At 65.2% G+C, this 56,430-nt stretch carries 55 protein-coding genes and 1 pseudogene (1 of these 56 only partly in view); 31 read left to right on the forward strand and 25 right to left on the reverse strand.

Features of this window, described 5'->3' with window-relative positions; genetic code table 11:
* Positions 1-520, reverse strand: a 520-nt coding sequence (locus tag BN1233_RS01120) for a transposase (RefSeq protein WP_046861669.1), incomplete at its 3' end; no start/stop codon positions are given.
* Between the two features lie 310 nt (positions 521-830).
* Here BN1233_RS01120 and BN1233_RS01125 point away from each other — a divergent pair.
* Together BN1233_RS01125 and BN1233_RS01130 are read left to right on the forward strand one after the other, a co-directional pair.
* Positions 831-2,165 carry a chloride channel protein gene (locus BN1233_RS01125; RefSeq protein ID WP_046861670.1) on the forward strand — a complete coding sequence of 445 codons (1,335 nt, stop codon included), beginning with the start codon at positions 831-833 and terminating at the stop codon, positions 2,163-2,165.
* Positions 2,166-2,316: 151 nt separating this feature from the next.
* Positions 2,317-2,499, forward strand: coding sequence for a hypothetical protein (locus BN1233_RS01130; protein WP_046861671.1), 183 nt, complete (start codon positions 2,317-2,319; stop codon positions 2,497-2,499).
* A 537-nt stretch (positions 2,500-3,036) separates the two neighbouring features.
* On the opposite strand, the gene BN1233_RS01135 is transcribed toward BN1233_RS01130, so the two are convergent.
* The 4 genes from BN1233_RS01135 to BN1233_RS01150 all read right to left on the reverse strand — a co-directional run bounded on the left by BN1233_RS01135 (position 3,037) and on the right by BN1233_RS01150 (position 7,662).
* Positions 3,037-3,747: a L,D-transpeptidase gene (locus tag BN1233_RS01135; protein WP_046861672.1), complete on the reverse strand. Its 711-nt coding sequence runs from the start codon at positions 3,745-3,747 to the stop codon at positions 3,037-3,039.
* A gap of 540 nt (positions 3,748-4,287) precedes the next feature.
* A complete protein-coding gene (locus BN1233_RS01140) occupies positions 4,288-4,659 on the reverse strand; it encodes a hypothetical protein (protein WP_046861673.1) in 372 nt (123 codons plus the stop codon).
* A gap of 149 nt (positions 4,660-4,808) precedes the next feature.
* Positions 4,809-5,993, reverse strand: coding sequence for a DUF2336 domain-containing protein (locus tag BN1233_RS42560; protein ID WP_048708932.1), 1,185 nt, complete (start codon positions 5,991-5,993; stop codon positions 4,809-4,811).
* A 568-nt stretch (positions 5,994-6,561) separates the two neighbouring features.
* Positions 6,562-7,662, reverse strand: a complete 1,101-nt coding sequence (locus tag BN1233_RS01150; RefSeq protein ID WP_046861674.1) for a DUF2336 domain-containing protein — start codon at positions 7,660-7,662, stop codon at positions 6,562-6,564.
* A 410-nt stretch (positions 7,663-8,072) separates the two neighbouring features.
* Between BN1233_RS01150 and rimP the strand changes: the two genes are divergently transcribed.
* The 6 genes from rimP (at position 8,073) to truB (ending at position 15,410) form a co-directional block, all read left to right on the forward strand.
* Positions 8,073-8,702 carry a ribosome maturation factor RimP gene (rimP, locus tag BN1233_RS01155; protein ID WP_046861675.1) on the forward strand — a complete coding sequence of 210 codons (630 nt, stop codon included), beginning with the start codon at positions 8,073-8,075 and terminating at the stop codon, positions 8,700-8,702.
* 11 nt (positions 8,703-8,713) lie between these two features.
* Entirely contained in the window at positions 8,714-10,321 is a 1,608-nt protein-coding gene (gene nusA / locus BN1233_RS01160) for a transcription termination factor NusA (protein WP_046861676.1), read from the forward strand.
* Between the two features lie 29 nt (positions 10,322-10,350).
* Positions 10,351-11,031, forward strand: a complete 681-nt coding sequence (locus tag BN1233_RS01165) for an RNA-binding protein (protein WP_046861677.1) — start codon at positions 10,351-10,353, stop codon at positions 11,029-11,031.
* Positions 11,024-13,837, forward strand: coding sequence for a translation initiation factor IF-2 (gene infB / locus BN1233_RS01170; protein ID WP_046861678.1), 2,814 nt, complete (start codon positions 11,024-11,026; stop codon positions 13,835-13,837). Before BN1233_RS01165 ends, infB begins: the two co-directional genes overlap by 8 nt.
* A 152-nt stretch (positions 13,838-13,989) precedes the next feature.
* Positions 13,990-14,505, forward strand: a complete 516-nt coding sequence (gene rbfA / locus BN1233_RS01175; RefSeq protein WP_082145081.1) for a 30S ribosome-binding factor RbfA — start codon at positions 13,990-13,992, stop codon at positions 14,503-14,505.
* Complete coding sequence (gene truB / locus BN1233_RS01180) at positions 14,502-15,410, forward strand: tRNA pseudouridine(55) synthase TruB (RefSeq protein ID WP_082145082.1); 909 nt, start codon at positions 14,502-14,504, stop codon at positions 15,408-15,410. The genes rbfA and truB overlap by 4 nt, the downstream gene beginning before the upstream one ends.
* Positions 15,411-15,506: 96 nt before the next feature.
* On the opposite strand, the gene BN1233_RS01185 is transcribed toward truB, so the two are convergent.
* A complete protein-coding gene (locus BN1233_RS01185; protein ID WP_046861680.1) occupies positions 15,507-16,049 on the reverse strand; it encodes a ferritin-like domain-containing protein in 543 nt (180 codons plus the stop codon).
* Between the two features lie 316 nt (positions 16,050-16,365).
* Here BN1233_RS01185 and rpsO point away from each other — a divergent pair, with 316 nt between their 5' ends.
* From rpsO to BN1233_RS01200, 3 genes are all read left to right on the forward strand, one after another.
* Positions 16,366-16,635 carry a 30S ribosomal protein S15 gene (gene rpsO, locus BN1233_RS01190; RefSeq protein WP_046862336.1) on the forward strand — a complete coding sequence of 90 codons (270 nt, stop codon included), beginning with the start codon at positions 16,366-16,368 and terminating at the stop codon, positions 16,633-16,635.
* Between the two features lie 294 nt (positions 16,636-16,929).
* The gene (gene pnp / locus BN1233_RS01195) at positions 16,930-19,104 is read left to right on the forward strand and encodes a polyribonucleotide nucleotidyltransferase (protein ID WP_046861681.1); all 2,175 of its coding nucleotides are present in this window, start codon (positions 16,930-16,932) and stop codon (positions 19,102-19,104) included.
* Between the two features lie 122 nt (positions 19,105-19,226).
* A complete protein-coding gene (locus BN1233_RS01200; protein ID WP_046861682.1) occupies positions 19,227-19,595 on the forward strand; it encodes a RidA family protein in 369 nt (122 codons plus the stop codon).
* A gap of 157 nt (positions 19,596-19,752) precedes the next feature.
* Here BN1233_RS01200 and hslU read toward each other — a convergent pair whose 3' ends face one another.
* Both hslU and hslV read right to left on the reverse strand, forming a co-directional pair.
* Entirely contained in the window at positions 19,753-21,060 is a 1,308-nt protein-coding gene (gene hslU, locus BN1233_RS01205) for an ATP-dependent protease ATPase subunit HslU (protein ID WP_046861683.1), read from the reverse strand.
* A 77-nt stretch (positions 21,061-21,137) separates the two neighbouring features.
* A complete protein-coding gene (gene hslV, locus BN1233_RS01210; protein ID WP_046861684.1) occupies positions 21,138-21,668 on the reverse strand; it encodes an ATP-dependent protease subunit HslV in 531 nt (176 codons plus the stop codon).
* A gap of 138 nt (positions 21,669-21,806) precedes the next feature.
* On the opposite strand from hslV, the gene hisB reads away from it, so the two are divergent.
* The 8 genes and pseudogenes from hisB to coaA all read left to right on the forward strand — a co-directional run bounded on the left by hisB (position 21,807) and on the right by coaA (position 26,972).
* A complete protein-coding gene (gene hisB, locus BN1233_RS01215) occupies positions 21,807-22,394 on the forward strand; it encodes an imidazoleglycerol-phosphate dehydratase HisB (protein ID WP_046861685.1) in 588 nt (195 codons plus the stop codon).
* Positions 22,395-22,407: 13 nt separating this feature from the next.
* A complete protein-coding gene (locus tag BN1233_RS01220) occupies positions 22,408-22,905 on the forward strand; it encodes a DUF2628 domain-containing protein (RefSeq protein WP_046861686.1) in 498 nt (165 codons plus the stop codon).
* Entirely contained in the window at positions 22,902-23,552 is a 651-nt protein-coding gene (gene hisH / locus BN1233_RS01225) for an imidazole glycerol phosphate synthase subunit HisH (RefSeq protein ID WP_046861687.1), read from the forward strand. The genes BN1233_RS01220 and hisH overlap by 4 nt, the downstream gene beginning before the upstream one ends.
* Before the next feature lie 88 nt (positions 23,553-23,640).
* On the forward strand, positions 23,641-24,384 hold the full coding sequence (gene hisA, locus BN1233_RS01230) for a 1-(5-phosphoribosyl)-5-[(5-phosphoribosylamino)methylideneamino]imidazole-4-carboxamide isomerase (RefSeq protein ID WP_046861688.1): 744 nt from the start codon (positions 23,641-23,643) through the stop codon (positions 24,382-24,384).
* The gene (hisF, locus tag BN1233_RS01235; RefSeq protein ID WP_046861689.1) at positions 24,384-25,196 is read left to right on the forward strand and encodes an imidazole glycerol phosphate synthase subunit HisF; all 813 of its coding nucleotides are present in this window, start codon (positions 24,384-24,386) and stop codon (positions 25,194-25,196) included. Before hisA ends, hisF begins: the two co-directional genes overlap by 1 nt.
* 21 nt (positions 25,197-25,217) lie before the next feature.
* Positions 25,218-25,447 (forward strand): annotated as a pseudogene (locus tag BN1233_RS49440) (DUF6429 family protein).
* A 136-nt stretch (positions 25,448-25,583) separates the two neighbouring features.
* A complete protein-coding gene (locus tag BN1233_RS01245; RefSeq protein WP_046861690.1) occupies positions 25,584-25,904 on the forward strand; it encodes a phosphoribosyl-ATP diphosphatase in 321 nt (106 codons plus the stop codon).
* 54 nt (positions 25,905-25,958) lie between these two features.
* Positions 25,959-26,972 (forward strand): type I pantothenate kinase, encoded by a 1,014-nt coding sequence (coaA, locus tag BN1233_RS01250; protein ID WP_244889816.1) that lies wholly within the window; start codon positions 25,959-25,961, stop codon positions 26,970-26,972.
* Positions 26,973-27,039: 67 nt separating this feature from the next.
* On the opposite strand, the gene BN1233_RS01255 is transcribed toward coaA, so the two are convergent.
* The 6 genes from BN1233_RS01255 to BN1233_RS01280 form a co-directional block, all read right to left on the reverse strand.
* Entirely contained in the window at positions 27,040-28,047 is a 1,008-nt protein-coding gene (locus BN1233_RS01255; RefSeq protein WP_046861691.1) for an adenosine kinase, read from the reverse strand.
* A 113-nt stretch (positions 28,048-28,160) separates the two neighbouring features.
* Positions 28,161-28,577 carry a helix-turn-helix domain-containing protein gene (locus tag BN1233_RS01260; protein WP_046861692.1) on the reverse strand — a complete coding sequence of 139 codons (417 nt, stop codon included), beginning with the start codon at positions 28,575-28,577 and terminating at the stop codon, positions 28,161-28,163.
* Positions 28,578-28,792: 215 nt separating this feature from the next.
* The gene (locus BN1233_RS01265; protein WP_046861693.1) at positions 28,793-29,359 is read right to left on the reverse strand and encodes a Smr/MutS family protein; all 567 of its coding nucleotides are present in this window, start codon (positions 29,357-29,359) and stop codon (positions 28,793-28,795) included.
* A gap of 9 nt (positions 29,360-29,368) precedes the next feature.
* Positions 29,369-30,535 (reverse strand): murein transglycosylase A, encoded by a 1,167-nt coding sequence (gene mltA, locus BN1233_RS01270; protein WP_147706917.1) that lies wholly within the window; start codon positions 30,533-30,535, stop codon positions 29,369-29,371.
* Complete coding sequence (locus BN1233_RS01275; protein WP_046862339.1) at positions 30,532-31,239, reverse strand: Tim44/TimA family putative adaptor protein; 708 nt, start codon at positions 31,237-31,239, stop codon at positions 30,532-30,534. The genes mltA and BN1233_RS01275 overlap by 4 nt, the downstream gene beginning before the upstream one ends.
* Positions 31,240-31,493: 254 nt before the next feature.
* Positions 31,494-32,849, reverse strand: a complete 1,356-nt coding sequence (locus tag BN1233_RS01280) for a ferredoxin reductase family protein (protein ID WP_046861694.1) — start codon at positions 32,847-32,849, stop codon at positions 31,494-31,496.
* A gap of 314 nt (positions 32,850-33,163) precedes the next feature.
* Between BN1233_RS01280 and secB the strand changes: the two genes are divergently transcribed.
* On the forward strand, positions 33,164-33,655 hold the full coding sequence (gene secB / locus BN1233_RS01285; protein ID WP_046861695.1) for a protein-export chaperone SecB: 492 nt from the start codon (positions 33,164-33,166) through the stop codon (positions 33,653-33,655).
* Between the two features lie 113 nt (positions 33,656-33,768).
* Here the strand turns inward: secB and dnaQ are convergent, their stop codons facing one another.
* The 5 genes from dnaQ to BN1233_RS01310 all read right to left on the reverse strand — a co-directional run bounded on the left by dnaQ (position 33,769) and on the right by BN1233_RS01310 (position 37,581).
* Positions 33,769-34,503: a DNA polymerase III subunit epsilon gene (gene dnaQ / locus BN1233_RS01290; RefSeq protein ID WP_046861696.1), complete on the reverse strand. Its 735-nt coding sequence runs from the start codon at positions 34,501-34,503 to the stop codon at positions 33,769-33,771.
* A complete protein-coding gene (gene coaE, locus BN1233_RS01295; protein WP_046861697.1) occupies positions 34,500-35,117 on the reverse strand; it encodes a dephospho-CoA kinase in 618 nt (205 codons plus the stop codon). Before coaE ends, dnaQ begins: the two co-directional genes overlap by 4 nt.
* Positions 35,114-35,962, reverse strand: coding sequence for a shikimate dehydrogenase (locus tag BN1233_RS01300; protein WP_046861698.1), 849 nt, complete (start codon positions 35,960-35,962; stop codon positions 35,114-35,116). The genes coaE and BN1233_RS01300 overlap by 4 nt, the downstream gene beginning before the upstream one ends.
* Before the next feature lie 69 nt (positions 35,963-36,031).
* Positions 36,032-36,640: a Maf family protein gene (locus BN1233_RS01305; protein ID WP_046861699.1), complete on the reverse strand. Its 609-nt coding sequence runs from the start codon at positions 36,638-36,640 to the stop codon at positions 36,032-36,034.
* A 110-nt stretch (positions 36,641-36,750) separates the two neighbouring features.
* Complete coding sequence (locus tag BN1233_RS01310) at positions 36,751-37,581, reverse strand: pyruvate, water dikinase regulatory protein (protein WP_046861700.1); 831 nt, start codon at positions 37,579-37,581, stop codon at positions 36,751-36,753.
* Positions 37,582-38,119: 538 nt separating this feature from the next.
* Between BN1233_RS01310 and hemE the strand changes: the two genes are divergently transcribed.
* The 8 genes from hemE to BN1233_RS01350 all read left to right on the forward strand — a co-directional run bounded on the left by hemE (position 38,120) and on the right by BN1233_RS01350 (position 47,802).
* The gene (hemE, locus tag BN1233_RS01315; RefSeq protein ID WP_046862340.1) at positions 38,120-39,166 is read left to right on the forward strand and encodes a uroporphyrinogen decarboxylase; all 1,047 of its coding nucleotides are present in this window, start codon (positions 38,120-38,122) and stop codon (positions 39,164-39,166) included.
* Positions 39,167-39,168: 2 nt separating this feature from the next.
* Positions 39,169-39,591 (forward strand): protoporphyrinogen oxidase HemJ, encoded by a 423-nt coding sequence (gene hemJ, locus BN1233_RS01320; protein WP_046862341.1) that lies wholly within the window; start codon positions 39,169-39,171, stop codon positions 39,589-39,591.
* 247 nt (positions 39,592-39,838) lie between these two features.
* Positions 39,839-41,104, forward strand: coding sequence for a transcription termination factor Rho (gene rho / locus BN1233_RS01325; RefSeq protein WP_046861701.1), 1,266 nt, complete (start codon positions 39,839-39,841; stop codon positions 41,102-41,104).
* Positions 41,105-41,484: 380 nt separating this feature from the next.
* The gene (gene mnmE / locus BN1233_RS01330; RefSeq protein WP_046861702.1) at positions 41,485-42,807 is read left to right on the forward strand and encodes a tRNA uridine-5-carboxymethylaminomethyl(34) synthesis GTPase MnmE; all 1,323 of its coding nucleotides are present in this window, start codon (positions 41,485-41,487) and stop codon (positions 42,805-42,807) included.
* Between the two features lie 104 nt (positions 42,808-42,911).
* Positions 42,912-44,813, forward strand: a complete 1,902-nt coding sequence (gene mnmG, locus BN1233_RS01335; protein WP_046862342.1) for a tRNA uridine-5-carboxymethylaminomethyl(34) synthesis enzyme MnmG — start codon at positions 42,912-42,914, stop codon at positions 44,811-44,813.
* A 661-nt stretch (positions 44,814-45,474) separates the two neighbouring features.
* The gene (rsmG, locus tag BN1233_RS01340) at positions 45,475-46,050 is read left to right on the forward strand and encodes a 16S rRNA (guanine(527)-N(7))-methyltransferase RsmG (protein ID WP_046861703.1); all 576 of its coding nucleotides are present in this window, start codon (positions 45,475-45,477) and stop codon (positions 46,048-46,050) included.
* Positions 46,047-46,886: a ParA family protein gene (locus BN1233_RS01345; protein ID WP_046861704.1), complete on the forward strand. Its 840-nt coding sequence runs from the start codon at positions 46,047-46,049 to the stop codon at positions 46,884-46,886. The genes rsmG and BN1233_RS01345 overlap by 4 nt, the downstream gene beginning before the upstream one ends.
* 25 nt (positions 46,887-46,911) lie before the next feature.
* Complete coding sequence (locus BN1233_RS01350) at positions 46,912-47,802, forward strand: ParB/RepB/Spo0J family partition protein (RefSeq protein WP_046861705.1); 891 nt, start codon at positions 46,912-46,914, stop codon at positions 47,800-47,802.
* Positions 47,803-48,047: 245 nt separating this feature from the next.
* On the opposite strand, the gene holA is transcribed toward BN1233_RS01350, so the two are convergent.
* The 3 genes from holA to leuS are packed head-to-tail and all read right to left on the reverse strand — an operon-like array spanning position 48,048 to position 52,268.
* On the reverse strand, positions 48,048-49,085 hold the full coding sequence (holA, locus tag BN1233_RS01355; RefSeq protein ID WP_046861706.1) for a DNA polymerase III subunit delta: 1,038 nt from the start codon (positions 49,083-49,085) through the stop codon (positions 48,048-48,050).
* Positions 49,086-49,090: 5 nt separating this feature from the next.
* Positions 49,091-49,645, reverse strand: a complete 555-nt coding sequence (gene lptE, locus BN1233_RS01360) for an LPS assembly lipoprotein LptE (RefSeq protein WP_046861707.1) — start codon at positions 49,643-49,645, stop codon at positions 49,091-49,093.
* Positions 49,632-52,268: a leucine--tRNA ligase gene (leuS, locus tag BN1233_RS01365; protein ID WP_425311667.1), complete on the reverse strand. Its 2,637-nt coding sequence runs from the start codon at positions 52,266-52,268 to the stop codon at positions 49,632-49,634. The genes lptE and leuS overlap by 14 nt, the downstream gene beginning before the upstream one ends.
* 228 nt (positions 52,269-52,496) lie before the next feature.
* On the opposite strand from leuS, the gene BN1233_RS01370 reads away from it, so the two are divergent.
* A complete protein-coding gene (locus BN1233_RS01370; protein WP_244470869.1) occupies positions 52,497-53,177 on the forward strand; it encodes a YggS family pyridoxal phosphate-dependent enzyme in 681 nt (226 codons plus the stop codon).
* 8 nt (positions 53,178-53,185) lie between these two features.
* On the opposite strand, the gene BN1233_RS01375 is transcribed toward BN1233_RS01370, so the two are convergent.
* Entirely contained in the window at positions 53,186-53,719 is a 534-nt protein-coding gene (locus BN1233_RS01375; RefSeq protein ID WP_046861709.1) for a L,D-transpeptidase family protein, read from the reverse strand.
* 91 nt (positions 53,720-53,810) lie between these two features.
* On the opposite strand from BN1233_RS01375, the gene BN1233_RS01380 reads away from it, so the two are divergent.
* Together BN1233_RS01380 and BN1233_RS01385 are read left to right on the forward strand one after the other, a co-directional pair.
* Entirely contained in the window at positions 53,811-54,497 is a 687-nt protein-coding gene (locus tag BN1233_RS01380; protein WP_046861710.1) for a response regulator transcription factor, read from the forward strand.
* A gap of 1 nt (position 54,498) precedes the next feature.
* Positions 54,499-54,990, forward strand: coding sequence for a cyclic nucleotide-binding domain-containing protein (locus BN1233_RS01385; RefSeq protein WP_046861711.1), 492 nt, complete (start codon positions 54,499-54,501; stop codon positions 54,988-54,990).
* A 368-nt stretch (positions 54,991-55,358) separates the two neighbouring features.
* Here the strand turns inward: BN1233_RS01385 and xth are convergent, their stop codons facing one another.
* Together xth and BN1233_RS01395 are read right to left on the reverse strand one after the other, a co-directional pair.
* Positions 55,359-56,174 (reverse strand): exodeoxyribonuclease III, encoded by an 816-nt coding sequence (gene xth, locus BN1233_RS01390; RefSeq protein ID WP_046861712.1) that lies wholly within the window; start codon positions 56,172-56,174, stop codon positions 55,359-55,361.
* A gap of 191 nt (positions 56,175-56,365) precedes the next feature.
* Positions 56,366-56,430: the 3' end of a LolA family protein gene (locus BN1233_RS01395; protein ID WP_052763661.1), read on the reverse strand. Its footprint extends 967 nt past the window's final position; only the last 65 of its 1,032 coding nucleotides appear in the window; its start codon lies off the right edge, out of view; its stop codon occupies positions 56,366-56,368.

Consider the following 56,430-nt stretch of genomic DNA (forward strand, 5'->3'; position numbering starts at 1 on the left):
CGATGCTGGCTTCCACCTGCTCGATGCGCTTGGCCACCTTGGCGATCGTGAAATTCTGATCGCGGTTGTTGACCGCCTTGACCTTGGAGCCGTCGAGGGCAACCACCGCCCGGGTGAACAGGTTGAGCTTTCGGCACAGCACCACGAACTGCGCGCAAGCCGCACGAATGGCCGGTCCGTTGTCGCGGCGGAAGTCGGCGACAGTCTTGAAGTCCGGCATCAAGCGGCCGGTCAGCCACATCAGCTCGATGTTGCGCTGGCTCTCGCGTTCAGGTCGCCGACTTGAAGGAATGCGGTTGAGATAGCCGTAGATGTAGATCTTGAGCAGGGTTGCGGGATGATAGGCCGGCCGTCCCGTGGCCCCTGGCACCACGCCGGCAAAGCCCAGGGCAGCCAGATCCAACTCGTCAACGAAAGCCTCAATGATGCGGACAGGATTGTCTGGCGCAACATAGTCGTCCAGACACGGGGGCAGCAACATCGCCTGCCGGCGATCCTCACCTTCAACGAAACGCTTCATCCTGCCCTCCGCTGATCAAGGTCAGCTTAGCAGATCAAAGCGTTTCCACACAGGCTCGACCCGGTGCAGACCTTCCCGGGAGCCCGGATGTGGTCCCCACATTAGAGGTGAGCGCCTCTCGGCCATAGCGGCGGAGCAGGCCTCCACGGCGGCCGGTTCGCCGCATGTGAAACCAATCGGGCGCGATGCGGCGCACTTAGCCGAAAAAATCCACAGCTATGATCCCGTGTGCTGGTGCATTCGATACGGCAGGACTAAAGCCGGGTCGATCGGCGCCCCGGCATGGTAGGTCGCAGGACCCGGATTGCAGATGTGGACCTCACCCCGATGGCGGCCCTACCGCACCGCCTGGCTCTCGTCCCGCCTGTGGAAGCGCAGGCTGATCCTGCTCGCCGGAGCGGTGATGATCGGCCTCGCGGCTACGGTCTTCGCGGGCCTGTCCGACCTGGCGCAACACATCTTCCGCCGCTACGCGACCGTCTGGCCGTGGGCGCCTCTCGTGGTGACGCCGATCGGCTTCGCGCTCATGGCCTATGCGACCCAGCGTTGGTTCGACGGCGCGCAGGGCAGCGGCATTCCCCAGGTCATCGCGGCCCGGCGCAGCCATAACCACCGCCACCGTGCCGCACTTCTCAGCGCGCGGGTCACCATCGGCAAGATCATCCTGACTCTGCTCGGATTTCTCGCCGGCGCATCGATCGGCCGTGAGGGCCCGACGGTTCAGGTCGGCGCCGCCATCATGTTCGCGGCGGCGGGGCTCGGTGGTATCGGACGTCAGCGCGGCCTCGTGCTGGCGGGGGCGGCGGCCGGGGTCGCGGCCGCCTTCAACGCGCCGCTCGCGGGCGTGCTGTTCGCCATCGAGGAATTGGCGAAGGCCTTCGAGCGCCGCATGACGGCGCTGATCACCGGCTCGGTCGTGCTCGCCGGCCTGACGAGCCTCGCCATCCTCGGCAACTACAGCTATTTCGGCGCAGTCGCGACGAGTCCGACCCGCCCCCTCGACTGGCTTGCCGTCCCCATCTGCGCCACGGTCGGCGGCGTGTTCGGGGGTCTGTTCAGCCGCGGCGTCGCGGCCGTGCAGGCGAGCCGGAATCCGCTCCTCGCCGGGAGAAACCGCGTCCTGTTCGCGGCTGCCTGCGGCCTCGTGGTGGCCGTCCTGGCGCTGGCGACGAACCTCTACGCGGCCGGGACCGGCTATGCGGAAACGAGAGCTTTCGTCGAGACGGGCGCCGCGCTGCCCTGGTGGTACGCGCCGGCGAAGCTCGTCACCACCCTGCTCTCCTCAGTCAGCGGCATTCCGGGTGGGCTGTTCTCGCCGTCGCTCTCGGTCGGAGCAGGTTTCGGCTCACTCGCCACCGCCGTACTACCGGGCACCGATCCGCGACTCATCGCCGTACTGGCGATGGTCGGCTATTTCGCTGCGGTGGTGCAGTCGCCCCTCACCGCCTTCGTGATCGTCATGGAGATGACGAGCGACAACCGCATGGTGATTCCACTCATGGCGACCGCGCTCCTCGCCGCCGGCCTGTCGCGGCTCATCGCGCGCGAACCCCTCTACCACGCCCTGTCGTACCGGTTCGACGCACCAGTTGCACGCCCGCAGCGGACAGATACCGACCAAGCTTCCCACTTGGCGGCTCGATAGCATTGAAATGGGCTTCCGGCAGCGCGCCCGGCGCCCGGACGCGTGCTCCCGCCGGCCACGAGTCGCAATGCCCAACGCCTCGAGGGGCACGTAGAACCACCCAATCTCTCCTGTGTTGTCGGTCAGGGACAGCGTTGAAGAGGTCTCCGCTATGATCGAGCGCACCGCTGTTCTCGTGCGCGAAAAGCTCCACCTCGTCAGCTTGCATCAGCTCTCGCGCCGGGCCTGGCTCGCCGTGGGCGACTACCAAGGCGAGCGGATCGAGACCAAAGGCACCAGCGAGCAATCCGCGCTCCAGCACTGGTGCGAGATGGCGCGCCACAACAGGGCCTAGCCGTCAAAGCGAGAACAGCAAGGAGGCTCCGCTGCATCGATCCCCGCTCGCCGACCTCATCCATTGGGCCACCCGGTTTGGCTACCGGCGCGGGAGGACGGTAGGTGTCGAGTTCGCTGGCCCGATCGTGGCCCCATTCCCTCGCCGGTGTGTCGGCTCATGGCACACCAGGGCGTTGGCTCGAGGGCAGCAATCGTCGCGTAACCAGACCTTCCGACGGGCCAGAATACGCACCGTTCGTGTTTTTGAGCTCCTACCGTGCACAGATGCGCTATGGATCAGGCCATGGCGAGCTGAAACACCGCCTAGCCGACGCCGAGAGCAGGAACGCCCATCTCCAGACCCCTGCCGACTCTACAGCACCCTCTTCAACAGTCTGGATGTTGGCGTCGCCAACCTGGAGTCTTGCGTGACGAGAAAGGTTGCGTCGTCGACCTTCCACGGATCGCCACCTGCACAATCGCTCAGACTCGAAGCATGGGCCCCTTGTTTGCGCTGCCCGCACCGGCAGCGCCTGGACCGGGGCTGGCGCCGTTGCTATGCCGGCAGGACGACTACCTTCGTCTTGACCGGCGTTCGTGCGTACAGGTGCATCATGTCCTGAGTTAGGAGGCCGACGCAGCCGCTCGTGATGCCTGTGCCGATCGATTCGGCGTCGCTGCTGGCGTAGATCGTGTAGAGCGTGTAAGCGCCGTTCTGATAGAGATAAAGCGTGCGGGCGCCGAGCGGATTGTCGAGGCCGCCCGGCATGCCGCGGGCGTATTTGGCCGCCTCGGGCTGGCGCCGGATCATCTCCTTGGGCGGGGTCCAGGTCGCCCATTCGGCCTTGCGCCCGACATAAGCGTCACCACTCCACCGAAACCCGTCGCGGCCGACATTGGCACCATAGCGGGTGGCGGATCCGTCGTCCTCAATGCGGTAAACGTAGTAATTGCCGGGGTCGACGATAATCGTACCGGGCGCCTCTTTGGTATCGTAGCGAACTGTCCGGCGATAATATTTCGGATCGACCTTACTGACATCGACCGCCGGGATCGGGAATTTCTCATCGGGCACCGGCCCGTAGACCTGCGCCGCCTCGGCGAGGCTCATGCCGTCGGATGTCGCGCAACCGGCCAGCCCCAGCGCGCCGACACCAACGACCGAGCCGAACAGAAACGACCGGCGGTTGAGGAGCCCCGCCCGACGCCCGAGCAAAACTGCCTCGTCTGTCTCTCCAGCATCGGCATTCCCACCGTCCATGGTCATGATTTGGCCGTTTCCTATGTCCTACTGCCCGACGAGAAAATACTCCGGCATATACCCGCTGAACGTCTTGCCAAGCTGAGATTGCCGTCACACGGCCCGATTGGCAAGCTCGGGCCTTCGCTGCGCGGAGCTTGCCATGCACCAAGGCCGGTACCGTCCACGCGGTCTCGCAATCTCACTTCGCGTGGCGCTCGGCGTAGCCCCATCTGATAGCCCTCGAAGCCGAGCCAATCGGCCTGATCGCCACCATCCTGATGCGCGTCAAGGCACTCGCGTTGTAGATCTGACCCGCGGGTGGTCATCGACCCAATCTATTGATTGCGGGGGACGTGCTGGGTCGGCTCGATTCCGACCAATGCTAGCGCATCGTTCGACGCGGAAGTACGCCGTCGGCACAAGCCACGGGGACAGCTCGAGGCGACTGAACGAAGCCGTCGTAGCGACCAAGGATTGCCGTTGAGTCTCGGCACAGATCGGGCGGCTGTAGCAGTCGATAGAGTATTGGATGGAGCCCGCAGGGGCGATGCGCAGAAGCGTGCGTCAACCCGAGAGAGCGATCCCGTCATAGCCGACAATGTCAGCGAAGATTGCGAGAACCACCCCGACCGCAACGAGGATGAGACCGATCATGAAGATGCGGACTGCTCGATTGTAGCGTGTGAGGATGAGCGACGTGACTGACAACAGGCTCGCGAGAGCCTTGATCTGAAACGCAATACCGAGCGTGATCGCCGCAACAGCGAACAGATCGGCGTTCGACCATTCTCCCGGAGCGGCAGCCCAGCGGCTCAGGAAGCCGAGGGAGAAACCGGCGACGACTCCGATCGCGGTGAGCGAGCCGTTTCGGAACGTCGCATCGATGGTGGTGCGCTGCGAACCGGGCTCGTCGGTGTTCGGCCTTTCCTCGGCCATGTGAGATCTCGCCCCTCGCCAGCCTCGGGCGGGCCCGATGGTTCGGCTGCGCCGGCATGCATCTCGAACGACGCCCCGGGCGCCGCTCCATCCTACTCGAAACGTGGCGATGTGGGGCCGTGGGCGGATTGCCCAAAGGAAGTATCTTCTTATCCGTTCGGGGTACGATTGAATCGGACCAGGCGCGCCGGGTCTTGTGGGTACGGAGGAACCGGCTGGCCGCCCGGTGACATGCGATTCCGTGCCGTGGGCGGGGGCGCGACGGTGCCGTCGCGCCGCAGGAAGGTCATGACGGCCTCGGCCGTTTCCCGGGAGAGATCGCTGTAACGGTCTGCGGTTTGCTTGCGCAGATGCGGTCGCATGGCATCCGGATTCTGCAAGTCCAGCAGCGCTTCGAGCGTGTCGAAGGACCAATTCATCGCCCGCGCAACGACCAGGAGAAGCTGCGATCCCGGAACGCTGAAGAGCCGCTCGACGGCATCGAGCGGCAGTCTCGCGCACGATGCAATGGCGCAGATCGTCTCCTCTGCGCGTACCGCTTGTGCGAAGCCCCGGACGTCCGCTTCGTCGATGGGGCGGCCGAGTTCGATGGCGCCGATCGTGTCGAGGGCATCCGAATAATCGAGGGTACCGGCGATGATCGCGCGCAGCCGGCGCGTGCTTCGCTCGAGGGCCTGCTCGAGGAGCACTTGCTTGTCGGCCGGCACGGCCGGAGCGAGATTCCGCCACGCACCGGCATGAGCGAGATCGAAGAGGCGTAGCACCTGCGCCCCCGGGAGATCGGCGCGCTGCGCAAGAAGCCCCCGAAGGTCACCATCGCCGAAGGCCTGCTCGATCAGGATGGCAGCGCCTCGTGGGGAGATTCGCGCCGTGCGGTTTGCAGCCAGGGTCTGGAGAACCGGCAGATCTCCTCGCGTTGCCAGCACGTCGGATACCGGTGCGGAAAGCCTGTGACGTCCTGCGATCACTCTCATGTGCTCCGCACCCTTCGAAATCGCCACACCGATCAGATCCGAATCGGTCAGGCGTTGCGACAATTCCAGAAGCGGACGCGCGACATCGATCTCGTCGTGAACGAGTGTACGGACGAGCTCGATCGGCGCGCGGGGAATCGGCGCCAAGCGCCGTGCGAGTTCCGCGCGGGCGCGAGCCTCGATTGCACGCGTGAGTCGGACGAGCACGACATCGAAGATGTCGATCTGCTCGTCCGTCAGGACATCGATATCCCCGAGGAGCAGTCCGGTAACGCGATGGAGCGTCGTCTCGCGACGAGCTCCGTTGCCCTGCCCGATCGCGTGCTCGAGATCCTCCAACAAGTCGTCGACGCTTGCCATGAATCTCGCTCCTGAGTGGTGGGTTGACGTTCAGGAAGTACCCGCGAGCCGCGAAGGAAAGTTTTGCGAGATACGCAGCATTCGATTCGTATTGTCGGTGTCGCAGGGGGCGCGCCCTCACAGGATTGAAATATCAGGGATATGGATGCGCCGGATTCTGCGAAGGGATGAGGTCACACCGGTGTTGCCCCCGTCGTCATGGCGGGTGGAGTGAAGCCATCCAGCGGCACATTGGTCAAAGGGTAGATTGCTTCGCCTGCGGCTCGCAAGGACGGAGGTGCGGCGGAAGCGGTAGTGCATCACGCCTGCGGCTCGCCATGACGGCAGTAGGTCCGGCGCTACTCCGCTTCCGGCGATGCTCCTCGCGCTCTCACACCCTCTTCGTCATTGCGAACGAAGTGAAGCAATCTACCCGTCGACGGATGGTTCGCCTCGCCGCCGGCTCGCAATGACGGAGAGTGCGGCGGAAGGGGCAATGCGCACCGCCTGCGGCTCGCCGTCATCGACAAGGCAGCACAACGAGCCGGGCACCGTACCTGCGGCTCGCGATTGTGCGCGGTCGCGACCGTCAGGCTGCGTCGTATCCTGCCGCGCGTTCGCGGGCGACGGTGAAGCGGACGACTCTCTGTGCGGTGGCGACCGATAGCTTTTGAAACGCCTCGAACGCACCGCGCAGCATGTCAGCGGAAGGTGGCTCGCCGTTCTTGGCCGTCAGTAGAGCCTTGAACGTACCCCAGCCGAACCGCAGCGAGCGCACGATGAACAGGAGCGGATCGTAATGCGGTGAACGATAGGCGCGATCGACGAACTGCACCGGAACCGAAGCGAGATGCGCGAGGGCCGCGAGCGCGGCATCGGTGCGGCCGCTGCGCACCCAGTTGAGGACCTCTTCCTCACCGATCGGACCGGCATTCGCCCGCGCATCGACGGTTCGCTGCGCTTCTTCGAAAGGCTCGTAGGCAATGGCGTTCCGGCCGGTATTGAGAGCGCTGGCCGCTCCCGCGACGGCAGCCTGCACCACGCTCGCCGCATCGTCGCCAAGCTCGTTCTGCAGACTGCGGCGAACGCGTTCCTGCGCGATCTCGATGAAGCGCTGCATCTGCCGCGGGGGAATGTCGCGGCGAAGCTGCAGCTTGTCCTGGAGCTCGATGTCCGCCCGCGACTTATCGATGAGCTGTTCGAACCCGTCCTCGGAGAAATGCGCGCCTTCGTTGCCGGCAACGCTCCGGACGACGATCTGGTCGCCGCGATTGACGAGAACGTCGGTCACCCGTTCGCTCAGCGTGTTGCGTTTCGAAATGGCAAGCAGATGCTCCTGCCCGCGGGCCCGGGCGATCATGACGAGATCGTCCTCGTCGAGGCGATTCGAATGTTCGAGAACGGGACGCGCAATGCGGGAATCGAGATCGAAGGCGAGCGAGCGCACGACCTTGCGCGGCGCCTTTCCGACCGCGCTGAGCCTCTCCGACAGCTCCTGGCGGGCGCGGTGCTCGAGGTCCCGCGAGAGCCTCAGGATGACCTCATCGAACACCTCGACGTGATCCTCCTGAAGCTGCTCCTCCTGCTCGAGAAACAGGTTCGTGAGACGCCGAAGCGTATCCTGCCGCCGTGCCGGATCCCGACTCGCGATCGCTTGCTCGACCTCGGTCACGAAGGACAGCATGGACATGTACAGCTCAGCTCCGGCTACCAGGTGAGTGATCCCGCTCGCAGACCCGGAGGCATCAAGGCCGGGCGGCAGGCGTCGGATCGATGATCTTCGACACGCTCGGCAGCGAAACCGGGGACCACTTCCGCTGCCTGCCGCAACCGTAGCGGGCAAGCGTCAATGAATTCTTGAGTTGTTCCATCGGGTTGAATGGAGCTGACCCGGACCGGCCGAGAGCAGTCCGGATCTGCCTGGCGGCCGTTCCCGCAGATCGCTGCCCGGACGAGAAAGTGTTGGAGATCTTGCATTCGGGGGCTCGACACCCTATACCTTGCTGGTCAGCTCCGGTCGCAGTGTCTGCTGCAGTTCGAGAGTGGGCCCCCCGGGGTCCGCTCTTTTTTGTTGTCCGACGCCGGAGCCGGATGATGGCGATGGCGAACGAGCATCAAGAAGAGCGACTGATCACCGAGACCGGCGTTTCCGCGCGGGTTGCGGCCATCGTCGAGCCGGTCCTCGAGGATCTCGGCTTCCGGCTCGTGCGTGTGAGGGTGACGGGTGCGAATGGCTGCACGGTCCAGATCATGGCCGAGCGGCCCGATGGCACGATGTCAGTCGACGAATGCGAGGCGGTGAGCCGGGCGGTCTCGCCGGTCCTGGATCTCGAGGATCCGATCGAGCGCGCCTATTATCTCGAGGTCTCATCGCCGGGAATCGACCGGCCGCTCGTGCGTGCGAGCGATTTCGAGCGCTGGGCCGGATACGAGGCCAAGATCGAGCTTTCGCTCGGGTTGTCCGGCCGCAAGCGCTTCCGGGGCATCATCCGGGCCGTCGCGGACGGCAAGGTGAGCCTCGAGCTTCCGGATGCCCCGGAAGGGACGGACCCGATGGTTCTTCTCCCGCTCGACGATCTCGCGGATGCCCGCCTCGTGCTGACGGACGAATTGATCCGGGAATCCCTGCGACGCGGCACTGCGCCGACCGCCGAGGCACCGGAAACCGATGAAACAGACGAACCTGCGCCGGAGCGCCCCGGACGGGCCGCCGCGCGGAAGAAGACGTGAGGAGTGATCCTATGGCTGTCAGCGCCAACAGACTCGAACTTTTGCAGATCGCGGATGCGGTGGCCCGCGAGAAGGTCATCGACAAGCAGATCGTGCTCGACGCAATGGCGGACGCCATCGCCAAGGCCGCGCGGTCGCGCTACGGAGCGGAAACCGACGTTCACGCGGAAATCAATTCGAAGACGGGCGAGCTGCGGCTGTCGCGCCATCTTCTCGTGGTCGACGACGCGGCGGTCGAGAACGACTCACGGGAAATCCCGCTTTCGGATGCCCGCAAGCGCAACCCGGCGGCCCAGATCGGCGACGCGATTTCCGAGACCCTGCCGCCCTTCGATTTCGGCCGGATCGCGGCCCAGTCGGCCAAGCAGGTCATCGTGCAGAAGGTGCGCGACGCCGAGCGCGACCGTCAGTACCAGGAATACAAGGACCGGATCGGCGAGATCGTGAACGGCGTGGTCAAGCGCGTCGAATACGGCAACGTGATCGTGGATCTCGGCCGCGGCGAGGCGATCGTCCGCCGCGACGAGTTGATCCCTCGCGAGACGTTCCGCCCCGGAGACCGGATCCGCGCCTATCTGTTCGACGTCCGTCGCGAAGTCCGCGGCCCGCAGATCTTCCTGTCCCGGACGCATCCGCAGTTCATGGCCAAGCTGTTCGGTTCGGAAGTCCCGGAAATCTACGACGGGATCGTCGAGGTGAAGGCCGTCGCCCGCGACCCGGGCTCCCGCGCCAAGATCGCCGTGACGTCCCGGGATTCCTCCATCGATCCGGTCGGCGCCTGCGTGGGCATGCGCGGTTCGCGCGTCCAGGCCGTTGTCGGCGAGCTGCAGGGCGAGAAGATCGACATCATTCCGTGGTCGGTCGACCAGGCCACGTTCATCGTGAATGCGCTCCAGCCCGCCGAGGTCGTGAAGGTCGTTCTCGATGAAGAGGCGGATCGGATCGAGGTGGTCGTTCCCGATGATCAGCTTTCGCTGGCGATCGGCCGCCGCGGCCAGAACGTGCGCTTGGCCTCGCAGCTGACCGGCTGGGACATCGACATCCTCACCGAAGCCGAGGAATCCGAGCGGCGCCAGAAGGAGTTCATCGAGCGGACCGAGCTGTTCATGAATGCGCTCGACGTCGACGAGGTCGTCGGCCAGCTGCTCGCGTCGGAGGGTTTCCGCTCCATCGAGGAACTGGCCTTCGTGGAGGCATCCGAACTCTCCTCGATCGAAGGATTCGACGACGATACGGCCGCGGAGATCCAGGATCGGTCGCGCGAATACCTCGCTCGGGTCGAGGCCGAGCAGGAGGCACGCCGCCGCGAGCTCGGCGTGGCCGACGAGCTCAAGGAGGTCGAGGGTGTCACGACCGCCATGCTCGTTGCCCTGGGCGAGAATGAGATCCGCACCCTGGAGGATCTCGCGGGATGTGCCACCGACGACCTCGTCGGCTGGACGGAAGGACGCGGCCCTGAAGCGGTGCGGCACGCAGGGGCTCTCGACGGCTTCGAGCTGTCCCGGTCGGATGCCGAGGCCATGATCATGGCCTCGCGTGTGAAGGCCGGCTGGATCGAGGCCTCTGCCCCCACCGAGGAAACGGCCGAAGAAGCCGAGACCGAAGCGCAGCCGTCGTGATCGGCGCGTGAGATGCGGAGAGAGATCCTTTGGCGCGGCACGAACCGGAGCGCACATGCATCGTGACGCGGGCGACGCGGCCGCCCGCGGAACTCATCCGATTCGTGCTCGGGCCTGATCGCGAGGTCGTCCCGGATCTCAAGCACCGCCTCCCCGGCCGCGGGGTCTGGGTGACGGCCCGGGCAACGATGGTCGACGAGGCGGTCAAGCGAAGGTTGTTCTCACGCGCGTTCAAGGCCGAAGCGAAAGCCGAACCGGGGCTCTCCGCGAAGATCGAGGAGTTGCTGCGCACCGAGCTTCGTCAGGCGCTCGCCCTGGCCAACAAGGCTGGAATGGTGGTGACCGGATTCACGAAAGTGGAGTCGGCCATCCTTGAAAAGCCCCTCGCCGCCCTCATTCATGCCGCAGAAGCGAGCGAGGATGGGCGACGAAAGCTCGCGGCACAGTTGCGGAAGCGGTCTGCCGCTGCGATATCAGGCCTACCGGTCGTCCAGGCCTTATCCGGTCTCGAATTGGATTTGGCATTGGGCCGGTCACATGTGATACATGCTGCCCTCGTCGCAGGCGCCGGGAGCGACGGCTTTCTGAAGAGTTGGCATCGATACCGCTCATATAGTAGCGGCCTCGACGCTGAGCGGGCTGGTCTCGAAGGCGAGGCCGGTCGACCCGACGATTTGATCGAACCCGCAGGATCTGAGCGGAATGAATGATACGAAGACCCCGGGCGACAAGACGCTCCATGTGTCGCCCAAGACGCTGTCGCTGAAGCGCCCTGTCGAACAAGGTGTCGTTCGGCAGAGCTTCTCCCATGGCCGCTCGAAGGCGGTCGTGGTCGAGACGGTGAAGCGTCGCGTCGTCGGCCCCGGTTCCGCAAGGGACGAGAAGGGTACGGCTTCCGCCGCGCCAGCGGCCCCCGCGGCGCCCTCACCTTCCGCACCGACCCAGTCTCGTGCTGCCCCAGGCGCGGCGCGTCCTTCAGGATCGGCACGTCCCTCCGGATCGGCATCGGCCCGGTCCGGGGTCGTGCTCCGCACGCTCTCCGAGCAGGAGCGGGACGCGAGACTCAACGCCCTGGCGGATTCCAGGCGCCGCGAGGAGGAGGACCGTCACCGCCAGGAGGAAGAGGCCCGTCGCCGCGCCGAGCGTGAGGAGGCCGAGGCGCGCGAGCGTGCCGCAGCCGAAGCGCGCAAACGCGAGGACGAAGAGCGTCGCCGCCAGGAGGAAGAGCACAAGCGGCGTGCAGAGGAAGAGGCGCGCCGCCGGCTCGGTGAGGAGGCCGCACCACCGCGTCCAACCTCCAGCTCCTCGCCGCGCACGACCTCTGGTGCTTCGCCGCGCCCGGCCTCTGGTCCCTCACCCCGTTCGACGGGGCCGCGTCCTGGTGACGCGCGCCGGCCGCCCAGTCTTAACCACATGGCGCGTCCTGCGCCGGCCGCTCCGGCTGCTTCGGCCACTTCGGCCGAGCAATCGAAGCCCGCATCGCGCCCGACCGCTCCCGCTGCGGCGCGCGCTGCCGGTGCGGAGGAGGAGGAGGCGCCTCGCGTGATTCGGCGCCCCGGCGTCGCCGCGAAGCCCGTTCCGGTGCCGAAGGTCCCGAAGGCTGCACCCGGCGAGGACAAGCGTCGCGGCCGTCTGACGGTCACGAACGCCCTGGCGGGCGACGACGAGCGCACACGCTCCGTCGCTGCGTTCCGCCGCCGCATGCAGAGGCTCACCGGGCACCGGCAGGTCGAGCAAAAGGAGAAGATCGCCCGCGAGGTGATCGTTCCGGAGACGATCACGATCCAGGAACTCGCGAACCGCATGGCGGAACGCGCGGTCGACGTCATCAAATACCTGATGAAGCAGGGCCAGATGCACAAGATCACGGACGTGATCGATGCCGACACGGCTCAGCTGATCGCGGAGGAACTCGGCCACACCGTGAAGCGTGTCGCGGAGGCGGACGTCGAGGAAGGTCTGTTCGACACTCCTGACGACGACGAAAGCCTTCTCCTGCCGCGGCCGCCCGTCGTGACCATCATGGGCCACGTCGACCACGGCAAGACCTCCCTGCTCGACGCGATCCGTAAGACGAATGTCGTCTCCGGCGAAGCCGGCGGGATCACGCAGCATATCGGCGCTTATCAGGTGACGTCGCCGACCGGCGGCAAGATCGCCTTCATCGACACGCCAGGCCACGCTGCCTTCTCGGCGATGCGGGCTCGCGGCGCCAAGGTCACGGATATCGTGGTGCTGGTGGTCGCCGCTGATGACGGGGTGATGCCGCAGACCGTCGAAGCGATCTCGCACGCCAAGGCTGCGCGCGTTCCGATCATCGTCGCGATCAACAAGATCGACAAACCGGAGGCGAATCCGCAGCGCGTGCGGACGGAGCTCCTCAGCCACGACATCGTCGTGGAATCCATGGGTGGCGACACCCTTGAATTCGAGGTTTCGGCAAAGACCGGTGCGGGGCTCGAGGAGTTGCTCGAGGGCTTGTCCCTGCAGGCGGAAATCCTCGACCTTCGCGCCAATCCCGATCGCTCCGCCGAGGGCACGGTCATCGAGGCGAAGCTCGATCGGGGTCGTGGGCCCGTCGCAACGGTCCTGGTGCAGCTCGGAACCTTGCATACGGGTGACATCGTCGTCGCCGGCGCCGAATGGGGCCGCGTCCGTGCGCTCGTGAGCGACGTCGGCGCTACGGTCAAGGAAGCTGGGCCATCGATGCCCGTCGAGGTTCTCGGTTTCAACGGCACTCCGGAGGCCGGTGACCGCGTCGGCGTGGTCGAGTCCGAAGCCCGTGCCCGCGAGATCACTGAATATCGCGCCCGCCAGAAGCGGGAGCGGCAGGCGGCCCGGGCCGGCGTCGGCGGACGCTCATTGGCGGACATGATGCGCGACCTCAAGGAAGGGGCCGGCCGCAAGGAGTTCCCGCTCGTCATCAAGGGCGACGTCCAGGGCTCCGTCGAGGCGATCGTCTCCGCTCTCGAGAAGGTCGGCAACGAGGAAGTGGCGGCGCGCGTGCTCCATGCGGGCGTCGGCGGCATCACCGAGTCCGACATCACCCTGGCGGAAGCATCGCACGCCGTGGTCATCGGCTTCAACGTGCGCGCCCACAAGGAAGCGCGCGAGGCAGCAGAGCGGACGGGCACCGAAATTCGCTACTACAACATCATCTACAACCTCGTGGATGACGTGAAGCAGGCGATGTCGGGACTTCTCGCACCGACTCTCCGGGAAGAGCGGCTCGGCGAGGCACAGATCCTCGAGGTGTTCAACGTCTCGAAGGTCGGGAAGGTGGCCGGCTGCCGCGTTCTCGACGGCGTCGTCCAGCGTGGTGCGCATGTGCGCCTCATCCGCGACAACGTGGTCATTCACGAAGGCCGGCTCTCGCAGCTCAAGCGCTTCAAGGATGATGCCCGCGAGGTTACGGCCGGCATGGAATGCGGCATGTCCTTCGAGGCCTATCAGGACCTGCGTGTCGGCGACGTGATCGAGTGCTATCGCGTCGAAGAGGTTCGGCGCAGCCTCTGATCAACCAATCCTCCTCCGGCGGAGCACACTCCACCGGAGGAAACGCACCGATCCCCGCCCGCCCCGCGGACGGGGCGTCATCGGGTTTGGATTACGCTCACGCCAAGGCTGGGCGTCGTTGAACCGCCCGGTCCGATCCCGGAGCTTTCGAAATGGCAAAACGCTTTGACCAGACGGCGTCCGGTCCTTCGCAGCGACAGCAACGGGTCGGCGAGCTCGTACGCCATGCCCTCGCCGAAGTACTCGCCCGTGGAGACCTCCAGGACGAGGTGCTGTCCAGCTATTCCGTGACGATCCCGGAAGTCCGGATGTCACCGGACCTCCGTCTCGCAACGGCCTATGTGATGCCGCTCGGCGGGCAGGACGAAGGCACGGTGCTCAATGCGCTCGTCCGCAACCGCAAGATCCTGCGGCAGGAAGTGGCGCGGCGCGTGAATCTGAAATTCGCACCCGACCTCCGCTTCCTGCGCGATGCGAGCTTCGACGAGGCCGCACGGATCGACGCGCTCCTGCGCTCCGAAAAGGTGCGGCGCGATATCGGGGCCGACCCTTCGGACGAAACGGACGAGCACGGCGAGACCGCAACCGATGCATCGTCGGGCCCGGACACCGAACCGCGAGATCGGGACGGGCGTTCAAACGATTCCGACAAAGACGAGGTTGTATGAGCCAGGACTCGAGAAGACCTCCCGACCGCCCGCGCAAGCGCGACGTCAATGGCTGGATCATTCTCGACAAGGGAGTCGGGATGACCTCCACCCATGCCGTCGCGGCCGTGAAGCGCGGGCTCTTCGCCAAGAAGGCGGGACATGCCGGCACGCTCGACCCGCTCGCCTCCGGTGTCCTCCCGATCGCCCTTGGGGAAGCCACGAAGACGGTCCCCTTCGTCATGGACGGGCGGAAGTCCTACGTGTTCACCGTTGCCTGGGGCGTCGAGACCAATACCGACGATGCGGAAGGCGAGATCGCCGGGCGCAGCGACATCGTCCCGGCCGCTTCCGAGGTCGAGGCGCTCCTGCCGCGGTTCACGGGCCAGATCGAGCAGGTGCCGCCGCGTTTTTCCGCCATCAAGATCCAGGGCGAGCGCGCCTATGATCTCGCGCGCGACGGCGAAGTCGTAGAGCTCGTCGCCCGCCGCGTCGAGATCCACCGCCTGGCCCTCGTTGCCCATGAGGGAAATCGCAGCGTGCTTGAGGCCGATTGCGGCAAGGGAACCTATGTCCGCGCGATCGCCCGGGATCTCGGACGCACGCTCGGCTGCCTCGGCCACGTCGCCGCCCTGCGAAGGACCCGCGTCGGCCCCTTCACGATCGGCGAAGCGATCACGGTCGACGAGCTCACGGAGGCCGACGTCTTGCGTCCCGTTGAGGCAGCCTTGAGCGAATTGCCGTCTGTCGCCGTGAGCCGCGACGCCGCAACCCGGCTGATGCGCGGACAGCCGACCATCCTGCGCGGACGGGATGCGCCCCTTGCCGGCCCGATTTACGCAACCTGCAACGGGACTCTCGTGGCCGTCGGGACGATCGAGCGCGGCGAACTCGTCCCGCACCGGGTGTTCAATCTCGGGGCATGACGTTAAACATCGGCGCCACCAGCTTCACCGGCTTGCTTTCGCAGCCGGTGAAGCTGAAATGCTGCGCTCTCTGAACATCGCGCAACCGAGAAAACCTCACCGATCGGCTTTGCGACCGCTGTCGTAGAGCCGCATATATTTGAGCGTGAGATCCGGGGTCATGTCCCGCAGCGCCTTGGCCATGTTCTCCTCCTCCTGGAGAGTGGCCTGCAGAGGCTGCACGTGCTTGGCATGCCCGGTGGCCTCCGCCATCGTGATCAGTGATTGATACGAGGCGATCTCGTAATTCTCGAAGGCGTGGTTCGCGAAGTGGTTCTTGAGAATTTCGTCAGGCATGACGGTATGCATCAGGGCCGCCATGTTCCCCGAGATCTGCGTCGCCATGTCCTTCAGGAGCGACCGGTCCTCGCCGAAGGAGTGGAGGATCTCGTCGATCCGCCGGAGCTGCCCCTCGGTTTCCTTGATGTGGGCCCGCAGAAGACGTCCGACCTCCGGGTAATTTTCGATCCGCTCGAGTTGCCGCTCCATGAGTTGCAGAGCCTGTTTCTCGAGGGCGTGCGCGTTCTGGAGGCCGGTGATGTAGTTGTCGAGGGCCGAATGCGAGGTGAAGGTCTTGTCGGTCGTGCTGGCTGTCGCCATGGTGGATGCTCCGGGATGCCTGCGATTGGCGCGTCAACACCCGCCACGAACTTCCTGTTCCGCATGATCCGTTCTCGCCAGCAAGCCGTCGGAGGCCGAGGCCGTAGCCCGAACAGGGCTGGAACAGATCGTCGCGGCCACGCTGGCGTTTGCAAGGCTTTCGTGTATGGTGCGCCCGTTCCGCCATGGGCTCCCCTGCGGAACCCGCTCGAGATCCCGACCGCGCTGGACGACATCCCGGCCCGGCCCACTCGAGCGATCCGGCCCGCGCGAGATGCGCATCCGGGCCATTTCACTCCAGCCGAAAGGATATGCGATGTCGATTACGGCCGAGCGCAAGACGGCGCTGATTCAGCAATTCGCCAAGAAGTCCGGCGACACTGGCTCTCCGGAGGTCCAGATCGCCATTCTGACGGAGCGCATCACGAACCTGACCGAGCACTTCAAGACCCACACGAAGGACAACCACTCCCGTCGTGGGCTCCTCAAGCTCGTGTCTCAGCGCCGCTCTCTTCTGGACTATCTGAAGAAGAAGGAAGAGAGCCGCTACCGCACGCTCATCGAGACTCTCGGCATCCGCCGCTGAGTTTCGCAAGACCGCCCGAGGTTCTGCCTCGGGCGGTTGCGATGCTTCCCGCAAAAGCTGCATCGCTCCAGTCGAAACGCCCGACGAGACTCGTCGACGTTTCATACAGAACCCGCAGGGCACGGCCCTGACGGCCGGACGCGAAGCACCGGCGCTTCCGTCCCACTCCGAGGCGAACGACACGATGGCCAGGGCAGGATTGCAAGAGGCTTCACATCGCGGCTGATGCCCGCGAGGAGCCTCTTGCCGTCTTGCTCATGGCATCGGGCCGGCGCCTGACCATGGAAGAAAGACATGTTTGACATTCAACGCGAAGAAATTCTCTGGGCCGGGCGCAAGCTCGTGCTCGAAACCGGCAGGATGGCGCGCCAAGCAGATGGCGCCGTCCTTGCGAGCTATGGCGATACCACCGTCCTGGCCACGGTCGTATCCGCCAAGGAGCCGAAGCCCGGCATCGACTTCTTTCCGCTCACAGTGAACTATCAGGAGCGCACCTACGCTGCCGGCCGCATCCCGGGCGGCTTCTTCAAGCGGGAAGGCCGCCCGAGCGAGCGCGAGACGCTGATCTCCCGCCTGATCGACCGTCCGATCCGCCCGCTCTTCGTCGAGGGCTATCGGAACGACACGCAGGTCATCGTGACCGTGCTCTCGCACGACCTCGAGAACGATCCCGACATCCTCGCGATGGTCGCGGCCTCGGCGGCGCTCACGCTCTCCGGCGTTCCCTTCATGGGCCCGGTCGGCGCCGCGCGCGTCGCCTATATCGGCGGCCAGTATCGCCTCAACCCGCCGATTCCCGAGATGGAGGAATCCGTGCTGGATCTCGTCGTGGCGGGCACGACGGACGCCGTCCTGATGGTCGAGTCCGAGGCGAAGGAGCTTTCGGAAGAGATCATGCTCGGCGCCGTGATGTTCGGCCACAAGCACTTCCAGCCGGTCATCGAGGCTATCGTCCGGCTCGCCGAGAAGGCCGCGAAGGAGCCGCGCTCCTATGAGCCGGCCGACGCCTCCGCGATCGAGACGGCCGTCCTCGAAGTCGCGGAAGCGGACCTGCGCGAGGCCTACAAGATCACGCGCAAGCAGGATCGCTACGATGCCGTCGACGCCGTGAAGGCGAAGGTGATCGAGAAGCTCTGCCCCGCAGAGGGTGAGCAGGCTTTCGATGCCGAAAAAGTGAAGGCTGTGTTCAAGGACGTCCAGGCGAAGATCGTGCGCTGGAACATCCTCGACGAGGGCAAGCGCATCGACGGTCGTGACGTAAAGACCGTGCGTCCGATTCTCGCCGAAGTCGGCGTTCTGCCACGCACCCATGGGTCGGCTCTGTTCACGCGCGGCGAGACTCAGGCACTAGCCGTCGCGACGCTCGGCACCGGTGAAGACGAGCAGATGATCGACTCGCTCGAAGGCACCCGGAACGAGTCGTTCATGCTGCACTACAACTTCCCGCCCTATTCGGTTGGCGAGACCGGCCGCATGGGCTCGCCGGGCCGTCGTGAGATCGGCCACGGGAAGCTCGCCTGGCGCGCCATCCATCCGATGCTGCCGCCGGCGCACGAGTTCCCCTATACGCTACGCGTGGTCTCGGAGATCACCGAGTCGAACGGCTCGTCCTCGATGGCGACCGTCTGCGGTTCGTCGCTCGCGCTGATGGATGCCGGCGTCCCGCTGCGTCGTCCGGTGGCGGGCATCGCGATGGGACTCATCCTGGAAGGCGAGCGCTACGCGGTTCTCTCCGATATCCTCGGCGACGAGGACCACCTCGGCGACATGGACTTCAAGGTGGCGGGAACGGAGCAGGGCATCACCTCGCTCCAGATGGACATCAAGATCGCCGGCATCACCGAGGAGATCATGCGGGTCGCCCTCGCCCAGGCCAAGGATGGTCGCGCCCATATTCTTGGCGAGATGAACAAGGCGCTGACCGCGCCGCGGGCCGAGCTCGGCGAGCATGCGCCGCGCATTGAGGTCATGAACATCCCGACCGACAAGATCCGCGAAGTGATCGGAAGCGGCGGAAAGGTCATCCGCGAGATCGTCGAGAAGACCGGTGCGAAGATCGACATCAACGACGACGGCACCGTGAAGATCGCGTCCGCCGACGCCAAGTCGATCAAGGCCGCCTATAACTGGATCCGCTCCATCGTGGCGGAGCCGGAAGTCGGCATGATTTACGAAGGCACGGTCGTGAAGGTGATGGAGTTCGGCGCCTTCGTGAACTTCTTCGGGTCTCGGGACGGCCTCGTGCACATCTCTGAGCTCGCGCCGCGCCGCGTCGCCAAGGTAACGGACGTCGTCAAGGACGGCGACAAGGTGAAGGTGAAGTTCCTCGGGATGGACGAGCGCGGCAAAGTCCGTCTCTCGATGAAGGTCGTCGACCAGGAAACGGGCGAAGACATCACCGAGAAGCTCAAGGCCGAGCGCGAAGCCGAACGCGCCCAGCAGCGGCAGCAGCAGGCTGCAGGCGAGTAAGACTGCAGGCGATCGGCCTGTCCAATCCGAACCCCCGCACGGACGTGCGGGGGTTTTTTCTTGCCGCATCGATCGGCTCGGGTCAGAACAACGGCATTGCTCGCTTCAACCGGAGAGCCTTTATGAGTGCCAGCAAGGATCAGTCGATTACACGCATCAAACCGGGGCCACGCATGAGCGGCGCCGTCGTGCACGGCAACACGGTCTATCTTGCCGGTCAGGTTGCAAATCGGGCTGCGGGCCAGAGCGTCACGGAGCAGACGCGCGAGATCCTCGAGATCATCGACAATCTGCTCGCGGAAGCAGGCACCGACAAGTCCCGTCTCCTGATGGCCAATATCTGGCTCACCGACATGGCGACGTTTCAGGAAATGAACGCGGTCTGGGATTCCTGGGTGTCGCCCGGAAACGCACCGGCCCGCGCCACCGTGGAAGCAAAGCTCGCCGCCCCGGCCTTCAAGGTCGAGATCGCGGTGATTGCAGCGCGCTGATCAGTGCTGCACTTTTCATCTGCGCTGTGATTGCAGATGTCGGCGCTGCCGCCCTCACCCGCACATCACCTCTCCCCTGGAGGGAGAGGTCGACGCCCGAAGGGCGGCGGGTGAGGGGGGATACACCGCGCTTTACAAGTGAAGCGCAACCAAACCCTTACAAAATGAAGCGGCTCAGATCCGCGTTCTTCGCGAGATCCTCGACCTGCGCCCGCACATAGGCGGCGTCGATCCGGATTGATTCGCCGGATCGGTCGGGCGCCGTGTATGACACTTCGTCGAGGACGCGCTCGAGCACCGTCTGAAGACGTCTCGCACCGATATTCTCGACCATCGAATTCACTTCGACCGCGACTTTCGCGAGCGCGTCGATGGCGTCTTCGCTGAACTCGAGCGTGACGCCTTCGGTCTGCATCAAGGCGACGGATTGCTTGATGAGGCTCGCCTCGGTTTCCGTCAGGATTCGGCGAAAATCATCGACGGTGAGCGGCGACAGCTCCACGCGGATCGGCAAGCGGCCTTGCAGTTCCGGCAGGAGATCCGACGGTTTCGAGAGATGGAAGGCGCCGGATGCGATGAAGAGGATGTGATCCGTCTTCACGGGCCCGTGCTTCGTCGCGACCGTCGTTCCCTCGATGAGCGGCAGGAGATCACGCTGCACGCCTTCGCGGGAGACGTCGGCTCCGACCCGGCCTTCGCGTGCACAGATCTTGTCGATCTCGTCCAGGAACACGATGCCGTTGTTCTCGACCTCGCGGATCGCGTCGGCGACGATCGCGTCCTGATCGAGAAGCTTGTCGGATTCCTCCGCGACCAGCGGCGCATAGGCATCGCGCACGGTGAGACGACGCGGCCGTGAGCGGCCTCCGAACGCCTTGCCGAGCATATCCCCGAGATTGATTGCCCCCATGGATGCACCCGGCACGCCGGGGATCTCGAACATCGGCAGCCCGGGAGCGGAACCCTGCAGCTCGACCTCGATCTCCTTGTCGTCGAGCTCGTTGTTCCTGAGCTTGCGGCGAAAACTCTCGCGCGTCGCGGCGCTCGCCGTCGCGCCGACGAGCGCATCGAGCACGCGCTCCTCCGCACTCAGATGAGCCTTCGCCTCGACCTTGCGGCGCTTCTCGTCCTTCACGAGCCCGATGCCGATCTCGACGAGATCCCGCACGATCTGCTCGACGTCGCGGCCGACATAGCCGACCTCGGTGAACTTCGTGGCTTCCACCTTCAGGAACGGCGCGCCCGCAAGCTTCGCCAGCCGCCGGGAGATCTCGGTCTTGCCGCAGCCGGTCGGCCCGATCATCAGGATGTTCTTCGGCGCAACCTCTTCCCGCAATGGCCCCTCGAGCTGCTGGCGCCGCCACCGGTTGCGCAGGGCAATGGCAACCGCACGCTTGGCGTCGTGCTGGCCGACGATGAAGCGATCGAGTTCGGAAACGATCTCGCGCGGGGAGAAGGTGGTCATACGGTATCCGGCGTTTGGTTCACGAGGTGGATGTCATGCAGCGCGTCATCGTCGCGCCGGTTCTGCAACACGAAAGCTCAGCGCTCGTCGAGCGTCTCGATCACGACATTCGCATTCGTGTAGACGCAGATCTCTGCAGCAATGGCGAGCGAGCGGCGCACGATCGTTTCCGGATCGTGATCCGAATCGGAGAGCGCACGCGCCGCGGCGAGTGCATAGTTCCCGCCGGATCCGATCGCCATGATGCCGCCTTCCGGCTCCAGCACGTCGCCGGCCCCGGACAGGAGCAGGCTGACTTCCTTATCGGCGACGAGCATCATGGCTTCGAGCCGCCGCAGGTAGCGGTCGGTCCGCCAATCCTTCGTGAGCTCCACGCAGGCCCGCATGAGCTGGCCGGGATATTGCTCTAGCTTCGCTTCCAGGCGCTCGAACAGCGTGAAGGCGTCCGCGGTGGCGCCCGCGAACCCGCCGATCACCTGTCCTTTCGCGAGGCGGCGCACCTTGCGCGCATTACCCTTCACGATTGTCTGCCCGAGGCTGACCTGGCCGTCGCCGCCGATAACCACGCGTCCGGCCTTCCGGACCATCAGGATCGTCGTGGCATGCATGCGAGGAGGATCGTCGGACAAGGTCGGGAGCTCCGGAAAAAGCCTGACTTAATCATCGCTTGCCCAAAAGCAACGCGGGTGGTCTTTCATGGTCTGCCTTGTTAAGAGACCGGCTCTTCCTGCAGCCTCGAGGATTCCATGCGCGCCGCGAGCGTCAGCCGTCGCACCGCCGAGACGGACATATCGGTCGAGATCAACCTCGATGGATCCGGGCGCGCCGAGGTCGCGACGGGGGTCGGCTTCCTCGACCACATGCTCGAGCTCCTGGCAAGGCATGCGCTCATCGACCTCACGGTGAGGGCCGCCGGCGACCTTCATGTCGACCAGCATCATACCACGGAGGATACGGGCATTGCGCTCGGCCAGGCCTTTCTCAAGGCGCTCGGCGACAAGGCGGGCATCGCACGCTATGCGGATGTGCATCTCCCGATGGACGAGACCCTGACCCGCGTGGCCCTCGATATTTCCGGCCGGCCGTTCCTCGTCTTCCGGACGAGCTTTCCCACCGAGAAGATCGGTGCCTTCGACACGGAGCTCGTACGGGAATGGTTCCAGGCCTTCGCGATGAATGCCGGCCTGACCCTGCACGTCGAGACACTCTACGGCGAGAACAGCCATCATATCGCCGAGAGCTGCTTCAAGGGGCTGGCCCGTGCCCTGCGTCGTGCCGTTGCGACGGACCCGCGAGAGGCCGGACGCGTTCCGTCCACCAAGGGAACTCTCTGAAAGAGCCGCGCCCATGCGCACATTCACGTTGCATTTCCCCCGCGATACCGAGCCGGGTGATCAGGCTGCCCTGGCGCGAGCGGAACTCGTCAAGGACGGCTTCGTCTGGGGAGCCTTCCTGTTCAGCTTTCTCTGGTTCTTCTTCCATCGCCTCTGGCTGGCGGGCCTGATCGTCCTCGTGGGCGCCGTCGGCCTTTCCGCAATCCTGGCCTTCATCAACGCCGGCGAGCTGGCCTCCACCGCAGCTTTGTTCCTCTATGCCCTTCTCGTCGGTCTCGAGGCCAACAGCTTGCGCCGGTGGACCTACGCCCGGCGCGGTCGTCCCGCAATCGACGCAGTCAGCGCCGACAGCGAGGAGGAGGCCGCCTTTAAGGCCTTCGGTCGTGCGCTCGAGCAAGATCGCGAGCACATGGCCTCGATGGCGACCCGCACGGTTCCCGCTGTCCTGCCGCGCCGGAACGATCCCGATGCGGTGATCGGCCTCTTCCCCAGCCCGGAGCCACGCCGGTGAGCGTGGCGATCATCGATTACGGATCGGGCAATCTTCACTCGGTCGCCAAGGCTTTCGAGCGGGCCGCCGAGGAGGCCGGCCTCACCGAGGTCATCACCGTGACCAGCGATCCCGATACGGTGCGGCGCGCGGATCGCATCGTCCTTCCGGGCGTCGGGGCCTTCGCGGATTGCCGGCGCGGACTCGATGCGGTGCCCGGGATGGTCGAGGCTCTGACCGAGGGCGTTCGCGAGCGCGGACGTCCCTTCTTCGGCGTCTGTGTCGGAATGCAGCTGATGGCGAGCCGCGGTCTCGAATACGAGACCACCGAGGGGCTCGGCTGGATCCGGGGAGACGTCAAGGCGATCACGCCCGACGATCCTTCCCTGAAGATCCCGCATATGGGCTGGAACACCCTGGAGACGCGGCGCGACCATGCCTTGTTGGATGATATTCCAACAGGGCCGGACGGCCTTCACGCCTATTTCGTGCACTCCTATGCGCTGCAGCCGGAAGATGCCGGCGACGTCGTCGCGACATGCGCCTATGGCGGGCCGGTCACCGCCCTCGTGGCCCGGGACAACATGGCCGGCGCCCAGTTTCATCCGGAGAAGAGCCAGACGCTAGGGCTCCAGATGATCGCGAATTTCCTGAGATGGTCGCCGTGATCCGTGAGCCCGCCGCTCCGCCGGTTCGAACCGGGCATCATCCGATTCTCCCATCCTGCTTGCTGATCGATTTCCCGAGGCCATCGCCGTGATCCTGTTTCCCGCCATCGACCTCAAGGAAGGCCGCTGCGTCCGGCTCGTCCAAGGCGACATGGATCAGGCGACCGTGTTCAACGACGATCCCGCAGCGCAGGCGGCCCTGTTCAAATCGCAGGGTTTCGCCTGGCTGCACGTGGTCGATCTCGACGGCGCCTTCGCGGGACGGCCGATGAATGCGGCAGCCGTGGATGCCATCCTGGCGCGCATCGGCATTCCCGTACAGCTCGGCGGCGGGATCCGCACCATGCGCACGGTGGATGGCTGGCTCGAGAAGGGGATCGCCCGGGTCATCATCGGAACGGCGGCCGTCCGGGACCCGGATTTCGTCAAGGAGGCGGCACGGCTTCACCCGGGGCGGGTCGCCGTCGGGATCGATGCCAAGGATGGGCTCGTGGCCGTCGAGGGGTGGGCGCAGACCTCGACGCTCAGCGCCGAAGAGCTCGGCCGCCGCTTCGAGGATGCCGGGGTCGCGGCCATCATCTACACCGACATTGCCCGCGACGGCGTCCTCAAGGGCCTCAACATCGAGGCGACGCTCGCCCTCGCTCGCGCGGTGTCGATTCCCGTGATCGCCTCGGGCGGCCTTGCCTCCATGGCCGATATCGAGCGCCTGGCCGAACCGGATTGCGCCATTCTCGGAGGCGCGATCACGGGGCGCGCCCTCTATGACGGCCGGATCGATCCCGCCAGGGCGCTTGCCCGGCTGGCCGGCAAAGGCACGGAGGCCGCGTGATGCTGAAGGTTCGTCTGATCCCGTGTCTCGACGTCAAGGACGGTCGGGTCGTGAAAGGCGTGCAGTTCGTCGACCTGCGCGATGCCGGCGATCCCGTCGAAGCCGCCAAGGCCTACGACGCCGCCGGCGCCGACGAGCTGTGTTTCCTCGACATCACGGCGAGCCACGAGGATCGCGGCATCCTGCTCGACGTGGTGCGCCGCACGGCGGAGGCCTGTTTCATGCCGCTCACGGTGGGCGGCGGCGTGCGCAGTGTCGACGATATCCGGCGTCTCCTGCTCGCGGGCGCCGACAAGGTCTCGATCAACACCGCCGCCGTGAAGAACCCCGATTTCGTCCGCGAGGCTGCCGAGAAATTCGGTGACCAATGCATCGTGGTCGCCATCGACGCGAAGCGGGTTTCGGCCGATGGCGAGCCGGCGCGCTGGGAGATCTTCACCCATGGCGGCCGCAACCCGACCGGTCTCGATGCGGTGGAGTTCGCAAGGAAGGTCGCATCCCTCGGGGCTGGGGAATTGCTGGTCACCTCCATGGACAGGGACGGCACGAAGGCGGGATATGATCTCGCCCTCGCGCGGGCGATCTCCGACTCCGTTCCCGTCCCGGTCATCGCCTCGGGTGGGGTCGGGACCCTCGATCACCTCGTCGAAGGCATCCGGGACGGGCATGCGAGCGCCGTCCTGGCAGCCTCGATCTTCCACTTCGGCACCCATTCGATCGCCGAGGCCAAGGCCTATATGGCCGAGGCGGGTCTCAGGGTACGGCTCGACCCTCCGAACCGGCCCGTTCGGCCCGGGCGCGCAGCAGCGTGACCCCTGCAAGGGATCGATGTCATGGACGTCGACGAGGATAAGACCGACGAGGCGGTGCTCGTGCTTTTGTGGCTCACGCTGCATGACGGAAACCGGGCCTGGAAAGGCTTCGACTGGGATGCCCTGGATCGTCTGCACGGCAAGGGCCTGATCGGGAATCCGGCCAACAAGGCCAAATCGACCGTCCTGACCGAGGAGGGCTGCAGCGCGCCAAGGAACTCTTCCATCGGCTCTTCGTGCGCCCGGCATAGCCTCTCCGGGCCGAGACTGTCTTTCCGAGGCCGGAATCGCTCCTGGCGTTCTGTCCGGGCACGATTGTTGCGGAAAAGCGGTTTCCCCTGTTGCGAATGATGCTCTAGAGCATGCCGGTCCAGTTGGATCTACCGTGTGACCGCATTCACCCTTTCTGATCTCGCGCGCATCGTGACCGAGCGCGCCGGAAGTCCACCCTCGGAATCCTATACCGCCAAGCTTCTGGAAGGCGGTGCCTCGCGAACCGCGAAGAAATTCGGGGAGGAGGCCGTCGAGGCCGTAATTGCCGCGACCACCGGCGACCGCGCGGGTCTCGTCGCAGAAAGCGCCGATGTGCTTTATCATCTTCTCGTCATGCTGCACGGGGCCGACGTGCCGCTCGAGGAGGTACTTGCGGAACTCGAACGCCGGACGGGCCGCTCCGGTCTCGAAGAGAAGGCGTCCCGAAAGCAGTGACGTCCTGCACGGAGCAGGCGCCGGGCTTGTCGGATGGACCGGGACAGGTGACGCATGATGATCGAATTGGGAACAGCAACGGAAACGACGGATCAGTTCCTGGGGCGGCCGCCCCCTCCCGAGGCGGCCGTGTCTCCGTCGCCCTATCGTACGTTCTCTCGGGACGAATGGGCGCGGCTGCGCGCTGACACGCCGCTCACGCTGACGGCCGAGGACGTGCTTCGGCTGCAGTCGCTCAACGACCCGGTCTCCCTCGACGAGGTTGTCGAGATCTACCTGCCGCTGTCGCGGCTTCTCTCCCTCTACGTGGCGGCGACGCAAGGATTGTTCAAAGCCACGCAGCGCTTCCTTCTCGCCGAGAACGAGGGGAAGGCCCCCTACATCATCGGCCTTGCGGGATCGGTCGCGGTCGGCAAGTCATCGACTGCACGTCTCCTGAAAGCGCTCCTGGCCCGCTGGCCGAATACCCCGAAGGTCGATCTCGTCACGACCGACGGCTTTCTCCTTCCGAATGCCGAGCTCAGGCGGCTCGGCCTGATGGAGCGCAAGGGCTTTCCGGAGAGCTACGACACCGGCGCCCTGCTTCGCTTTCTCGCGCAGATCAAGGCCGGGGGGCGGAACGTCAAGGCGCCCGTCTATTCTCATCTCGTCTATGACGTGATCCCCGGAGAAGAGATCGTCATCGAGAGTCCGGACATCCTGATCGTCGAGGGCCTCAACGTGTTGCAGCCGGCGCGGCTCCCGAAGGACGGCACGGCCATTCCCTTCGTGTCCGACTATTTCGACTTTTCGATCTATATTGATGCCGACGAGGAGGACCTGCGGCGCTGGTACGTGAACCGCTTCCTCACGCTCCGCCACACGGCCTTCCGGGATCCGAAGTCCTTCTTCCACCGCTATGCGGAACTCTCGGAGGAGGATGCCGTCGCGACGGCCGAAGGCCTCTGGCACAGGATCAATCTCCCGAACCTGCGGGAGAACATCGTTCCGACCCGCCAGCGCGCGGGGCTCATCCTGCGCAAGGATCCGAGCCATCGGATCGAAGAGGTGGCGCTGCGCCGCTTGTAAGGCAGCGCGTCACCCCATGATCTCTGCAACGATCGCCTGAACGCGGGCTGCCCTTCCCGTCGCGGGTTCAGGTCATCCCGTCCAGCAGGCCGGCCTGACGGGCGAAATCGCGAAGGTTCGCCTGTGGGCGGGCTCCGATATGGGTGATGATCTCGGCCGCCGCGAGGCCGCCGAGGCGTGCGCAATCGACGAGGTCGAGTTCGCGACTCAGGCCTGCGAGGAATCCCGCCGCGAAGAGATCTCCGGCTCCCGTAGTGTCGACGACCGCCTCGACCGGATGAGCCGGCACCGCGTGCGTCTCCTCGCGGGTCACCACGAAGGCTCCGTCGGCGGAGCGGGTGACTACGCCGAGAACGCCTTCCCCCCGAAGCGCCGCGAGCGCCGTCTCCGGGTCGGAGGTGCCGTAAAGGCTCTGGAGTTCGTGAATGTTCGCGAACAGGATATCGAGGCTGCCGTCCCGCATGAGTCCGAGGAACTCGTCCCGGTAGCGGTCGACACAAAACGGATCCGAGAGGGTCAGCGCGACACGGTTGCCTGCCTCGTGCGCGATGCGGACGGCCTTGCGGAAAGCCTCCTTCGCGGCCGGCGGATCCCAGAGATATCCCTCGAGATAGACGAAGCGCGAGCCCCGCACCGTTTCGTCGTCCACGTCGTCCGGCGTAAGGTTCTGGCACGCGCCGAGATAGGTGTTCATCGTGCGCTCGCCGTCGGGCGTCACGAGGATGAAGCTGCGCGCCGTTGCAGGACCGTCGCCCGCGAAGGCAACGTCGTAGTGAACGCCCGCGGCGCGAAGATCATGCGCAAAATGGCGACCGGTCTCGTCGTCCCGGACCTTGCCGATGAATCCGGAGCGGACGCCGAGTGACGCGATGCCCGCTGCGGTATTGGCGCCCGAGCCTCCCGACACGATCGTCGCCGGGCCCATGGCGGCGAAGAGCTGCTCGGCGCGCGCCTCGTCGATCAGCTGCATGGCCCCCTTGTGGACGTTCTGGGCCAGCAGGAAGGCCTCGTCGGTCCGAGCAATCACGTCGACGATGGCATTTCCGAGAGTCAGGACATCGAGGCTGTGGGGCATGGGACCGCGCTGGTGAAGGGGGGTGGCGGCCTTTCGCATCCCCCGGCAGGAGGGTCAAGCCGGGCCGGTCGCCAGGCCGGCCCTGGAGAACCGCACCCCTGCAAGGAAGAGATTCAGGGCGGAGGGGTCCGGACTTCCGGCTCGTCGCCGCGAGCGCCGGCCGGAGCCCGGCGAAGGAGGGCCTCGTCAAGCACCGCAAGGATCTCCGCGATCTCTTCCGGATTCAGGCTCCTGATCTCGCGGGAGAGGCGGTTTGCCAGAAGCGTCGCTTCCGGCGAGAGGCGCGCCGTGTCGATCTTCACACGAGGATCCGAAAGGTCGGCAAGACGGGCAAGCTCGTCCGCCTCGTCCCAGATGATGTTGAAATATTGCAAAGTCCCCTGGATCAGCGTCCAGGTCGGCTTGCCGCGTTCACCGCGCTCCAGCGCCGAGAGATAGGCGCTCGAGACGCCGAGATGGGCCGCCATGTCCTTGAGAAGGAGGCCGCGTTCGCGGCGCAGCCGCCGAACCCGTTCACCGAAGGGTGTCATACCACGGGCCCTGCTTGCCGATTGGCGGGCCTGGCGCGGTCACGATTCCTGACCAAGCCACACCGGACGTCAGAACCGCAGGCCGTCGGTGTCATGCGCGCAATCCGGGAGCATGTCCGTTCCGCCTCATCATGTCCGAGATCCCGCATGCCGTCGAGCGGGCGTCCGAGCCGCGGTGCCGTGACGGCCGACCGGGAAACGCCCGATGCCGCTATTCATGCCCGAGATCCCGCGTGCCGTCGACGGAGTCGGACGTACAATGCACCGGAACCGCCATGGTGAGGAGAGGCCTCCTCGAATCCGAGCACGAGGGATCGGAGGTCTGCCAGCCGCAGCCAATGCGGGACGACCCTGCGCAGGACGCCCCGCTCCTCGAACGGTCCCTCGCCCGCGGAGGCGCCGCCCTTGCCCGTCACGACGAGAACGAGGCTGCGACCTTCTCCCTGTGCGCGGCGCAAGAAGCCGATCAGGACGGCATGGGCCTGATCCTGACGCATTCCGTGGAGGTCGAGGACGGCGTCCGGACGCTCGGTCCCGCGCCGCAATTTCAGGCGTGTGCGGCGCTCGAGCGGCGCGAGCGGGGGCAGGGCAGGAGGGGCCTGCACGCGCGCGACCCTGTCATCGCGGATCGCCTTCGGTTGGGCCGAGCCGCTCTCGGCCGGAGGCTGCGGAGTCGGAGGCGCCTCCGGGATCTCGCGCCCCGGGAGAGGCACGGTCCGGCGGGCAACTTCGGCCCAGAGCCGCTGCTCCTCAGCGCTCAGAATCCTCACTCGCCGCCGCATCCCCGGCCTTCATGGATTCTGCGCCGGACGCGGGCGGAGGACGACGAAATCGGTGGTGTGCCGTAGAAGCCCCGCCCGCGTCCCCGCGGCCGCTCCGCTTCCGAAGAAGAAATCGCCCCGGGCCGGACCAACGATCGCGGATCCGGTATCCTGCGCGATCATCAAGCGGGCCAGCGGCTCGGTGCGCGACAGGGTCACGGGGAGTTCGCCCTCCAGCCAGAACGGCAGACCGTAGGGCCAGAGACCGCGGTCCACCGCGAGCGACCGGCCCGGGGTAAGGGACATGCCGGCGCCTCCGATCGGGCCGTCCTCGGAAGCGAGTTCCTCTGCCTCCCGGAAGAAGATGTAGGAGCGGTTTTCCTGCATGAGCGTCCGGGCCGGTTCCGGGTTGTCGCGCAGCCATTGCATGAGCCGTTCGAGGCTCATCTCCTCGAGGGGGATCTCGCCCATCTCGACGAGGCGACGCCCGATCGACGTGTAGGGATGGCCGTTTCGTCCGGCATAGGCGACCCGCGTGGCCGTCCCGTCGCGAAAACGGATCCGAGCCGAACCCTGGACATGGATGATGAAGGCCTCGCCCGGCTCACGCAGATAGACGATGGGCCGCGCCCGGTCGCCGAGCGCCCCGGCCTCGATCGCCGCACGATCCGGATAGGGCTCGTAGCCGGAATTCGTCCTGCGCGCGGCCTGCAGAGACGGATTGATGCCCGGCAATCGCTCACTCGCCCGGATCGTCACGAGATCGTCGGGTCGCGCCAGGAGCGGGGTACCGAAACCGTCCCCGGGGCTGCGCGACCCCAGGAATTCAGGCTCGTAATATCCCGTCAGAAACCCGCTGCCGGAAGGCGGATGAATCCGGAACGGGCTGAAATGAGTCTCGAAGAAGGTGCGCGCTGCCGCTCGGGAGAGTTCTCCGGCCGACAGGGCGATCCCGCAGACGGCGCGGAGATCCTGTTCCGTGTCGCGGGCGGGCCGAAGCGGCTCGGCCTCGCCGAGCCCGACCTTGCAGGTTCTCTGAAACGTGCGGAACGCGGCTTCGTGATCGTCGTCGGCCCAGCCGCTCAGGGCCTCGAAGGCGATGGGCTCGAGCCGAGCGGGAAACGGGTCCGCGCTGCAGGACATGGACGTCAGGATCCCGGCCACGAGGCCGCTCGCAACCCGCAGGCCGCGATTCATTGTCCTGCTTCGGTCGCGATCAAGCGCCAGTTCGGGTCCCGGCTGCCGAGTTTCCGGTCGAAGGTCCAGACATCGGTCACATCGACGACCGCATCGGAGCTTCCGTCGACCACCGCGCCGCTCGCGTCGCGGGTCGCCGTGATGAGCTTCGACAGGAAGCGGACCGTGATCTCGCCGGTGCCCTGACGGACCTCGGCGCCGACGATCTCGGCCTTGTCGATGGAGACGAAGGTCGTCTCGACCTTCTCGCCTCGGCGTTCCCGATCGATGATGGCCTTCTCGAAACCGTCGTAGACGTCCTTCCGGAGAAGATCCTTGAGCGCGCGGCGGTCGCCATGAGCGAAGCTCATCACGATCATCTCGTAGGCGGCTTTGGCCCCTTCCAGGAAGGTGCCGGCGTCGAACGACGGCTCGGCACGGGCGATCTCGTCGAGGCCCGCAGCAATGGGGGATCCCGGTTCCGCAAAGCCCTTCCAGCGATCTGCGGGCGGTGTCGGCGCCGGCTGCGCGCCCGGCAGCCGGACGACGTTGTCCTGCTCGGGGCCGTTGCCGGAGGGTCGTGACTGTTGGTCGCGGCGCGCCAGCGGATCGAACGGCTGCTGCTCGTGACCGGTTTTCTGTCCGAGAACTGAACGCAGGCGCCAGATCACGAAAACGGCCAGGACGAGAAAGATAAGGGTCGTGACGTCGAAGCTGTCCTGCATCATCGATCCGGTCTGAAGTGTCGGCCTCGGCCGTTCTGGCATCGCCGGGTCAACGGCGCGGGCTTGACGCCTGCCATATGGGGTGTGGTCGTGGTATCATCCACCTCTTCCGTCGACAAGCGACGTGCGCCGACGCGACGGGCTCGCCCGCAAAGACATCCTCGTCGAGACATAATGCCTTGGCCCGGGAGGCGCGATCGTCGGATTCTGCAGGCGTGGTGCTCCAGTCTTTAATGGTCTTTTGAAAGTCCGACTCATCGCATGGCGAAGAGTTCCTGGTGGAATCGCTTCGCCACATTCATGTCCTGTCCCGCGAAATCCTGCCGAAGCGCCGAACCGAATCCCGACGGACCGCAGAACCAGATGCTGGCCTCCTGCCAATCGGCAACGGCGGCGCGAATGCGGTCGCCCGTCAGCAGGCCGTCGCGAGCATCGTAGAGGATGTGCAGGTTGACGTTTGCGGCCTCCGCGTCGGCCCGCAACTTAGCGATGGCTTCTTCGCTGTAGTCGGCTGTCGTGTGAAACAGATCGATCACCTGCGAGCGGGCCTTGGTGGGAACGGCTTGTCGCCGCAGGGCGAGCTCCTTCATCCGGGCGATGAAGGGCGTAATGCCGATGCCGGCGCCGATCCAGACCTGCCGCGGGCGGTCATCGTCGAACGTGAAGCAGCCATAGGGACCTTCGACCTTCACCGGCCGCCCGATATGCAGCATCTCGGGCAGGCGCCGCGTGTAATCGCCCAGCTCCTTCGTCACGAAGATGATCCGATGCTCGATGGAATTCCACGCCGAAGCGATCGTGAAGGGATGCGCCCCCTCGGCTTCCTTCGTCGTGAGGAACGCGAACTGGCCCGCTTCATGTCCGGGCCAGCCCTTCGGCAGGTCGATCTCGCCTTCGAGCACGCGAAGCTCCGGGAAGTAGTGCAGCCGGGTGATGGTGCCGTCGACCTTGCGGCCGGCGCCGACGCGGCGGAGCAGGACGACGACGGCTGCAACCGTCCCACCGGCCAGCATGACGGCCATGAGCGGGCCCAGCGGCGCCGTCCAGTAGCTGAACTGGAGTAGCACGACCGTGTGGAAGACCAGCACCAGATAGACGACCGCGAGCAGTCGGTGGGTCTTGTAGAAGAGCCGGTAGGGAACCCGTTGGATGAGGGCCACGGCGATGAGGAGCACGGCCGCGTAGAAAGCCCACTCGCCGATGCTTTCCGCGGTGCCGCGCTGCGTCGACAGGACCTGCTGCAGGGTATTGTCGATGGGGGGCCGCGGACCACGGCTCGGCCGCTCCAGCCAGCCGAACCCGACCGCCCATTTGGGCCCCTGCACCCAAAGCCAGTGCACGGTCCCGAGGACGAGGCCGCCGATGCCGAGCCACTTGTGGAGACGGTACATCTTGTCGAGGCCGGCGAGCCATCGCTCCGGCCATTGCGGGCGCAAGGCCAGGATCATCGCGAGGCTCATGCACCCCATGGCCAGAACACCGCTGAGCTGAATCATCGACCCGCGCAGAGGAAAGAAGCCAGCGGGCCTCAGGGCGAGCGGGTCGGCGATCAGCCACAGGCCGGCCAGCAGCGCGAGCCCACCCCAGAATGCGAGTTTGATCGTTCTCACCGCGTGCTCCCATGTGCTGCGGCCCCGACGACCTGGATCGAGACAAAAGTTCTCTTAACGTCATGCAGCATCGCGGCATTGATCTCTCTCAAAGGGCGGATCCAGGCCGGCTGATCGGGCTCCTTGACGACACGATCGATCGCACGGCTCTGGATGCATCGTCCGAAGCCGTGTCCCTGTGTCGTTCTGCCCTTGCGTGCGCTTGTTCACCCCTCTGAAGCGTGGTAGCGCGGGCTTCCGCGGCCCGTCGCCGATGCAGCGCAATGGGCGCTCCGTTCGGGCCTTGATCCCTCATCCCTCCGGGAGCTTCGTTCATGGCCGATTCTCCGGCGACCAATGGTGGCGCACAGCCCAATGTGCCTTCGCTGAACGCCCTCGCTCAGTACTGCAAGGACTTCTCTTTCGAGAATCCGTCCGCACCGCGCTCTCTGCAGCCGCAGGCGCAGGGACCTCAGATCAATCTCCAGGTGAACGTGAACGCGAAGGCGTTGTCGGAAACCGATTTCGAGGTGGACCTCGCCCTGTCGGGAGACGCCAAGGTCGGGGACGATGTGCTGTTCGCCTTCGAGCTCACTTATGGCGGTGTGTTCCGCGTCCAGAACATCCCGCAGGATCAGCTTCATCCTGTGATCATGATCGAGTGTCCTCGGCTGCTTTTCCCCTTTGCACGCCAGATCGTCGCCGATGCCGTGCGCAACGGGGGATTCCCGCCGCTCTACATCGATCCGATCGATTTCGTGGCGCTTTACCGCCAGCGTGCTGCAGAGATGCAGGCTCAAGGCGTGGGCCAGACGGCAACGGCGTAGCCCGGCATCAGGCGCCATCGGCGAGGCAAGGAGCGGCTCAAGCCGCTTGTCGCGATGGCGCCTCGGATGCGGTCCGGAAAGCTGGAATTCCTCTTCCCGAAAACGCGCGGCCGTCAGGCCGCCGGTGCGCTTGAGGCCTGTGTTTCTTCGACCTTGATGTAGTCTCGCCAGATTGCCTGAGGCCCGAGCTTCAGCACGAAAGCCTCGTGTCGTTCGCGCTCGGCGTCCGTGAGGCGGGTCTGCGCCGGCCCGGTCCGGCGCTGGCGAACCGGAGCCTCCGCGCCGAGCTGCGGACCTGACAGGGTGGGTCCGAGGGACAGGCCGAGATCCGGCTGCTTGCCGCCGATCAGCTCGATATAGACTTCGGCGAGGATCTCGGCGTCGAGCAGGGCGCCGTGCTTGGTGCGGCGAGAATTGTCGATGCCATAGCGCGAGCACAGGGCGTCGAGGTTGTTCGGCGCGCCGGGATGCTTGCGTCTCGCCAGAGCGAGCGTATCGACCACGCGCTCCATCCCGATGAAAGGATGGCCGGTGCGCCGGAATTCTTCGTTCAGGAAGCCGATGTCGAAAGCGGCATTGTGAATGACGAGCCTGGCGTCGCCCACGAAGGCCAGAAACTCCTCGACGATCGCCGCGAAGACGGGCTTGTCCGCCAGGAACTCGTCGCTGAGCCCGTGCACGGCCAGAGCCCCTGCCGAGACTGCGCGCTGCGGGTTGATGTAGACGTGGTAGGAGCGGCCCGTCGGAAAGTGATTGAGGAGCTCGACGCCGCCAATCTCGATCACGCGGTCGCCCTTCGTGGCTTCCGTCCCGGTCGTCTCCGTGTCGAGCACGATCTCCCGCATCACCCGGCCTTCTCGCGCATCCGCAGCACCCTCCCGGGGCGCCCGGCAAGGCTTGCCAAGATAGAGCGGACCTGCGCCTCGGCGGAATCGAGGCCACGGCTCGTGTCCACAAGGAAATGCGCACGGCGGCGCTTTTCGGCGTCCGGCATCTGCCGGGACAGGATCTGCTCCAAGGTCGCGACCGTGGTGCCCGGGCGCGCGAGGACGCGCTCCCGCTGCACCGCCGCGGGCGCTGTGGCCACGACGACCGCATCGCAGCGGCGGTCGCCCTGCGTCTCGAGGAGGAGGGGAACATCAAGGACCACCAGGGGTGCATCCGCGGCGCGCTTCAGGAAAGCCTGCTCGCTTTCGCGCACGAGGGGATGAACGATCGCCTCGAGACGATGCAAGGCCTCGGGATTCCCGAGAACCGCAGCCCGCAGGCGGTCCCGGTCGACGATGCTCGCCGCCGTCGTTCCCGGGAAGGCGCTCTCGATCAGCGGTACCGCGGCCCCGGCATAAAGCGCATGCACGGCGGCATCGGCGTCGTGGACCGGCACGCCGAGACGTCGGAACAGCCCCGCCGTCGTGGATTTCCCCATGGCGATCGAGCCGGTCAGTCCGAGGATGAAGGTCATCGATGCCCCACGATGTCGGCTTCGATCAGCCTTCTGAGTTCCGGATCCACCTTCGGCGTGACCCCGAACCAATGGGAGAAGCCCGGCACCGCCTGGTGGAGCAGCATGCCGAGGCCGTCGACCCTGCGCAGCCCGAGCGCACGGGCGGTGGCGAGAAGCTCCGTCTCGAGCGGAACATAGACGATATCGCACACGATGCCGTGGCGCGGCAGGCGGCCGAGAGTAAGCTTCAGCGGTGGCTGGCCGGCCATCCCGAGCGTGGTCGTGTTGACCAGGAGGTCCGTTTTCGGGAGAGCCCGTTCGAGATCGTCCCAGTCCAGAGCTTCGAGCGTCGGGCCCGTTGGCGTAGCCATTCCTTCGACGAGTTCGCGGGCCTTCGCCAGGGTTCGGTTCGCGACCACGATCCGTTCGAGGCTCCGTCCCGCCAGTCCCGCAACGATCGCGCGCGCTGCACCGCCGGCGCCGAGAACGAGAGCCGTCCGCGTGGAGGCATCCCAGCCCTCGCCGAGGCTGTCGTCGAGATGCGCCATGAAACCCGTGATGTCGGTGTTGTCGCCGACGAGCGTATCGCCCTCGAACCACAGGGTGTTCACGGCCTGCAGTTGCGCAGCCCGGTCGGTGACGCGGCCGAGCAGGCGGAAGACCGCCTCCTTATGGGGTACGGTCACGTTCCCACCTGCGAATCCCCGGTCGCGCATCGTCGCGAGAAAATCCCTCAGGGCTTCAGGAGGCACGTCGATGCGCTCATAGGACCCCGGAATGCCGTGCTTGCGGAGCCAGTATCCGTGGATGAGGGGAGAGCGCGAATGGGCGATCGGATGACCGATCACGAATGCCTTCTTCATGGAAGTCCCGGCTCCTCGACCGGCCCGGTGCGACGGGGCTTTGTCACGGTTCCTTGCTCGATGGATTGATCAGAGGGCCAGCTTGCCCTGTCGCCGGAGAGCGGCCAGCAGGGGGAGCAATGGCAGTCCCAGGATCGTTGCGTGATGGCCCGTCACGGATGCGAACAGGTGCAGGCCATAGCCTTCGATCTGATAGGCGCCGACACTCGTGAAGGCGCGCTCGCCGACCATGTCGAGATACAGGGCGATCGCACCCGGCGACAGATGGCGCATCGTCAGCTGGGCTTGATCCACGATCGTCTCGACGATCTCTCCGGCCTGGCTCAGGACGGCAGCCGAGTGGAGGACATGCGTGCGTCCCATGAGGGCGCTCAGGTGGCTCTCTGCGGCCCTGCGGTCCTGCGGCTTGTGAAAGATCCGCCCGTCGCAGGACAGCACCTGGTCCGCGCCGAGGACGAGCCGGTCGGGATTGCGGCGGCTGACGGCGCGCGCCTTTTCCCCGGCCAGACGCGTCGCGAGTGCGTCCGGCGCGAGGCCTCGGCAGGAGGCCTCAATCTCCCGTTCATCCACCTCTGGCGATTGCTGGTCGACGGGGATGGCGACCGCCTCGAGCAGCAGACGCCGGGTCGGGCTCGCCGAGGCGAGCAGGAGGGGAGGACCGATCCAGAGAGATCTCATCGGGGGTTCATGGTCTCGAAAGTGCGGAACAGGGCGGCCCGAAGAGCAGATCTCCGGCAGGGGAGCAGGCGAGGGGCCGGAACCGGATTACCGGGCCAGGGCCGAACAGGCTACTCCGCGATGAACTTGAGGCGATGGTCGCGGTAGAGATCGAGAATCGCCGCGGCGGTTTCCTCGATCGACCGACGCGTCACGTCGATCATGGGCCAGTTGTGGCGGGCGCAGAGCTTGCGCGACAGGGCAATCTCCTCGGCCACCGCATCCCGATCCACATACGAGGTCTCGTCATTGGCGCGAAGGCTGAGAAGGCGGTTCTGGCGGATCTGGACGATCCGGTCCGGGCTGGCCACGAGCCCGACGATGAGGGGCTTGCGGGTTTTCTCGAGGGCTGGCGGCAACGGAACGCCGGGAACGAGCGGGATGTTGGCGGTCTTCACGCCGCGATTGGCCAGATAGATGGCCGTCGGCGTCTTGGAGGTCCGGCTGACCCCGAGCAGGATGACCTCGGCTTCCTCGAGATCGGCAGGAAGCTGTCCGTCATCGTGCATGAGCGTAAAGTTCATGGCGTCGATGCGCCGGAAGTAATCGGCATTCAGCATGTGCTGCGCGCCGGGGCGAGGGGTCGAGGCCGTGCCGAGATAGGATTGCAGCAGCGCATGAACCCCGGAAAGCACCGACAGATGCGGTGAGTTCGTGCGCCGGCAGGCCTCCTCGAGCGTGCCGACGAGGTCGGGGTCTACGATCGTATAGAGCACGATTCCGGGTGCGGCCTCGATCTCGGAGATCACCCGTTCGAGCTGCAATGCCGACCGTACGAGGGGATAGACGTGCTCGATCGCGGAAACCCCCTCGTATTGAGCTGTCACGGCCCGCGCAACGGTGATCAGGGTCTCGCCCGTGGAGTCGGAGACGAGGTGAAGATGAAAGTAGCTGCGCCCCACGAATCCGATCCTCTCATCCGGCCCAATCTTGCCCGATTCGAACGCTCGCGCCGGCGCGAGCGAGCCGTCGAGGCTGTTCAGGATCCGATCCCGGGAGAGCGGTCGACCCTGCCTCCCTTGAACGCCTCGGCCGCGGAGAGGTGCCCGCCTCCGGCATCGGCTCGTCCACGCGCGAGTCGGGACAGGGAGTCGACGAGTGTGGATAGATCACGGCGAGAGCCCCGTCCAGGGGAGCCCCGCTCCGGCATCCGGTCATGGTCGTCCACAAACGCGCCCTGCGGGAGAACGTCCGTTCTCGTCCCTGGGGAGCGAACGCCAACGCGCCGGCGCGTTAGCGGATCCGAAACCTTAACGGACTGTTAACGCTTAAGGATTTGGTAACGAATAAGGCGCCAGCGAGGCCGGCGCGATCGCCGCCGGACGCGGAGGATCTGTTGAGGATCTGTGGACGGGGTTGCAGGCCAGCGATTCACCTTCCAAGAGAAACAACAGATTCAAGATTCAAGATTTCTTTCTTTTTGGAAGAAAAGGACGAGGCGTGAGAACATCTCCCGATAAGAAGATCCTGCGGGTGCTCGGCGGAGAGCCCGTCTGGCCGCCACCGATCTGGGTGATGCGGCAGGCTGGTCGTTACCTGCCCGAATACCGCGAGGTCCGTGCCCGTGCTGGCTCGTTCCTCGACCTCTGCTATACCCCTGAGCTCGCGGTCGAGGTGACTCTGCAACCGATCCGTCGCTACGGGTTCGATGCCGCCATCCTGTTCTCGGATATCCTGGTTGTGCCCCATGCGCTCGGCCAGGGCGTCCAGTTCGTCGAGGGAGAGGGCCCGCGCCTCGAGGCGCTCGACGGCATGGCCGATCTTCAGAGGCTTTCCGAAGATCTGTCCCATGAGCGGCTGGCGCCCGTTTATGAAACGCTCGACCGGCTCACGAGGGCTCTCCCGGCTGAGACGACGCTTCTCGGGTTCTGCGGCGCTCCATGGACGGTTGCGAGTTATATGGTGGCCGGGAAGGGGACGCCGGACCAGGCGCCCGCGCGCCTCGCGGCCTACCGGGATCCGGATTTCTTTCAGGCCCTGATCGACCGGCTCGTGCGCGCGTCGATCGAGTACCTGATCCGGCAGATCGATGCCGGAGCGGAGGCGGTTCAGATCTTCGAGAGCTTCGGGGCCGCTCTTCCACCGGCGCTCTTCGAGCCGCTCTCGCTGCGTCCGATCAGCCAAGTGGTCGGCGGACTGAAAGCGGCCCGTCCGCACGCGAAGGTGATCGTCTTCGTTCGCGGTGGTGGGCAGCATCTCGCGCGCTTTGCGGAGGCCGGGATCGGGGACGCGCTCGCTCTGGACTGGACGCTCGATCCGGCCGTAATTCTTCCGACTCTGCCACCCTCGCTCGCGACGCAGGGAAATCTCGACCCTCTGGCCTTAGTGGCCGGCGGCGAGCCGCTCCGGAAGGGCATCGACGCGATCCTGGCCGCCGTGCGAGGACGGCCGCACATCTTCAATCTCGGGCACGGCATTCTGCCGGAGACGCCGCCCGAGCATGTCGCGGAACTCGTCGACCGGGTCCGCCGGAACGAGGACCGCTGATGCTGTATCTCTGGCTCAAATCCTTCCACGTGATCGCCATCATCGCGTGGATGGCGGGCATGCTCTATCTCCCGCGCCTGTTCGTCTATCACTGCGAGGCCGCGCGGGGCTCGATTCAGTCCGAGACCTTCAAGATCATGGAGCGACGCCTCCTCAAGGCGATCATCAACCCGGCGATGATCGTGACCTGGGTGCTCGGGTTGTACCTGGCGTTCGCCGGCGGCTGGTTCCAGTCGGGCTGGCTGCACGCCAAGCTCCTTCTCGTCGTCGTCCTGAGCGCCGTGCACGGCGTCCTCGTGAAGCACACCCGCGAATTCGCGGAGGACCGCAATACGCGACCGGCTCGCTACTACCGGATCCTCAACGAGGTACCGACGGTCCTGATGATCGGCATCGTCATCCTCGTGATCGTGAAGCCCTTCTGAGGTCCGTGCGGGCTTGCCAGCCGGCCACGTGTCGCGGCATTGTTGGTCCGGCTCCGGTTTCCCCTTGAGCGGCGAACTGAATCGGAGTAAACAGGAAGTCCTTCCTCCGACAGGACGCTATGCGTTTCGGCCAACAGGGCCCGCCCGACTCACATGCGTGACCCGGGACGCTGCGTCGAACGGTTTTCCCTGCATCATCCCGCGCCAGGCCTATTCGCCTGCGCCATCTATCCCGAGAGTGTTCCCGATGAGGGAGATCAAGCTCCAAGATCTCAAGTCTAAGACGCCAACCGAGCTCATTACCTTTGCCGAGGAGCTCGAGGTCGAGAACGCAAGCACCATGCGCAAGCAGGAGCTCATGTTCGCCATCCTGAAGCAGCTTGCCGCCCGCGAGACCGAGATTATCGGCGCCGGCGTGGTCGAGGTCCTTCAGGACGGGTTCGGCTTTCTGAGATCCGCCGATTCCAATTACCTGCCCGGCCCGGACGACATCTATGTCTCTCCCTCGCAGATCCGTAGGTTCGGCCTGCGCACCGGGGACACGGTCGACGGTCCGATCCGGGGTCCGAAGGAGGGAGAGCGCTACTTCGCCCTCCTCAAGGTCAATACGATCAATTTCGAGGATCCCGAGAAGATCCGGCACAAGGTCCACTTCGATAACCTGACGCCGCTCTATCCCGACGAGCGGCTGAGGCTCGAGGATGAGAATCCCACGAAGAAGGACTATTCCGCGCGCATCATCGACATCGTGGCGCCGATCGGAAAAGGGCAGCGCGCCCTGATCGTGGCGCCGCCCCGAACCGGTAAGACGGTTCTGCTGCAGAACATCGCCCAGTCGATCACCGGCAATCATCCTGAATGCTATCTGATCGTGTTGCTCATCGACGAGCGGCCGGAGGAAGTCACGGACATGCAGCGGTCCGTGAAGGGCGAGGTAGTCTCCTCGACCTTCGACGAGCCGGCGAGCCGGCATGTGCAGGTTGCCGAGATGGTGATCGAAAAGGCCAAGCGCCTCGTGGAGCACGGTCGCGACGTCGTCATCCTGCTCGATTCGATCACCCGTCTCGGTCGGGCCTACAACACCGTGGTCCCGTCCTCGGGCAAGGTGCTCACCGGCGGCGTCGACGCCAATGCCCTGCAGCGCCCAAAGCGCTTCTTTGGCGCAGCCCGCAATATCGAGGAAGGCGGCTCCCTCACGATCATCGCCACGGCCCTGATCGATACCGGCTCGAGAATGGACGAGGTGATCTTTGAGGAATTCAAGGGCACCGGTAACTCCGAGATCATCCTGGACCGCAAGGTCGCGGACAAGCGGACCTTCCCGGCAATCGACATCACACGTTCGGGCACTCGCAAGGAGGAGCTGCTGGTTCCCTCCGACGTGCTCAAGAAGATGTACGTCCTGCGCCGCATCCTGAACCCCATGGGAACGGTCGATGCCATCGAGTTCCTGCTCGACAAGCTCCGGCAGACGAAGACGAACAGCGACTTCTTCGACTCGATGAATACCTGAGCGGAGTTTTCCTGCCCTCTAGGACAGGACCGCTTCCGAATTCCACGGCCCTCGCCTTCTCTCCGCTGTCGCGAGCGGAGAGAGGCGACTTGGGGTGGCACCCGCTTTCTGGACTACTTCGCCTTCGGCTCGCAGTGACGGAAGTGGGCCCGGAGTTTCCTTTCAGTTCCGGCCGTGCTCATCCCGCACTGATGCTCTCCCCGTCATTGCGAATGAAGTGAAGCAATCCGGGCTAACGCCTCAGAATCGATGGTTTCGCCTCGGGGTCGCAAGGACAGAAGAGGCCTGTAGCCGCCACCTTTGCAAACCCCGAAAGGCCGGCCGTTGCGCCGGCCTTTCTTGTTGAGGAAGCCGGCCGATCAAGGCATCAGGATCCCGCCATGTCAGGCACGACAGAGCAGATCGACACGATTTTTGCATCGGCATCCGGCCATGGGCGGGCTGCGATCACGGTGATCCGGCTCAGCGGGCCGGCGACCCGCGCGTGCATCGAGCAGCTTGCGGGCTCGGTGCCCCCGGACCGCAGCCTTCGGTTGAGGCGGCTGCGCGATCCGGACGGCGGGGACCTCCTGGATGAAAGCCTCGTCGTCTTCATGCCGCGACCCGCGACCTTTACGGGCGAGGACCAGGCAGAACTCCACCTCCACGGGGGAGTCGCCACCCGTGCGGCCGTCCTCCGGGCGCTCGGCGCCCTGCCCGGCTGCCGGATGGCGGAGCCCGGGGAGTTTGCCCGCCGTGCCTTTCTGAACGCGCGGCTGGATCTGAGTCGCGCGGAAGGCCTCGCGGACCTGATCGATGCCGAGACGGACGCTCAGCGCCGCCAAGCTCTGAAGCAGCTCGGTGGAGGCCTCGACCAGTGGGTGGAAGACGTCCGGGAGAAGCTTCTCTCGTCGATGGCGCTCGTGGAATCGGCCCTGGATTTTTCCGACGAGGGCGATGTTCCCTTCTCGGTCACTGAAGAGGTGATTGGGACCCTGCGATCCGTGGAGCGTCGGCTCGCCGATGCTTTGGCGAACCCGGTCGGCGAGCGGATCCGCGATGGTTTTATCGTTGTGTTGGCAGGGCCTCCGAATTCCGGAAAGTCGAGTCTTCTGAATCGGCTGGCTCGGCGGGATGCAGCCATCGTGTCCCCTATTCCCGGAACGACCCGCGATGCCATCGAGGTTCACCTCGACCTGGGCGGAATCCCACTCACCGTGATAGACACGGCCGGGTTGCGCGAGAGCCATGATGTCATCGAGCAGAGCGGCATGGAAAGGACGCGCGCTCGGGCGCGTGAGGCGGACCTGATTTTGTGGCTCAGCGAGGGCGGGCGAGTTCATGCTCCCGACAGCCTGGGTGCCCCGACCCTGAGCGTGGCAACGAAGCGCGACCTGAGCGAACCGGAAGAGGCCTGTGACGTTGCGGTCTCGGCCCTGACCGGGGCGGGCGTCCCGGAACTCGTGTCGCTGCTAGGGGAGCAGGCCGCGAAGGACATGGGAAGTGCAGATCCGCTGATTACGCGGCAGCGGCATCGGGATGCTTTCAGTCGGGCTCTTCAGGCGGTTCGTCGTGCCCTCATCCTGCTGGAGGATTCCGCTGCCGAGGAACTCGTGGCGGAGGAACTCCGCCTCGCAGCCCGCGCGATCGGGACCGTGACGGGGCGGGTCGATGTCGAAGACATGCTGGACCGCTTGTTTTCGACGTTTTGCATCGGCAAGTAGAGGCTGCCGAGCGGCAAAAACCTGTGAGTCGGTGGTCAACTTCCTGAGGATAGTGTGTGAGCAACGAGATGTTTCACGTGAAACATTCGCCGGGCACCGAGTTGATGAGCTTCGACGTTGTGGTGGTCGGAGGCGGACATGCGGGCGCAGAGGCCGCAGCCGCGGCCGCCAGGGCCGGCGCAAGAATTGCGCTGGTCACGCATCGCCGCGACACGATCGGAGCCATGTCGTGCAACCCCGCCATCGGCGGTCTCGGCAAGGGACATCTTGTGCGGGAGATTGATGCTCTCGACGGCATCATGGGCCGGGCTGCCGACGCTGCCGGGATCCAATTCCGGCTCCTGAATCGGCGAAAGGGTCCGGCCGTTCGCGGCCCTCGGACACAAGCCGATCGCAAGCTTTACGCGCGCGCCATCCAGGCTGAACTCTCCGCAACCGCAAACCTCTCGATCATTGAGGGAGAGGTCGACGATCTCCGGAGCCATGACAACCGCGTTACCGGCCTCGTGCTCACCGACGGTCGCGAACTTACGGCGGCAGCCATCGTCCTGACGACCGGCACCTTTCTACGCGGTCTGATTCATATTGGTGAACGGAAGATCCCGGCCGGTCGCGTCGGCGAGAAGCCCGCGCTGGGCCTGTCCACGACTCTCGAACGCCTCGGTTTCGGGCTCGGGCGTCTCAAGACGGGAACCCCTCCCCGTCTCGACGGGCGAACGATCGATTGGGCCGGCGTCGAAAAACAACCCGCGGATCGCGACCCCGTCCCGTTCTCAAGCCTGACCTCCCGGATCGTGACGCCGCAGATCGAGTGCGGCATCACCCGGACCCTGCCCCGGATTCACGATCTCATCCGTGCGAATCTTCACCGGGCACCGATGTATTCGGGAAACATCACGGGCCGAGGACCCCGCTACTGCCCTTCCGTCGAGGACAAGGTAGTCCGCTTCGCGGACCGGGACAGCCATCAGATCTTCCTCGAACCGGAAGGGCTCGATGACGCGACGGTCTATCCGAACGGCATTTCGATGTCATTGCCGGAAGAGATCCAGACCGAGATCGTTCGCCTGATTCCCGGCCTTGAGCACGCACGGATGCTGCGCCCCGGTTATGCGGTCGAATACGACTATATCGACCCACGCCAGCTTCACCCGACCCTTGAGACGCGTGCGCTCGGGGGCCTCTACCTGGCAGGCCAGATCAACGGCACGACCGGATACGAAGAAGCGGCTGCTCAGGGTCTCGTAGCTGGGTTGAATGCGGCTTTGCGGGCAAGCGGCAACGATGGCGTCGTCTTCGATCGGACCACATCGTACCTTGGCGTGCTGATCGACGACTTGGTCACGAAAGGCGTCACCGAGCCCTATCGCATGTTCACCTCCCGCTCGGAGTTCCGGCTGAGCCTCCGCATCGACAACGCAGACGAGCGCCTGACTCCGCTCGGTCTCGCCGCCGGTTGCGTCGGCCAAGCGCGCGAGCGGATGTTCCGAGAAACTCTCGCCCGGCTCGAGGGCGCGCGCCGGAATCTGCAGGGCTGGACTGTCACGCCCCAGGAGGCCGCTCGGCACGGCCTGTCTCTCAATCAGGATGGTCTCCGCAGGAGTGCATTCCAGCTCTTGTCCTATCCGGATCTCGACTGGGCTGCTCTCGCCCGGATCTGGCCCGAGATGCTCGACGTCGAGACGTCCATTGCCGACCGCCTAAGCAGCGATGCCCAGTATGCCGTCTATATGGATCGCCAGCGCGCGGACGTCGCGGCTTTCAAACGGGACGAAGCGATCCTTCTCGACGAGACCATTGACTATGCGACCCTGTCCGGACTTTCGCAGGAGCTCCGCAGCAAGCTGGCCGCCGTCCAGCCGACGACGCTCGGTCAGGCCGCGCGGATCGAAGGAATCACTCCTGCTGCGATCACGCTGCTCGCCGCCCACGCACGGCGTCGGATGGCGATTGGCCAGCGTGAACGTGCCGGTTCTCGCGCGGCGGAGGAGCCGGTGCTTTCATGATCCGGTTTAGTGGCTCCCTCCCTCTCACCTCTCTCTTGGCGGGAGAGGTCGACGCCCGGAGGGCGGCGGGTGAGGGTGGCTTCGCTAAGGTGGCAAGCACTGTGCCGCTCTCGCGCCCAAAAAGAGTAACGCAGCGTTTCCCCTCTCACCCGGACGCTTCGCGTCCGACCTCTCCGTCCAGGGGAGAGGTGAAGCTCTGCCTCTCCTACCAAGTGAAAGACCGCCCCGAGGCTGCAGATCAGGGTGGCAGCGTCGGTATTGCAAGCACGGCATCTCGTGGCACTCGACCAAGGGATTATTGCGTTTTTCCCCTCACGCGCTCGCTGACGCGCGCGGCCTCGCCCATTGGGGAAGAGCAAAGGGAGCAGCCGCGCGCACATCACCGGTCCCACCGAAGCGAGGGGTTAGACGCGAAGCATCCGGATGAGGGAGGCAGTGCGAGGCTCATAAGCACGGCACGAAGCTGCGCTCCGCAGAGAAGGAAGGGGGGATCCCTCTTCGCCCGCGCGTTTGCACGGGCGGTTCCTCTCTCGAGGGTAGAGGTGAAGCGCTGTTTTTCGCTTTCTGGAAGAGATCAGAACGTGGGTGGCAAACCGTGACGGCCCCCGCCCTCCCCGCGGGCGAGGAAGCGCTAAAGGGGTTCGATGTTTCACGTGAAACAATGGACCGGCTTCGCATCCTCGTCACCGAACTCCGCCGCTGGCAGAGCATCAAGAATCTCGTCGGACCGGGAACGCTCGATGCGGTCTGGACCCGTCACATCGCAGACTCTCTTCAGCTTCTTGCGCTCGTCCCCGACGCCCCGCAGACCTGGCTGGATCTCGGCTCCGGCGCAGGGTTTCCCGGACTCGTCACCGCGATCGCGGCGCCATCCGGTTCGCGGGTGCACCTGGTCGAAAGCAACTCTCGAAAATGCGCCTTCCTGCGCCATGCCGCGCGTGCGACCGGTGCGCCGGCTCAGATTCATGAGGGTCGAATCGAGAACCTGGTCGGTCCCTTTGTGGGGCAGGTCGACATCGTCACGGCCCGCGCTCTCGCGCCGCTCACCCAACTCCTGGCATGGAGCGGCCCCGTGCTGACAAAAGGTGCAATCGGACTGTTCCTGAAGGGGAGGGAGGCCACGAGCGAATTGACCGAGGCGCAACGATCGTGGAGATTCCATTATGAGGCCATTCCGAGTCGCACCGATTCTCAGGCGCGAATTCTTCGGATTGCCGACCTTGCGAGCCAATCATGAACATACAATCCAGTGAGCCTCTCGCGAGAACGGGCTCGCGAAACCCGCGGATTCTTGCACTCGCCAACCAGAAGGGCGGCGTCGGCAAGACCACCACGGCCATCAATCTCGGGACGGCGCTCGCCGCCATCGGCGAGAAAGTTCTCGTCCTCGATCTCGATCCGCAGGGCAACGCTTCTACGGGACTCGGCATCGATCGCAGGAACCGCCGGGTTTCGACCTACAATGTGCTCACGGGCGATTCCCCCCTGGCAGCCGCTGTGGTCGACACGGCGGTTCCCCGCCTGTCGGTCGCGCCGTCGACTCTCGACTTGCTTGGGGTCGAACTCGAGATCGCCCACGACCGCAACCGGGCCCACCGCCTTCGCAACGCTATCGATCGCCTCGTTTCGGGGCCGGGCGAAGACCCTTTCACCTATATACTGATCGACTGCCCGCCCTCGCTCAATCTCCTGACGATCAACGCGCTCGCGGCCTCGGATGCGATCCTCGTACCTCTGCAATGCGAGTTCTTCGCGCTCGAGGGTCTGTCCCAGTTGCTCCGGACCGTCGAGCAGGTGAGATCAACCCTCAATCCGAAACTGTCGATCCACGGCGTCGTGCTCACGATGTTCGACCCGCGCAACAACCTGGCCAGCCAGGTGGTCGCAGACGTGCGTGAGTTCATGGGCAACAAGGTCTATGACACGATGATCCCACGCAACGTCCGAGTCTCCGAGGCGCCGTCCCATGGCAAGCCGGTCCTGCTCTACGATCTTAAGTGCGCAGGCAGCCAAGCGTATCTCAAGCTCGCCTCCGAGGTCATCCAGCGCGAGCGCAAGCTCAAAGCGGCTTGAAAATTCCAAACACGAGGAACCAAGAATGGCAGAAGAAGCGACAAAGCCACGCCTCGGGCGCGGCCTGGCGGCCCTCATCGGCGATTTCGGCGACGAGACAGCCGTCGTCGACCGAGGACGCGGGCAGCGGCGCGTGCCCATCGAATTCCTGAAGCCGAACCCGCGCAATCCTCGCAAGCACTACCCGGCCGAGGAACTCCAGCAACTCGCAGCGTCGATCCGGGAGCGCGGCCTGATCCAGCCGATCGTCGTCCGCCCCATCCAGAATCTACCCGATGCCTTCGAGATCGTCGCGGGGGAGCGGCGCTGGCGAGCCGCCCAGGATGCGGGCCTGCATGAGGTTCCGGTCGTGATCGTTGAAATCGACGATCGCACCTCGCTTGAATTCGCGATCCTCGAGAACGTCCAGCGATCCGACCTGAATCCCATCGAGGAGGCCAACGGCTATTCACGGCTCATGCAGGAATTCGCCTATACGCAGGAGGCGTTGGCGAAAGTGATCGGCAAGAGCCGCAGCCACATCGCGAACATGATGCGGCTGACTGATCTGCCGGACCCGATCCAGACCCTGCTCGTCAACCGGCAGATCAGCGCCGGACATGGCCGTGCGCTCCTGGCCGTGAAGGAGCCCATCACGGTTGCCAAGAGGATCGTGGACGAGGGCCTCAGTGTCCGTCAGGTCGAGGAGATCGCGCAGGACGACGCAGGACGTCGCGACAGCAAGGCCGAGGCAGCACCGCGCAAGAAAAGCGCCGAAAAGGACCCCGACACACGGGCTCTGGAAAAGGCTCTCGAGGATGTTCTCGGTCTGAGAGTTGGGATCGCCCATAAAGGCCAAGGCGGCGAATTGCGGATCCACTATTCGACGCTCGAGCAGCTCGACGCGCTGTGCCGGCGGCTCAATCCGGCAGGGTGAGGCATTCGCAGACACCCTCTCGACCGGCGCCGCCTCCCTCACGAAGCCGGCGCAGCTCGCATGTCACCTCGCCTCTTGTGTGAGAGGTCGGCCCAATTTGGCAGAACGAACCCAAAAGTGATCTGAGCGCTGCGCCCTCTTCACCTCGCCCATTATGGGGAAGGTCGCCCCGAAAGGGCGGGTGAGGGGTGTTGGCGGTGCGCTCTCCGAAAACGAGCGGCTGGCCCAACACCTCCCGCCTCACCTCACCGGCGCGTACCCCTCGGCCTCTGCGCGACGCGTGCGATGTCGAGCAGCACGCGCCCGGCGATGACATGGCCGAGGTCGCTCTGGCGCCTCGTCTGCAGGACGCTGTCCTGCAACAGCGCGACGGCGGATTTCAGCTCACCCGGGGACCAGCGCTGGAGCTGGCGCTTGGCGGCAGCCTTGCGCTTGAAATGCAGGCCGCGCCACGTCTCGACGACGGAGTCGACGCTGCGCCCGCGCTTCACATCCCCGGAGGCGCCGAGGAGCCCGATGCCGTGCCGGAGGGCGCTGCCGAGGTAAACCGCTGGGGCAGAGCCCTCGGCAGCCAAGCGCCGCAGCCCGGTCTCGAGCGTTCCCGCATCCCCGCAGAACGCGGCATCGACGACCATGTCGGTGACGAGCGCGGAGGTGTCGCTCATGACCGCGTCCACATCCTCGATGGTGATCTCGGCTTGGCCATGAGCATAGAGCATCAGCTTCGCGAGTTCGCCGCGCGTCGCCAGACGGTCGCCTCCGAGCTGGGCCACGAGAGCGGCACGGGCATCCCTTGATAGCGAAAATCCGCCTTCCCGGAGCGTCTCGACCACCACCTCCTCGAGGTTGCGCCCGTCATCGGCATAGCAGGGGAGGGCAAGGGCCCGCGGCGACCGCTCGCAGAGCGTGCGCAACGGAGCTGAACGTGCAAGATCGCCGCCTTCGATCACGACGATCGCATCCTGCGGCGCGACCTCGATCAGCGCCTGGACGGAAGGCGCGATGTTGCGCCCGGATCCCTTGATCCAGATGGACCGCCTTCCGCCGAACAGGCCGATTGTTCCGGCCTCGTCGACAAGCCGGCCCGGATCGCCGGCCAGCACTTCGGCATCGATGCGGACGAGCTGGAACGGATCGGAGGCATCTGCGACGCTCTGCTCGGCCAGCGCTTTCGCGCGCTCGCTTACGAGCCCCACATCGGGGCCGTAGAACAGGAAGACGATGACGCGCGGATCGGGCCGGCGCAGGGCGGCCGCGACATCCTGAGGGCGAACGGCGACCATTGCCCTCAGGCGCGCGTCGCCATTGCGGTCGCGAGCCTGGTGCGGAGCTGGTCCGAGAGCACTTTAGCGAGCCGGATCTCCGCATCCCGGGCCGCCCGCACGGTCGCGAAGCGCTGCGGACTCCGATCATACGATACGTGGCCTATCGCTTTGCCGCTCGTGATAGGCTTGTTGTCCGCAAGGCTCACGAGCGCGTAGTTCGCGGTACCCGTCACATTGGCCGTCTCTGCGCGTCCCGTGACGGTGTTGATGATCGGGGATTGCACCTGCTGATCATAATTGACCGTCAAGCGATACCGTTTCGCCATCGGCCGGCCGGATCCATTCAGGGCAAAGATCAGCTCGTTGCGGAGATAGTGCCCGAACCGATCATAGGCCGGCTGCGAGACGACGATCGGCGCCACGTCGACCGTGGCCATCACGTCATCGAGCCGCTCGCCGGAGGCCGTCGGGCCATAGAGCGGGCGAAAGCAGGCTCCGAGCGGAAGCCCCACGCCAGTTACGGTGAGCGTGCGCAACACCGAGCGGCGCGAGGGCAGGGGACGGTCAGGCGACGACATTCACGATCCTCTGGGGAACGACGATGATCTTGCGCGGCGGCCGCCCCTCCATGGCGCGCTGCACGGCCTCGAGCGAGAGGACGGCAGCCTCGATGGCGGCCTGATCGGCATCGCGGGCTACGGTGACATCGGCCCGCTTCTTGCCGTTCACCTGAACCGGAAGCGTGATGGCTTCCTCCACGAGGAGGCTCCGGTCGACCAACGGCCAGGGTGCCTCGGCGGCAAGGCCCGGGAGATGCAGGGATTGCCAGCACTCCTCCGCGAGATGGGGCATCATCGGGGCAAGGAGCTGCACGAAGATCTGCCCGGCCTCTCGGAAGGCCGACCCGGCTCCCGGGTCAGGCGATGCCTTTGCGCGCGCCAGGAGATCCTGCAACGTATTGGCCAGCTCGTAGATGTGAGCCACGCAGCGGTTGAACCGCAGTCGCTCCACATCGTCCTCGACCGCCGCCACGGCACGATGGGCCGCCTTGCGGATGGCGAGCGAGACGGATCCGTCCGAACCTTCGCCGCTCGCGTTCAAACTCGCTGCCTCGGCGAGGTCGCCGACCAGCCTCCAGACCCGCTGCACGAAGCGGGCCGCGCCCTGAACACCTTCCTCGGTCCAGATGACGTCGCGTTCCGGAGGCGAGTCCGACAGCATGAACCAGCGCGCGGTATCGGCGCCGTAGGACGCGATGATGTCATCCGGGTCGACGGTGTTGAGCTTCGACTTCGACATCTTCTCGATCGAACCGATCTCGATGGGCTCGCCCGTCTCCACGTGGAATGCATGCCGGGTGCCGCCTTCACTCTCGATCCGGACATCGACCGGCATCACCCAGGAGCCCTTGGCGTCACGATAGGTCTCGTGCACGACCATGCCTTGCGTGAAGAGGCCGGCGAACGGCTCGGACATTCCCGCATGTCCGGTCACCCGCATCGCGCGCGTGAAGAAGCGCGAGTAGAGGAGATGCAGGATCGCATGCTCGATCCCGCCGATATACTGGTCGACGGGCAGCCAGCGGTCGACGACCGCGCGGTCGGTCGGGCTCTCGGTCCGATGCGGGTCCGTGAACCGGGCGAAATACCAGGACGAGTCCACGAAGGTGTCCATGGTGTCCGTTTCGCGCCGCGCCGGCCGGCCGCACTGGGGACAGTCCACGTGCTTCCAGGTCGGGTGGCGGTCGAGCGGATTGCCGGGGACATCGAAGGTTACGTCATCGGGCAGGGTGACGGGCAGTGATTCCCGCGGAACCGGCACGATCCCGCAGGACTCGCAATGGATGACAGGGATGGGGCAGCCCCAGTAGCGCTGGCGCGAGATGCCCCAGTCCCGGAGCCGGAAATTGACCTTGCGCTCCGCAGCGGGACGCCCACCGCGCGTTTCGCTCTCCAACCGCCGTGCGACTTCTTCCTTCGCGGCTTCCACGGTCATGCCGTCGAGGAAGCGCGAATTGATCATCCGGCCTTCGCCGTCATAGGCCGTGTCGGTGATCGTGAAGGTCGCGGGGTCCGCATCCGGCGGGCACACGACGGGCGTGTTGCCGAGACCGATGCTGTTGACGAAATCGAGGTCGCGCTGGTCGTGCGCCGGGCACCCAAAGATCGCGCCCGTCCCGTAGTCCATCAGGATGAAGTTCGCGACGTACACGGGGAGTTCCCATGACGGATCGAATGGGTGCACCGCACGGATCCCGGTATCGAAGCCATTCTTCTCGGCCTTCTCAATCGCCTCCAGGGCGGTTCCGGTGTGCTTGCACTCTTCGATGAAGGCTGCGAGGGCCGGGTTCTGCGCTGCCGCGGCCTTCGACAAGGGGTGATCCGGGGCGAGCGCCATGAAGCGGGCGCCGAACAGCGTATCGGGCCGCGTGGTATAGATCTCGAGATCTGTCTCTCCACCGGGGGTCGTGGCCGGATCAAGGGCGAACCGCACCACCAGACCCTCTGACCGGCCGATCCAGTTGCGCTGCATCAGGCGCACTTTCTCGGGCCAGCGGTCGAGCTGATCGAGCGCGTCGAGAAGCTCCTGCGCGAAATCTGTGATCTTGAAGAACCACTGCGTGAGCTCGCGCTGCTCCACGAGTGCGCCGGAGCGCCAGCCGCGGCCGTCGATCACCTGCTCGTTGGCGAGCACCGTCTGATCGACTGGGTCCCAGTTCACCTTTGCGGTCTTCCGGTCGACGAGTCCCGCCTCCAGGAAATCAATGAACATGCGCTGCTGCTGCGCATAATAGGAGGGATCGCAGGTCGCGAGCTCCCGGCTCCAATCGATGGCGAGCCCCATCGACTTCAGCTGGCTGCGCATGGTGGCGATGTTCGCGTAGGTCCACTCCTTGGGGTGGACCTTGTTCTTCATCGCCGCATTCTCGGCCGGCATCCCGAAGGCGTCCCATCCCATGGGATGAAGGACGTTGAAGCCCTTCGCGCGGCGATAGCGCGCGACCACATCCCCCATCGTGTAGTTCCGCACGTGCCCCATATGGATGCGCCCCGACGGGTAGGGGAACATCTCGAGCACGTAGTATTTCGGCCGATCATCCTCGTTGCGGGTCCTGAACAGATCGCGCTCGGTCCAGGTCCTCTGCCATTTCGGCTCGGCTTCCTTGGCGTTGTAACGCTCGGGCCTCATCGTCTCATTCATCGTTTCGGAAGGGGGACGGGCGCGGCTTGCGCCCGCAGGTCGGCGCGGACTAGGACACAGGCGGACCACGCGGTCAACGTGTCGCCTCGTCCTCTGCTTACGAGGACGATCTCTTCAGCGCGTTAACACGCAGGAGTTCCGGGCCTGATCGCGCAAAACGGGGCTTGGCCAGCAGCGACGCGGGACGTGAAGAGTGCAGCTTCAATGACAGATAAAAGGAACAGGATCGTGGATGGATCTCCTGCAACTCGGCTCGAAGACGTGCGTGCCGCCATCGCGCGAGCAGCCGCCGATTGTGGGCGGGATGCTGCGGAGATCACGCTCATTGCCGTCTCAAAGACCTGTTCCGCCGACGTGATCCGACCCGTCCTCGCTGCAGGACAGAGGGTATTCGGCGAGAACTACGTCCAGGAGGCTCGCGCGAAATGGGCGGGGCTCCGCGAGGAGTTTTCCGGAATCGAGCTGCATCTGATCGGCCCGTTGCAGTCCAACAAGGCCGGCCAGGCGGTGCAGACATTCGACGTGATCCAGTCCCTGGACCGGCCTTCGCTCGCCGAGGCTTTGGCTCGCGAAATCCCGAAGGAGTTGGCGCGCTCGGGGCGCAAGCCGCGGCTTTTCGTGCAGGTCAACACGGGTGAGGAACCGCAAAAGTCGGGAGTCCGTCCGACCGAGGTTGATGAATTCCTCGCTGCCTGCAGCAACCGCTGGGGCCTGGAAGTCGAAGGCCTCATGTGCATCCCGCCAGCCGAAGATCCGCCCTCGCCCCATTTCGCTTTTCTTCGAGACATCGCGCGGCGGAACCGCTTGCCCCGCCTCTCGATGGGGATGAGCGCCGACTTCGAAGCGGCCATTCAGCTCGGCGCGACGCATGTGCGCGTCGGCAGCGCGATCTTCGGACCTCGCGGCTGAAGGTGCTCTCAGCCGTGAATGACGATCCGCGTGCGCGGGCCGATGGCTGCAAGAAGGCGAGCGATCACTGCCCGATCGACGGCGACGCAGCCGGCAGTCGGCTCGAAGCCAGGGCGCGCGAGATGAAGAAAAATGGCGCTGCCGCGCCCACGGCGGATGGGGCCACGGTTCCAGGCGATATCCACGACTACGTCGTAGACCCGGTCCTCCCGCCAGAGCATCTCATGGCTCGAGGGCACAGGCAGAGTGACGCGGCGGTTGTAGCGGCGGTCGCCGGGATCATCGCACCAGCCGTCCGATTGCCGCGTGGCCCGGAGGGGCAGCCCGGTTCGCGGCCGCGAAAGCTGATCGGACCGGTAGAAGACCTGGCCCAAGGCAAAGGAGCCGACCGGCGTCGCTCCGTCGCCCTCGCGCTTCGTCCGGGTCTGACCGGTTCGCCCGAGCGCGCAGGGCACGACGATGGATCCTGCGACCAAGCGGCCGCGGCGGCGGTCCAGGACAGAGGGGAAGACGGTGATGCGATCGAGAAAGCGGCGCGTCATCGTGGTGGAGGGAAACGGCGCGCCTCTTGTTGTCAAGGAGGGGATAGATACTCTAACCCTGCGCCGGGATTCCAGGGTTGAAGAGGTGACGATGTCAAATGCGAGCCGCCTCCTCGTGGTCGATGACGACCGGGACCTGCGCGACACTCTCAGCGAGCAGCTCTCCCTCTACGACGAGTTTACCGTCACGATGGCCGGCACTGCCGCGGAAGCCATTTCCGCCATCCGCCATGACCGGATCGACCTCGCCATCATGGATGTCGGGTTGCCGGACATGGATGGCCGGGAGACCGTGAGGATCATGCGCGAGAGCGGATTTCGCTCGCCGATCATCATGCTGACCGCGCAGGGATCCGATACCGATACTGTGCAGGGCCTCGAGGCCGGCGCGAACGACTATGTGACCAAGCCGTTCAAGTTCGCGGTTCTGCTCGCGCGCATCCGAGCGCAATTGCGCCAATACGAGGCCAGCGAAGACGCAATCTTCCAGATTGGGCCTTACACGTTTCGCCCAGGTTCCAAGCTTCTGACGACGGATCGAGGATCGAAGCTGAAGCTGACCGAGAAGGAGACTGCGATCCTCCGATATCTCTACCGGGCCGGGCAGAAAGTCGTGGGTCGTGAAATTCTTCTCGCCGAGGTCTGGGGTTACAATTCCCAGGTCACGACCCACACGCTCGAAACCCACATCTACCGCCTTCGCCAGAAAATCGAAGCCGACCCTTCGAACGCGCGCATTCTCGTGACGGAGACAGGCGGCTACAAGCTGCTGCCCTGAGATGGCTCTCGACGACGACATCGCAATTCTGTCCGAGGCGCCGCTGTTCAACCTGCTCGACCGCGACGCCCTCCGCCTCGTGGCCTTCGCGGCCGACAGCAGGCCATTGCGGGCGGGCGATACGCTCTTCCGGAAAGGTGACCGGTCCGATGGCGGCTATGTGGTGAGCCGCGGCCTGATCGCGCTCGACGCCCGAGACGATGGTTCGCCGGCAACATATCTCGCCGGACCGGCTTGCCTGATCGGGCAAACCGCGCTGTTTACGCGCATCCGGCGCGCGGCGACCGCGACAGCTCGGGAACCCTCCGGTGTCATTCGCATTTCACCGAGCCTGATGAGACGGGTTCTCGAGGAATTCCCCGCTGCCGCTGTCGCAATGCGCGACATCCTCGCGGAGGAGCTCGGGCAGCTGATGCAGGGACTGGAGGGAGTCCGGGATTCTCTGGTCGCGGTTGATTATGAGAGTATCCCAGGGGCGGACTCGGTTCGTTAGCCGGCTTTCTTGTGTTTGCTACGGGAGGTGGAAGTCCGACCGTCGTTGCATGCCGCGGGCGAGGCAAACAATCCGTCGACGGGTAGATTGCTTCACTTCGTTCGCAATGACGAAGAGGGCGTGAGTGCGCGAGGGGCAACACCGGAAACGGACTGACGCCGGACCCACTTCCGCCATTGCAAGCCGGAAGCGTGATGCACTGCCCACCCCATCGCACTTCTGTCATGGCGAGCCACCGGCGTGATGCACAGCCCGTTCCGACGCCTCACCCTCATTGCGAGCGCAGCTAAGCAATCTACCCGTCGACGGACGCGCTCCCGGATTGCTTCACCCCATCAGCAACAGCAGGTGAGCAGCCCTAACCGCCTTTACAACTCCAACGTCGCCGTCACGGGCACATGATCCGAGGGGCGCTCCCAGCCGCGCGTCTCGCGCGTCACCTCGATGTCCTGCAGAGCGGGCGTGAGGCTCTCCGATACCCAGACGTGGTCGAGACGGCGGCCTTTGTCGGCGGCCGCCCAATCGGGCGAGCGGTAGCTCCACCAGGAATAGATCTTTTCCGGTTCCGGCCGGAGATGACGCATTCCATCGGTCCAGCCCGCTTCCTTCCGCAACTTTTCGAGCGCTTCGGTCTCGACGGGCGTGTGGCTGACGACATCGAGGAGCTGCTTGTGGCTCCAGACATCATGCTCGAGCGGCGCGATATTGAGATCACCCACGAGAATGGCCGGAGACCTGGCGGGCCGTCCGCGGCCGCCCCATTCCCGCAACTCCGCCAGAAATTGGAGCTTGTGCGCGAATTTCTCGTTCAGTTTGGGATCGGGAATATCGCCACCCGCCGGCACGTAGAAATTGTGAATCGTCACGCCTGAAGCGGCGTTTGCTTCGTGTCCGAGCGTGACGGAGATGTGCCGCGCGTCCGTGCGTCCGCACATGCTGAGACTTTCCGAGTTGGCAAAGGGCAGGCGCGACAGGATTGCGACGCCGTTATAGCCCTTCTGGCCGGTATGGACGACGTGCGGATAGCCGAAGGCCTGCAGGTCTTTCAAAGGAAAACGGTCGTTGGGACATTTCGTCTCCTGCAGGCACAGAACGTCCGGACGGGCCTCTGTCAGAAACCGGCCCACCTGCGCGAGGCGCAGACGAACGGAATTGATGTTCCAGGTCGAGATCTTGAGCTTCACGGCAGAACCAGAGAGTGCGGGAGCGCCGTGGCTACGATGTTTTGCGTGCTGGGGAAAGTGTCCGGCCCAATCGAAACGTCAGACGCACCGTTTCGACCCGTTCGCAGCGCGTCGCGCGCGATCGATGCCAGATGTTGCGCACACCGAACGAAACGTCGGTAATCAGGGATCTGATTACGTGCTTCGAATCGTCAGCGATTTCCGCCGCCGGATCTCGCGTGATAATTGATGATGAAGAGTGCGCTGTCGAACGACA

Source organism: Microvirga massiliensis (assembly GCF_001006805.1).
GTDB lineage: Bacteria > Pseudomonadota > Alphaproteobacteria > Rhizobiales > Beijerinckiaceae > Microvirga > Microvirga massiliensis.

Bases quoted from the DNA above. Each gene is read 5' to 3' on its own strand.
- BN1233_RS01125 (WP_046861670.1), top strand. From the start codon at position 831: ATGTGGACCTCACCCCGATGGCGGCCCTACCGCACCGCCTGGCTCTCG.
- BN1233_RS01130 (WP_046861671.1), top strand. From the start codon at position 2,317: ATGATCGAGCGCACCGCTGTTCTCGTGCGCGAAAAGCTCCACCTCGTC.
- BN1233_RS01135 (WP_046861672.1), bottom strand. From the start codon at position 3,747: ATGACCATGGACGGTGGGAATGCCGATGCTGGAGAGACAGACGAGGCA.
- BN1233_RS01140 (WP_046861673.1), bottom strand. From the start codon at position 4,659: ATGGCCGAGGAAAGGCCGAACACCGACGAGCCCGGTTCGCAGCGCACC.
- BN1233_RS42560 (WP_048708932.1), bottom strand. From the start codon at position 5,993: ATGGCAAGCGTCGACGACTTGTTGGAGGATCTCGAGCACGCGATCGGG.
- BN1233_RS01150 (WP_046861674.1), bottom strand. From the start codon at position 7,662: ATGTCCATGCTGTCCTTCGTGACCGAGGTCGAGCAAGCGATCGCGAGT.
- rimP (WP_046861675.1), top strand. From the start codon at position 8,073: ATGGCGAACGAGCATCAAGAAGAGCGACTGATCACCGAGACCGGCGTT.
- nusA (WP_046861676.1), top strand. From the start codon at position 8,714: ATGGCTGTCAGCGCCAACAGACTCGAACTTTTGCAGATCGCGGATGCG.
- infB (WP_046861678.1), top strand. From the start codon at position 11,024: ATGAATGATACGAAGACCCCGGGCGACAAGACGCTCCATGTGTCGCCC.
- rbfA (WP_082145081.1), top strand. From the start codon at position 13,990: ATGGCAAAACGCTTTGACCAGACGGCGTCCGGTCCTTCGCAGCGACAG.
- truB (WP_082145082.1), top strand. From the start codon at position 14,502: ATGAGCCAGGACTCGAGAAGACCTCCCGACCGCCCGCGCAAGCGCGAC.
- BN1233_RS01185 (WP_046861680.1), bottom strand. From the start codon at position 16,049: ATGGCGACAGCCAGCACGACCGACAAGACCTTCACCTCGCATTCGGCC.
- rpsO (WP_046862336.1), top strand. From the start codon at position 16,366: ATGTCGATTACGGCCGAGCGCAAGACGGCGCTGATTCAGCAATTCGCC.
- pnp (WP_046861681.1), top strand. From the start codon at position 16,930: ATGTTTGACATTCAACGCGAAGAAATTCTCTGGGCCGGGCGCAAGCTC.
- BN1233_RS01200 (WP_046861682.1), top strand. From the start codon at position 19,227: ATGAGTGCCAGCAAGGATCAGTCGATTACACGCATCAAACCGGGGCCA.
- hslU (WP_046861683.1), bottom strand. From the start codon at position 21,060: ATGACCACCTTCTCCCCGCGCGAGATCGTTTCCGAACTCGATCGCTTC.
- hslV (WP_046861684.1), bottom strand. From the start codon at position 21,668: ATGCATGCCACGACGATCCTGATGGTCCGGAAGGCCGGACGCGTGGTT.
- hisB (WP_046861685.1), top strand. From the start codon at position 21,807: ATGCGCGCCGCGAGCGTCAGCCGTCGCACCGCCGAGACGGACATATCG.
- BN1233_RS01220 (WP_046861686.1), top strand. From the start codon at position 22,408: ATGCGCACATTCACGTTGCATTTCCCCCGCGATACCGAGCCGGGTGAT.
- hisF (WP_046861689.1), top strand. From the start codon at position 24,384: ATGCTGAAGGTTCGTCTGATCCCGTGTCTCGACGTCAAGGACGGTCGG.
- coaA (WP_244889816.1), top strand. From the start codon at position 25,959: ATGATGATCGAATTGGGAACAGCAACGGAAACGACGGATCAGTTCCTG.
- BN1233_RS01255 (WP_046861691.1), bottom strand. From the start codon at position 28,047: ATGCCCCACAGCCTCGATGTCCTGACTCTCGGAAATGCCATCGTCGAC.
- BN1233_RS01260 (WP_046861692.1), bottom strand. From the start codon at position 28,577: ATGACACCCTTCGGTGAACGGGTTCGGCGGCTGCGCCGCGAACGCGGC.
- BN1233_RS01265 (WP_046861693.1), bottom strand. From the start codon at position 29,359: ATGCGGCGGCGAGTGAGGATTCTGAGCGCTGAGGAGCAGCGGCTCTGG.
- mltA (WP_147706917.1), bottom strand. From the start codon at position 30,535: ATGAATCGCGGCCTGCGGGTTGCGAGCGGCCTCGTGGCCGGGATCCTG.
- BN1233_RS01275 (WP_046862339.1), bottom strand. From the start codon at position 31,239: ATGCAGGACAGCTTCGACGTCACGACCCTTATCTTTCTCGTCCTGGCC.
- secB (WP_046861695.1), top strand. From the start codon at position 33,164: ATGGCCGATTCTCCGGCGACCAATGGTGGCGCACAGCCCAATGTGCCT.
- coaE (WP_046861697.1), bottom strand. From the start codon at position 35,117: ATGACCTTCATCCTCGGACTGACCGGCTCGATCGCCATGGGGAAATCC.
- BN1233_RS01300 (WP_046861698.1), bottom strand. From the start codon at position 35,962: ATGAAGAAGGCATTCGTGATCGGTCATCCGATCGCCCATTCGCGCTCT.
- BN1233_RS01305 (WP_046861699.1), bottom strand. From the start codon at position 36,640: ATGAGATCTCTCTGGATCGGTCCTCCCCTCCTGCTCGCCTCGGCGAGC.
- rho (WP_046861701.1), top strand. From the start codon at position 39,839: ATGAGGGAGATCAAGCTCCAAGATCTCAAGTCTAAGACGCCAACCGAG.
- mnmE (WP_046861702.1), top strand. From the start codon at position 41,485: ATGTCAGGCACGACAGAGCAGATCGACACGATTTTTGCATCGGCATCC.
- mnmG (WP_046862342.1), top strand. From the start codon at position 42,912: ATGAGCTTCGACGTTGTGGTGGTCGGAGGCGGACATGCGGGCGCAGAG.
- rsmG (WP_046861703.1), top strand. From the start codon at position 45,475: ATGGACCGGCTTCGCATCCTCGTCACCGAACTCCGCCGCTGGCAGAGC.
- BN1233_RS01345 (WP_046861704.1), top strand. From the start codon at position 46,047: ATGAACATACAATCCAGTGAGCCTCTCGCGAGAACGGGCTCGCGAAAC.
- BN1233_RS01350 (WP_046861705.1), top strand. From the start codon at position 46,912: ATGGCAGAAGAAGCGACAAAGCCACGCCTCGGGCGCGGCCTGGCGGCC.
- holA (WP_046861706.1), bottom strand. From the start codon at position 49,085: ATGGTCGCCGTTCGCCCTCAGGATGTCGCGGCCGCCCTGCGCCGGCCC.
- lptE (WP_046861707.1), bottom strand. From the start codon at position 49,645: ATGTCGTCGCCTGACCGTCCCCTGCCCTCGCGCCGCTCGGTGTTGCGC.
- leuS (WP_425311667.1), bottom strand. From the start codon at position 52,268: ATGAATGAGACGATGAGGCCCGAGCGTTACAACGCCAAGGAAGCCGAG.
- BN1233_RS01375 (WP_046861709.1), bottom strand. From the start codon at position 53,719: ATGACGCGCCGCTTTCTCGATCGCATCACCGTCTTCCCCTCTGTCCTG.
- BN1233_RS01380 (WP_046861710.1), top strand. From the start codon at position 53,811: ATGTCAAATGCGAGCCGCCTCCTCGTGGTCGATGACGACCGGGACCTG.
- BN1233_RS01385 (WP_046861711.1), top strand. From the start codon at position 54,499: ATGGCTCTCGACGACGACATCGCAATTCTGTCCGAGGCGCCGCTGTTC.